The sequence below is a fragment of the Pelagibaculum spongiae genome (assembly GCF_003097315.1).
Lineage (GTDB): Bacteria > Pseudomonadota > Gammaproteobacteria > Enterobacterales > Pelagibaculaceae > Pelagibaculum > Pelagibaculum spongiae.
In genome coordinates, this window is sequence record NZ_QDDL01000005.1 from 1 (window position 1) to 56973 (window position 56973).

The 56973-nt window shown below is 43.2% G+C and carries 60 protein-coding genes and 1 pseudogene (1 of these 61 only partly in view); 35 read left to right on the top strand and 26 right to left on the bottom strand.

The annotated features are described in order from the left end of the window. Positions 1–675 precede the first annotated feature (675 nt). Positions 676–1503, top strand: a complete 828-nt coding sequence (locus DC094_RS12445; RefSeq protein ID WP_116687445.1) for a hypothetical protein — start codon at positions 676–678, stop codon at positions 1501–1503. Between the two features lie 65 nt (positions 1504–1568). Here the strand turns inward: DC094_RS12445 and DC094_RS12450 are convergent, their stop codons facing one another. The 10 genes from DC094_RS12450 to DC094_RS12495 form a co-directional block, all read right to left on the bottom strand. Continuing rightward, positions 1569–1994, bottom strand: coding sequence for a F0F1 ATP synthase subunit epsilon (locus DC094_RS12450; RefSeq protein ID WP_116687446.1), 426 nt, complete (start codon positions 1992–1994; stop codon positions 1569–1571). A gap of 18 nt (positions 1995–2012) precedes the next feature. Then, positions 2013–3410 carry a F0F1 ATP synthase subunit beta gene (atpD, locus tag DC094_RS12455; protein WP_116687752.1) on the bottom strand — a complete coding sequence of 466 codons (1398 nt, stop codon included), beginning with the start codon at positions 3408–3410 and terminating at the stop codon, positions 2013–2015. Between the two features lie 35 nt (positions 3411–3445). Further along, positions 3446–4306: a F0F1 ATP synthase subunit gamma gene (gene atpG / locus DC094_RS12460; RefSeq protein ID WP_116687447.1), complete on the bottom strand. Its 861-nt coding sequence runs from the start codon at positions 4304–4306 to the stop codon at positions 3446–3448. 65 nt (positions 4307–4371) lie between these two features. Further along, the gene (atpA, locus tag DC094_RS12465; protein ID WP_116687448.1) at positions 4372–5913 is read right to left on the bottom strand and encodes a F0F1 ATP synthase subunit alpha; all 1542 of its coding nucleotides are present in this window, start codon (positions 5911–5913) and stop codon (positions 4372–4374) included. Between the two features lie 16 nt (positions 5914–5929). Next, entirely contained in the window at positions 5930–6466 is a 537-nt protein-coding gene (locus DC094_RS12470) for a F0F1 ATP synthase subunit delta (RefSeq protein ID WP_116687449.1), read from the bottom strand. A gap of 11 nt (positions 6467–6477) precedes the next feature. Next, the gene (locus DC094_RS12475; protein WP_116687450.1) at positions 6478–6948 is read right to left on the bottom strand and encodes a F0F1 ATP synthase subunit B; all 471 of its coding nucleotides are present in this window, start codon (positions 6946–6948) and stop codon (positions 6478–6480) included. A gap of 39 nt (positions 6949–6987) precedes the next feature. Further along, positions 6988–7239 carry a F0F1 ATP synthase subunit C gene (gene atpE / locus DC094_RS12480; protein ID WP_116687451.1) on the bottom strand — a complete coding sequence of 84 codons (252 nt, stop codon included), beginning with the start codon at positions 7237–7239 and terminating at the stop codon, positions 6988–6990. A 48-nt stretch (positions 7240–7287) separates the two neighbouring features. Next, positions 7288–8115: a F0F1 ATP synthase subunit A gene (atpB, locus tag DC094_RS12485; protein ID WP_116687452.1), complete on the bottom strand. Its 828-nt coding sequence runs from the start codon at positions 8113–8115 to the stop codon at positions 7288–7290. 5 nt (positions 8116–8120) lie between these two features. Beyond that, the gene (locus DC094_RS12490) at positions 8121–8510 is read right to left on the bottom strand and encodes an ATP synthase subunit I (RefSeq protein WP_116687453.1); all 390 of its coding nucleotides are present in this window, start codon (positions 8508–8510) and stop codon (positions 8121–8123) included. Between the two features lie 339 nt (positions 8511–8849). Continuing rightward, positions 8850–9935, bottom strand: coding sequence for a patatin-like phospholipase family protein (locus tag DC094_RS12495; protein ID WP_116687454.1), 1086 nt, complete (start codon positions 9933–9935; stop codon positions 8850–8852). Between the two features lie 257 nt (positions 9936–10192). Here DC094_RS12495 and DC094_RS12500 point away from each other — a divergent pair, with 257 nt between their 5' ends. Together DC094_RS12500 and DC094_RS12505 are read left to right on the top strand one after the other, a co-directional pair. Then, positions 10193–11839 carry a SulP family inorganic anion transporter gene (locus tag DC094_RS12500; RefSeq protein ID WP_116687455.1) on the top strand — a complete coding sequence of 549 codons (1647 nt, stop codon included), beginning with the start codon at positions 10193–10195 and terminating at the stop codon, positions 11837–11839. A gap of 193 nt (positions 11840–12032) precedes the next feature. Beyond that, a complete protein-coding gene (locus DC094_RS12505; protein WP_116687456.1) occupies positions 12033–12743 on the top strand; it encodes a hypothetical protein in 711 nt (236 codons plus the stop codon). 51 nt (positions 12744–12794) lie between these two features. On the opposite strand, the gene DC094_RS22425 is transcribed toward DC094_RS12505, so the two are convergent. Continuing rightward, positions 12795–12998 (bottom strand): hypothetical protein, encoded by a 204-nt coding sequence (locus tag DC094_RS22425; RefSeq protein ID WP_116687457.1) that lies wholly within the window; start codon positions 12996–12998, stop codon positions 12795–12797. Positions 12999–13118: 120 nt separating this feature from the next. On the opposite strand from DC094_RS22425, the pseudogene DC094_RS12515 reads away from it, so the two are divergent. Next, positions 13119–13917, top strand: a pseudogene (locus tag DC094_RS12515) (IS5 family transposase). 188 nt (positions 13918–14105) lie between these two features. Here the strand turns inward: DC094_RS12515 and gpmM are convergent. After that, the gene (gpmM, locus tag DC094_RS12520; RefSeq protein WP_116687753.1) at positions 14106–15671 is read right to left on the bottom strand and encodes a 2,3-bisphosphoglycerate-independent phosphoglycerate mutase; all 1566 of its coding nucleotides are present in this window, start codon (positions 15669–15671) and stop codon (positions 14106–14108) included. Positions 15672–16177: 506 nt separating this feature from the next. Between gpmM and DC094_RS12525 the strand changes: the two genes are divergently transcribed. From DC094_RS12525 to DC094_RS12545, 5 genes are all read left to right on the top strand, one after another. Next, positions 16178–16618, top strand: a complete 441-nt coding sequence (locus DC094_RS12525) for a rhodanese-like domain-containing protein (RefSeq protein WP_116687458.1) — start codon at positions 16178–16180, stop codon at positions 16616–16618. Between the two features lie 42 nt (positions 16619–16660). Beyond that, positions 16661–16936, top strand: a complete 276-nt coding sequence (grxC, locus tag DC094_RS12530) for a glutaredoxin 3 (RefSeq protein WP_116687459.1) — start codon at positions 16661–16663, stop codon at positions 16934–16936. 10 nt (positions 16937–16946) lie between these two features. Next, positions 16947–17408, top strand: coding sequence for a protein-export chaperone SecB (gene secB, locus DC094_RS12535; protein ID WP_116687460.1), 462 nt, complete (start codon positions 16947–16949; stop codon positions 17406–17408). Further along, positions 17408–18415: an NAD(P)H-dependent glycerol-3-phosphate dehydrogenase gene (locus DC094_RS12540; RefSeq protein ID WP_116687461.1), complete on the top strand. Its 1008-nt coding sequence runs from the start codon at positions 17408–17410 to the stop codon at positions 18413–18415. Before secB ends, DC094_RS12540 begins: the two co-directional genes overlap by 1 nt. A gap of 195 nt (positions 18416–18610) precedes the next feature. Continuing rightward, entirely contained in the window at positions 18611–19927 is a 1317-nt protein-coding gene (locus DC094_RS12545) for a murein hydrolase activator EnvC family protein (protein WP_116687462.1), read from the top strand. 331 nt (positions 19928–20258) lie between these two features. On the opposite strand, the gene DC094_RS12550 is transcribed toward DC094_RS12545, so the two are convergent. Then, the gene (locus DC094_RS12550; RefSeq protein ID WP_116687463.1) at positions 20259–21011 is read right to left on the bottom strand and encodes a hypothetical protein; all 753 of its coding nucleotides are present in this window, start codon (positions 21009–21011) and stop codon (positions 20259–20261) included. Between the two features lie 86 nt (positions 21012–21097). Between DC094_RS12550 and DC094_RS12555 the strand changes: the two genes are divergently transcribed. The 14 genes from DC094_RS12555 to DC094_RS12620 all read left to right on the top strand — a co-directional run bounded on the left by DC094_RS12555 (position 21098) and on the right by DC094_RS12620 (position 30553). Then, entirely contained in the window at positions 21098–21427 is a 330-nt protein-coding gene (locus DC094_RS12555; RefSeq protein ID WP_116687464.1) for a sensor histidine kinase, read from the top strand. Between the two features lie 313 nt (positions 21428–21740). After that, positions 21741–22082: a DUF1456 family protein gene (locus DC094_RS12560; RefSeq protein ID WP_116687465.1), complete on the top strand. Its 342-nt coding sequence runs from the start codon at positions 21741–21743 to the stop codon at positions 22080–22082. 116 nt (positions 22083–22198) lie between these two features. After that, complete coding sequence (gene ubiE / locus DC094_RS12565; protein ID WP_116687466.1) at positions 22199–22948, top strand: bifunctional demethylmenaquinone methyltransferase/2-methoxy-6-polyprenyl-1,4-benzoquinol methylase UbiE; 750 nt, start codon at positions 22199–22201, stop codon at positions 22946–22948. Positions 22949–23012: 64 nt separating this feature from the next. Further along, on the top strand, positions 23013–23687 hold the full coding sequence (locus DC094_RS12570) for a ubiquinone biosynthesis accessory factor UbiJ (protein ID WP_116687467.1): 675 nt from the start codon (positions 23013–23015) through the stop codon (positions 23685–23687). After that, a complete protein-coding gene (gene ubiB, locus DC094_RS12575) occupies positions 23684–25357 on the top strand; it encodes a ubiquinone biosynthesis regulatory protein kinase UbiB (RefSeq protein WP_116687468.1) in 1674 nt (557 codons plus the stop codon). The genes DC094_RS12570 and ubiB overlap by 4 nt, the downstream gene beginning before the upstream one ends. A 68-nt stretch (positions 25358–25425) precedes the next feature. Then, the gene (gene hisI / locus DC094_RS12580; RefSeq protein ID WP_116687469.1) at positions 25426–25824 is read left to right on the top strand and encodes a phosphoribosyl-AMP cyclohydrolase; all 399 of its coding nucleotides are present in this window, start codon (positions 25426–25428) and stop codon (positions 25822–25824) included. Positions 25825–25884: 60 nt separating this feature from the next. Then, a complete protein-coding gene (locus DC094_RS12585; protein ID WP_116687470.1) occupies positions 25885–26208 on the top strand; it encodes a phosphoribosyl-ATP diphosphatase in 324 nt (107 codons plus the stop codon). Between the two features lie 5 nt (positions 26209–26213). After that, positions 26214–26549 (top strand): histidine triad nucleotide-binding protein, encoded by a 336-nt coding sequence (locus tag DC094_RS12590; protein WP_116687471.1) that lies wholly within the window; start codon positions 26214–26216, stop codon positions 26547–26549. Between the two features lie 17 nt (positions 26550–26566). Next, positions 26567–26803, top strand: a complete 237-nt coding sequence (gene tatA / locus DC094_RS12595) for a twin-arginine translocase TatA/TatE family subunit (RefSeq protein ID WP_116687472.1) — start codon at positions 26567–26569, stop codon at positions 26801–26803. A gap of 6 nt (positions 26804–26809) precedes the next feature. Beyond that, positions 26810–27244, top strand: coding sequence for a Sec-independent protein translocase protein TatB (tatB, locus tag DC094_RS12600; protein ID WP_116687473.1), 435 nt, complete (start codon positions 26810–26812; stop codon positions 27242–27244). Beyond that, on the top strand, positions 27237–28067 hold the full coding sequence (gene tatC / locus DC094_RS12605; RefSeq protein ID WP_116687474.1) for a twin-arginine translocase subunit TatC: 831 nt from the start codon (positions 27237–27239) through the stop codon (positions 28065–28067). The genes tatB and tatC overlap by 8 nt, the downstream gene beginning before the upstream one ends. 144 nt (positions 28068–28211) lie before the next feature. Next, positions 28212–28751, top strand: coding sequence for an RDD family protein (locus tag DC094_RS12610; protein ID WP_116687475.1), 540 nt, complete (start codon positions 28212–28214; stop codon positions 28749–28751). Positions 28752–28961: 210 nt separating this feature from the next. Continuing rightward, positions 28962–29855, top strand: coding sequence for a fructosamine kinase family protein (locus tag DC094_RS12615; RefSeq protein ID WP_158527316.1), 894 nt, complete (start codon positions 28962–28964; stop codon positions 29853–29855). Positions 29856–29890: 35 nt separating this feature from the next. Next, the gene (locus DC094_RS12620) at positions 29891–30553 is read left to right on the top strand and encodes a hypothetical protein (protein ID WP_116687477.1); all 663 of its coding nucleotides are present in this window, start codon (positions 29891–29893) and stop codon (positions 30551–30553) included. A gap of 85 nt (positions 30554–30638) precedes the next feature. On the opposite strand, the gene DC094_RS12625 is transcribed toward DC094_RS12620, so the two are convergent. Beyond that, positions 30639–31439 (bottom strand): crotonase/enoyl-CoA hydratase family protein, encoded by an 801-nt coding sequence (locus DC094_RS12625; protein WP_116687478.1) that lies wholly within the window; start codon positions 31437–31439, stop codon positions 30639–30641. A 145-nt stretch (positions 31440–31584) separates the two neighbouring features. On the opposite strand from DC094_RS12625, the gene DC094_RS12630 reads away from it, so the two are divergent. After that, positions 31585–32259: a hypothetical protein gene (locus DC094_RS12630; RefSeq protein WP_116687479.1), complete on the top strand. Its 675-nt coding sequence runs from the start codon at positions 31585–31587 to the stop codon at positions 32257–32259. Here the strand turns inward: DC094_RS12630 and DC094_RS12635 are convergent. From DC094_RS12635 to dbpA, 3 genes are all read right to left on the bottom strand, one after another. Then, positions 32246–33109 carry a class I SAM-dependent methyltransferase gene (locus DC094_RS12635; RefSeq protein ID WP_116687480.1) on the bottom strand — a complete coding sequence of 288 codons (864 nt, stop codon included), beginning with the start codon at positions 33107–33109 and terminating at the stop codon, positions 32246–32248. The two genes, DC094_RS12630 and DC094_RS12635, sit on opposite strands and share 14 nt — an antisense overlap. Positions 33110–33173: 64 nt before the next feature. After that, complete coding sequence (locus DC094_RS12640) at positions 33174–33386, bottom strand: DUF3565 domain-containing protein (protein WP_116687481.1); 213 nt, start codon at positions 33384–33386, stop codon at positions 33174–33176. Between the two features lie 87 nt (positions 33387–33473). Continuing rightward, a complete protein-coding gene (dbpA, locus tag DC094_RS12645; protein ID WP_116687754.1) occupies positions 33474–34856 on the bottom strand; it encodes an ATP-dependent RNA helicase DbpA in 1383 nt (460 codons plus the stop codon). Between the two features lie 501 nt (positions 34857–35357). Between dbpA and DC094_RS12650 the strand changes: the two genes are divergently transcribed. Next, positions 35358–35834 carry a LabA-like NYN domain-containing protein gene (locus DC094_RS12650; RefSeq protein WP_116687755.1) on the top strand — a complete coding sequence of 159 codons (477 nt, stop codon included), beginning with the start codon at positions 35358–35360 and terminating at the stop codon, positions 35832–35834. 160 nt (positions 35835–35994) lie between these two features. On the opposite strand, the gene DC094_RS12655 is transcribed toward DC094_RS12650, so the two are convergent. Continuing rightward, positions 35995–36462 carry a PaaI family thioesterase gene (locus tag DC094_RS12655; protein ID WP_116687482.1) on the bottom strand — a complete coding sequence of 156 codons (468 nt, stop codon included), beginning with the start codon at positions 36460–36462 and terminating at the stop codon, positions 35995–35997. 101 nt (positions 36463–36563) lie between these two features. Between DC094_RS12655 and DC094_RS12660 the strand changes: the two genes are divergently transcribed. The 3 genes from DC094_RS12660 to DC094_RS12670 all read left to right on the top strand — a co-directional run bounded on the left by DC094_RS12660 (position 36564) and on the right by DC094_RS12670 (position 39158). Further along, positions 36564–37496, top strand: a complete 933-nt coding sequence (locus tag DC094_RS12660; RefSeq protein ID WP_116687483.1) for a 1-aminocyclopropane-1-carboxylate deaminase/D-cysteine desulfhydrase — start codon at positions 36564–36566, stop codon at positions 37494–37496. A 39-nt stretch (positions 37497–37535) separates the two neighbouring features. After that, complete coding sequence (locus DC094_RS12665; protein ID WP_133245538.1) at positions 37536–38210, top strand: hypothetical protein; 675 nt, start codon at positions 37536–37538, stop codon at positions 38208–38210. Between the two features lie 273 nt (positions 38211–38483). Beyond that, positions 38484–39158: a hypothetical protein gene (locus DC094_RS12670; protein WP_116687485.1), complete on the top strand. Its 675-nt coding sequence runs from the start codon at positions 38484–38486 to the stop codon at positions 39156–39158. A 12-nt stretch (positions 39159–39170) separates the two neighbouring features. Here DC094_RS12670 and DC094_RS12675 read toward each other — a convergent pair whose 3' ends face one another. Next, the gene (locus tag DC094_RS12675; protein WP_116687486.1) at positions 39171–40130 is read right to left on the bottom strand and encodes an AraC family transcriptional regulator; all 960 of its coding nucleotides are present in this window, start codon (positions 40128–40130) and stop codon (positions 39171–39173) included. A gap of 236 nt (positions 40131–40366) precedes the next feature. Between DC094_RS12675 and DC094_RS12680 the strand changes: the two genes are divergently transcribed. Further along, complete coding sequence (locus DC094_RS12680) at positions 40367–41530, top strand: aminotransferase-like domain-containing protein (RefSeq protein WP_116687487.1); 1164 nt, start codon at positions 40367–40369, stop codon at positions 41528–41530. A gap of 69 nt (positions 41531–41599) precedes the next feature. Here DC094_RS12680 and DC094_RS12685 read toward each other — a convergent pair whose 3' ends face one another. Beyond that, positions 41600–43903: a fibronectin type III domain-containing protein gene (locus DC094_RS12685; RefSeq protein ID WP_116687488.1), complete on the bottom strand. Its 2304-nt coding sequence runs from the start codon at positions 43901–43903 to the stop codon at positions 41600–41602. Between the two features lie 1539 nt (positions 43904–45442). On the opposite strand from DC094_RS12685, the gene DC094_RS12695 reads away from it, so the two are divergent. The 4 genes from DC094_RS12695 to DC094_RS12710 all read left to right on the top strand — a co-directional run bounded on the left by DC094_RS12695 (position 45443) and on the right by DC094_RS12710 (position 49666). Beyond that, positions 45443–45913, top strand: a complete 471-nt coding sequence (locus tag DC094_RS12695) for a hypothetical protein (protein WP_133245539.1) — start codon at positions 45443–45445, stop codon at positions 45911–45913. A gap of 50 nt (positions 45914–45963) precedes the next feature. Further along, positions 45964–47751 (top strand): DNA repair helicase RadD, encoded by a 1788-nt coding sequence (gene radD, locus DC094_RS12700; protein WP_116687491.1) that lies wholly within the window; start codon positions 45964–45966, stop codon positions 47749–47751. 192 nt (positions 47752–47943) lie between these two features. Further along, on the top strand, positions 47944–49167 hold the full coding sequence (locus DC094_RS12705) for an AAA family ATPase (protein WP_116687492.1): 1224 nt from the start codon (positions 47944–47946) through the stop codon (positions 49165–49167). Continuing rightward, the gene (locus DC094_RS12710; protein ID WP_116687493.1) at positions 49154–49666 is read left to right on the top strand and encodes a hypothetical protein; all 513 of its coding nucleotides are present in this window, start codon (positions 49154–49156) and stop codon (positions 49664–49666) included. The genes DC094_RS12705 and DC094_RS12710 overlap by 14 nt, the downstream gene beginning before the upstream one ends. A gap of 77 nt (positions 49667–49743) precedes the next feature. Here DC094_RS12710 and DC094_RS12715 read toward each other — a convergent pair whose 3' ends face one another. The 4 genes from DC094_RS12715 to DC094_RS12730 form a co-directional block, all read right to left on the bottom strand. Next, positions 49744–50133, bottom strand: coding sequence for a hypothetical protein (locus tag DC094_RS12715; protein ID WP_116687494.1), 390 nt, complete (start codon positions 50131–50133; stop codon positions 49744–49746). A 122-nt stretch (positions 50134–50255) separates the two neighbouring features. Continuing rightward, the gene (locus DC094_RS12720) at positions 50256–50912 is read right to left on the bottom strand and encodes a phosphatase domain-containing putative toxin (protein WP_116687495.1); all 657 of its coding nucleotides are present in this window, start codon (positions 50910–50912) and stop codon (positions 50256–50258) included. Between the two features lie 53 nt (positions 50913–50965). After that, the gene (locus tag DC094_RS12725) at positions 50966–51682 is read right to left on the bottom strand and encodes an aspartate/glutamate racemase family protein (protein WP_116687496.1); all 717 of its coding nucleotides are present in this window, start codon (positions 51680–51682) and stop codon (positions 50966–50968) included. Positions 51683–51882: 200 nt separating this feature from the next. Further along, positions 51883–52587 (bottom strand): hypothetical protein, encoded by a 705-nt coding sequence (locus DC094_RS12730; protein ID WP_116687497.1) that lies wholly within the window; start codon positions 52585–52587, stop codon positions 51883–51885. A gap of 452 nt (positions 52588–53039) precedes the next feature. On the opposite strand from DC094_RS12730, the gene DC094_RS12735 reads away from it, so the two are divergent. After that, on the top strand, positions 53040–54362 hold the full coding sequence (locus DC094_RS12735; protein WP_206605653.1) for a S41 family peptidase: 1323 nt from the start codon (positions 53040–53042) through the stop codon (positions 54360–54362). A gap of 67 nt (positions 54363–54429) precedes the next feature. After that, a complete protein-coding gene (locus tag DC094_RS12740; protein WP_158527318.1) occupies positions 54430–55230 on the top strand; it encodes a divergent polysaccharide deacetylase family protein in 801 nt (266 codons plus the stop codon). Between the two features lie 143 nt (positions 55231–55373). Here the strand turns inward: DC094_RS12740 and DC094_RS12745 are convergent, their stop codons facing one another. Further along, the gene (locus tag DC094_RS12745; RefSeq protein ID WP_116687499.1) at positions 55374–56261 is read right to left on the bottom strand and encodes a TPR end-of-group domain-containing protein; all 888 of its coding nucleotides are present in this window, start codon (positions 56259–56261) and stop codon (positions 55374–55376) included. Between the two features lie 67 nt (positions 56262–56328). Then, positions 56329–56973 carry the 3' portion of a shikimate dehydrogenase gene (gene aroE, locus DC094_RS12750; RefSeq protein ID WP_116687757.1) on the bottom strand. 168 nt of this gene lie beyond the right edge of the window, so only the last 645 of its 813 coding nucleotides appear in the window; its start codon lies beyond the right edge, outside the window — the gene reads right to left on this strand; its stop codon occupies positions 56329–56331.

A 56973-nucleotide genomic window follows, 5' to 3' on the forward strand; every position in this document is an offset into this window, starting at 1 on the left:
CAAACTCTTCAATTTAAAAATTGAGGTGATCAATCTGGCCAATCTTGAACACAAGCATAAGCTTGATATTCTTTCATGGTCACTTGATCGGTGCGCTAGATAAATCCCGTAAGAATAAATTCTTAAGAGAAGCATCAAATCGACTTTTGATTGTCGATCGTCACCTGCAAGTGTCCACACAAATTGCATGAATGATAAGTTGTTAAAGAGCCAACTCAGCGGGCTGCGCTGAGCGAGTAGGCTGCGCATTCTACAATGCGAAACCAAATTGTCAAGCAGAATGTTGAAGCGAACTGTAAAAGTTTTTAAAACGGCGCTTTCGAGTAGAAAGCTTTAAAAACCTAGTGAAACAAACAGTCTGACTGGCTAAAAGCCGTTCAATTCGTTGTGTCTCGTTGTTCGTGTCTCGTTCTGTTTGCGTTGCTGCCGTGACAGCGAGGTCGCATTATAGGTATCTAAAGACAGAACACAAGCGCTTTGCTAAAGAATCTGCCAGAAAAAGTAAGTTATCGGTAATGTGCAAGCTAAGTGGTTGATTGTGATCTTTAGTCAACTACGTTTAAGCAAAATGAAGACATTACCAACAAAAGCCAAGGTTATTTCATGGCTGCTATTCTATATATTCTATAAATTTCAAATATCTTACTGATTTCAAAAAAACTTCAAGGAAGAAAAATGATTGAGTGTGTACTTTGCTTAGATGTTGATGGCACGCTGTTAGTCTCATCTGATGAGAGCATTCCGCATAAAACAACTGCTGCAGATTTCTATGCTCGTCAGGGATACCCGGAAAAAAAGCTAAATTTCTCTGGCTCGCCAATCCCTAAGTTAAAAGGAATCAAAACCGCTGTTAGAGACCGTACTCCAGAGCACATCAACAGCTCATTCACGCCCGTCAACCACAGCGCATATACCGAGATATTCAAAAGAATATTTTCTGGCGACCTTAAAGGCAGGGTTCAAATCGTTGTAATAACGAAAGGGCCCTACAGCATGTCTAACCTTGGGGTAACGCTTGATGTGCTATTTCAGACCAGTCAAAAGATGCGTGGAGGAGCACACCGTGGCTTATTTCAACATGACGCCTATTTTCTAACCAGAGTCCCATTTGATGATATGGCACATTCGATGTTCGCTAATCCTGGCTGGGATTCGATTACGGATGTTCAGAGCAAACTTGCAGTTATAAAAGGTGTTCAAGCGGCTAGCATTACCAAGGATATAATTATCGATTATTGGCTTGATCAAGGATTAATCTTTCCAGGTCGTCGCCCCTATTATATTTTATTGGACGACACAGATAAGCATGTCAAAAATATTAAGTTTCCAAACGTCGGACTTGATCCTACCTCCCTCAACTTTTATTCGGATCTTTGTCGCGCACTCCAAAGAGCCGAGCCTGTAGCGAGTGTAAGTGATCCTAGAAGCCTTTTTGCAGGCAACAAAAAGAAACCATTATTGCCACCTGGCACGCCACCTCTAGTACCTCCAAGACGGCATTAACAAAAAAAACCCGCATCCAGTTTCCTGAGTGCGGGTTTTTTAGCTCGCTGATAATCCTTGCGGATTTACGCCTTACGAATCTTGCGGAGGATCTCCACAGAACGCAGTTGCGCGGCAGCTTGAGCCAGTTCTTTCTGCACCTGGGCAAAGTCCAGTGTGTCCTTTTGCTCAGAAAGCTGCTTCTCGGCGGCTTTGCGTGCAGCTTCTGCTGCAGCGGCGTCGAGGTTTTCAGCTCTCTCACAAGCATCGGCCAGAATGGTGACAACATGCGGTTGAATTTCTAGCATTCCACCCGACACATATAACACTTCTTCTTCCTGACCTTCGCCTTTAATCAAACGGACAATACCGGGCTTAAGGCGGGACAGCAGAGGCGCGTGGCCGGGTGAGATACCCAGATCGCCACTGTCTGCGGTGGCTACCACCATCTCGCAGCTACCGGAAAAAATAGACTTCTCCGAGCTAACGACTTCGACCTGAATGGTCTTCATACTCTGTCCCCCTTAGCTTTACAGGCTCTTGGCTTTCTCAGTAGCTTCTTCGATCGAACCTACCATGTAGAAAGCTTGCTCTGGCAGACTATCGAAGTCGCCAGCCAAAATGCCTTTAAAGCCGGCGATGGTATCTTTCAGAGAAACATACTTACCTGGAGAACCGGTGAAGATTTCTGCTACGAAGAAAGGCTGAGATAGGAAACGTTCCACTTTACGTGCACGCGCCACCAACAGCTTATCTTCTTCAGACAGTTCATCCATACCCAGGATGGCGATGATATCTTTCAGCTCTTTATAACGCTGCAAGGTATTTTGAACACCACGCGCTGTAGTAAAGTGCTCTTCGCCGATTACCAATGGATCTAACTGACGTGAAGTTGAGTCCAGTGGATCTACCGCAGGGTAAATACCCTTAGAAGCGATATCACGACTCAATACAACCGTTGCATCCAAATGCGAGAATGTGGTTGCAGGAGATGGGTCAGTCAAGTCATCCGCAGGTACGTATACTGCTTGGATTGAAGTGATGGAACCTGATTTTGTGGAGGTAATACGCTCCTGCAAAACACCCATCTCTTCAGCCAGAGTTGGCTGATAACCTACCGCTGAAGGCATACGGCCTAACAGTGCAGATACTTCAGTACCGGCCAAGGTGTAACGGTAAATGTTGTCAACGAACAACAATACGTCACGACCTTCATCACGGAACTTCTCAGCCATTGTCAGACCTGTCAAAGCAACACGCAGGCGGTTACCTGGAGGCTCATTCATCTGACCATAAACCATGGCAACTTTTGACTTATCAAATTGCTCAACGTTTACAACGCCGGATTCCTGCATTTCGTGATAGAAGTCGTTACCTTCACGAGTACGCTCACCCACACCAGCAAATACCGATAAACCGGAATGCTTGATTGCGATGTTGTTGATCAATTCCATCATGTTTACGGTTTTACCAACACCGGCACCACCGAACAAACCCACTTTACCACCCTTAGCGAAAGGGCAAACCAAGTCGATAACTTTGATGCCGGTTTCCAGCAACTCGTTACCACCTGCTTGCTCAGCAAAGGTAGGTGCAGCACGGTGAATTGGCATACGCTCTTCTTCGCCGATTTCACCACACTCATCAATTGGGTTACCCAATACGTCCATGATACGACCTAGGCAATGCTTGCCTACTGGAACCATGATTGGCGCATTAGTGTTAACACAAGCTAACCCACGGCTTAAGCCGTCGGACACACCCATGGCAATACAACGTACAATGCCGTCGCCCAGCTGCTGCTGAACTTCCAGGGTGAGGCCTTTTTCTTCTACAAGCAGTGCGTCGTAGATTTTCGGCACGCTATCGCGCGGAAATTCTACGTCAATCACCGCTCCGATGATTTCAACGATCTTACCAGCACTCATTGTCTGTTCCTCGTAACTTTGCATCAGCGACTGCATCAAACGGCAGCGGCACCACTAACAATTTCGGAAAGTTCCTGGGTGATCGCAGTTTGGCGAGCCTTGTTATAAACAAGTTGTAATTCTTCAATCAAATTACCGGCGTTTTCAGAGGCGGACTTCATTGCCACCATCCGAGCTGCCTGCTCACTTGCGATGTTCTCTACAACGCCTTGGTAAATCTGAGATTCTACATAACGATGCAATAAGCTACCCATCAGCTCTTTTGCATCTGGTTCGTAGATGTAATCCCAGTAATGATCCAGCTCTTCTTCCTCAACTTTTGGCGCTGGCAACAGCTGCTCAAAAGTCGGTTGCTGGGTCATGGTGTTTACAAATTCGTTGTACACCAGGAAAATCTGATCAAGCTTGCCTGCATCAAAGGCATCAAGCATGACTTTGGTGGGGCCAATCAAATCTTGCGCTGCCGGCTGATCACCCAAATGGCTGGCGCTTGCCAAGACATTTAAGCCCAGTCGACTGAGTAAACCATTTGCCTTACTACCAATCAGGCAAAGATCTACTTCGATACCTTTTTCCGTCCAACCCTGGAAATCTTTCACCAGTGTGCGGAACAAGTTGTTGTTCAGGCCGCCGCAGAGTCCCCGGTCAGAGGAGACCACGATATAGCCCACGCGCTTTACTTCACGCGCCTGCAGCCATGGGTGATGGTATTCAGGGTGACCTTTTGCAAGGTGACCTATTACGCTACGAATCTTCTGAGCATAAGGTCGGGTCGCATTCATGCGAGCCTGAGTCTTACGCATCTTACTCGCCGCGACCATCTGCATAGCCCCGGTGATCTTTTGCGTATTTTTAATACTGTTGATCTGGGTCCGAATCTCTTTTCCGACGGCCATTTGTCTGCATCCGTATTGAGTCAGTTACCGACGTGCGCAGCCAGGTGGCTGCGCACGCTAGTGTTCTACCAGGTACCTGTATTGATAAACGCTTCGATGCCTTCGGACAGCGCTGCTTCGATTTCTTTATCGTAGGCAGCTGTCTCGTTGATTTTGTCCATTAACTCAGTTTTGCTTGAGTTCATGAATTCAATCAGGCCTCGCTCGAAGTCACATACTTTCGTTACTTCGATGCTTTTCAGATAACCTTTCTCGGCTGCAAACAGAACCACTGCCATTTCGGCAATCTTCATGGTTGCAAACTGACCTTGCTTCATCAGCTCGATCACTCGTTGGCCGTGTTCTAACTGTGCACGAGTCGCATCGTCAAGATCGGAAGCAAACTGTGCGAATGCTGCCAACTCACGATACTGCGCCAGTGCCAGACGAATACCACCGCCCAACTTCTTGATGATCTTGGTCTGTGCTGCACCACCTACTCGAGATACCGAAATACCCGCGTTCATCGCCGGACGGATACCGGAGTTAAACAGATCGGTTTCAAGGAAGATCTGACCGTCAGTAATCGAAATTACGTTAGTCGGAACGAAGGCAGATACGTCACCAGCCTGGGTTTCGATGATTGGCAGAGCGGTCAAAGAACCGGTTTTGCCTTTCACCCTACCGTCGGTAATCTTTTCAACATACTCAGCGTTGATTCGAGCTGCGCGCTCTAACAAACGAGAATGCAGATAGAAAACGTCACCTGGATATGCTTCACGTCCTGGAGGACGTTTCAATAGCAGGGAGATCTGACGATATGCCCAAGCTTGCTTGGTCAAATCATCATAAACTGCTAGAGCATCTTCACCGCTATCACGGAAGAATTCGCCCATGGTACAACCGGCAAACGGTGCAATAAATTGCAGCGCTGCTGGGTCAGAAGCGCCAGCGGCAACAATAATGGTGTGAGCCATTGCGCCGTGCTCTTCTAATTTGCGCACTACGTTAGCAATAGTCGACGCTTTTTGGCCGATTGCTACGTAAACACAAATAATACCAGTGCCCTTCTGGTTGATAATGGTATCAATCGCTACCGCCGTCTTACCGATCTGGCGGTCACCGATGATCAGCTCACGCTGGCCACGGCCGATTGGCACCATCGAGTCGATAGACTTAATACCGGTTTGCATCGGTTGGTCTACAGACTGTCGAGCGATTACACCAGGTGCAACCTTCTCGATTGGGCTAGTTTGGGTAGTGCCCAGAGGGCCCTTACCGTCGATTGGATTTCCCAGTGGATCTACCACTCGGCCAATCAGCTCACGACCAACCGGTACCTCAAGGATACGGCCAGTACAGCGAGCGGTGTCGCCTTCAGACAGATGACCGAAGCCGCCCAGTACCACTGCACCAACAGAGTCACGCTCTAGGTTCAGTGCCATAGCGAAAACGCCACCTGGCAGTTCAATCATTTCACCGTACATAACCGCTTCTAGGCCATGTATACGGATGATGCCGTCAGAAACGCTAACGATGGTGCCTTCGGTTCTCGCCTCAGCCGCACCGTCGAATGAACCGATTCTTTGCTTGATCAGTTCACTGATTTCAGATGGATTTAGTTGCATTGCTCTGTATCCTTCATCAAACCTTTACGGTGTCGGCCAAGCGTTGCAATTTGCCACGCACCGATCCGTCGATCACCTTGTCTCCAGCCCGGATCACCGCGCCACCGATCAAACTTACGTCCTCGTCAAAAGCAAGGCGTACGTCCTGACCTAAATTGCGCTTGAGTGCCTCAGCCAGCTTGTCTTTCAGCGCACTTGGGAATGCAACTGCAGAAGTCACTTGAACTTGGGCGATGTGCCCCAGCTCAGCTTTATGCTGTTCAAAAAGAACTGCAATTTCTGGCAGTGCCGCCAAACGATCATTTTCAGACAATAACTTTAAAAAGTTACGCCCCAAATCGTTGAGCTCATCCTTACAGACGCTGAGAAAACCCTCAGTGATCTGTTCACGGGTCGCTTTAGGGTTATGCAGGAACTGCTGCATGGTTGCATCAGATGCAACCTGCCCTGCAAGCCCCAGCATCTGCGACCAGCCATCCAGATCGCCCGCTTCCCTAGCGAACTCAAAAGCTGCTCGGGCGTAGGGTCTTGCGATGGTAATTGCTTCAGCCATAGCCGCCTCGTTTACAGTTCAGCAACCAGCTTATTTAAAAGCTCGCTGTGTGCTTTCTCATCGATAGAGGATTTAAGGATTTGCTCCGCACCAGAAACTGCCAAAGCTGCAACCTGACTACGCAATGCTTCACGCGCCTGGTTAACTTGCTGGTCAATTTCTGCTTTGGCTGCAGTGATCAGGCGTTCGCCTTCTTCACGTGCTGCATCCTTAGCTTCCTCAACGATCTGGTTTGCCCGCTTATTAGCGCTATCTAGAACTACCGCTGCTTGCTGTTTGGCTTCGGCAATCGCCTGGTCCACATCAGCTTTAGCTGCTTCTAGTTCTTGAGCACCTCGCTCAGCCGCCGCAAGACCATCAGCAATTTTTTGCTGACGCTCACGCAGAGCGGTGATCACCGGTGGCCACACATATTTCATGGTGAACCACACGAACAGGGCGAAGGTGATCATTTCACCCAAAAGGGTGGCATTGATATTCACAACCAAGTCCCTCGCTAGTCAGATGGAAAAGAGTTTATTTTACAGCTGACTGATAAAGGGGTTGGCAAAGGTAAAGAACAAAGCAATACCTACACCGATCATGGTTACCGCGTCCAGCAAGCCAGCTACGATAAACATTTTAACCTGCAGCATTGGAACCATTTCTGGTTGACGCGCAGCGCCTTCCAAGAATTTTCCGCCCAAGATACCAAAACCAATCGCAGTACCTAGTGCACCCAGGCCGATCAATAACGCAACGGCGATCGCAGTGAAGCCAATTACAGTTTCCATCGTTCATCCTCCAGAACTGTTTAGAGTTGTGTTGTTACAAGTAAAAAATTAATGATGCTCGTGCGCCATTGCCATATAGACGATGGTTAACATCATGAAGATAAAGGCCTGAAGCACGATTACCAGAATGTGGAAGATGGCCCATGGAACACCCAACATCCACTGTAAATACACTGGTAATAATGCGATCAAGATGAACAACAGTTCGCCTGCGTACAGGTTACCGAACAGTCGCAACGCCAGAGAGATTGGCTTGGCGATCAGGCCAACACCCTCTAACAAGAAGTTGAAAGGGATCATCCACTTGCCAAAAGGCTGAAGTGTCAGTTCACCAATAAAGCCACCGATACCCTTGACTTTGATGCTGTAGAAAATGATCAAAGCAAACACTGACATGGACATACCCAGCGTCAGGTTAGGGTCAGTAGTTGGAACAATTTTGATATGCAATCCAAGCCAGGCCGCTAAATCAACCGGGATTAAATCCATAAAGTTCATCATGAATACCCAGACAAAAATCGTCAGACCCAATGGGCCGATCAGATTGCTTTTGCCAGAGAAAGTATCTTTAACGCTACCGTCGACAAATTCGACCAGTATTTCTACAAAATTTTGCAAGCTACCAGGAACGCCGGTTACTGCACGTTTAGCCGCTATGCGGAAAAACACTAAAAAGATCAGGCCCAGAATAATTGAAACACCCAGCGTATCTACATGAAACGCCCAGAATCCCATATCTGAAGCTTGCTGGGCTGAATGCGCCAGTCCCCAGCTACCATCGGCATGTTGGCCGAAAGTCATATTCTGCAGGTGGCCCTGAATATACTCAGCTGCGTTAGCTGGTCCGGTACTCGCTGCAGTCTCAGTCGCACTCATGTCAGTTACACCTTATTTGTCTTAAATATCAGAGGCGCGCCCCAAAATACCAATTGTGCTGCTGCAAACCCAAAAAGAGTGGCCAGCATGGTGACGTTAAGCAATTTGATTACCAACACCATCAACACAACCGCAATGACTATTCTCATTGCTTCGCCCTTATAAAAATCCCCGGCAACTTGCCGAGCTGCCTTAACACCGGAGCGAGCGAACACTCGGTGGGCAAAATATAAGCAGGAAGTGGTGTTGACTAGGCCACCCATTAACGCCGATAACGCGCCATGAGCATCAGAAATGAGCCACGATAACGTGGCTGCCAGAAAACTGACAATAAGCTGCCAACCAATGAATCGAAACGCATTACGTCGATTCGTTTTGGCAATATGCTGCAACATTCCGATTAAACCATCAGAACCTTGCAGGTGAAATCGTTACTTTTCATCTACTTATCCTGATTACAACCCAAAACCCAGCTCTTAACTCCTTGAGAGTCGGCCGGAAGTATAATGATTCGCCCTCCACCGTTCAACACGAAAAAGAATAGTGGCAGTTTGTATTATCACTTGACGCGTCATTTTGTCGCTGATCAACATCATGACAAGCACAAGCGGGCGAGTGGCGAAAACCATACAGCTACCTCTTTGGGAGTAGCCCAGACATGGATCAAAATTCAGGTAGATTTATATTTACAATCTAAGTTTTTTAGCAATCACACCTGAAATTACCTTTTTATATCAATCAATTAATTTGATATATCTTAAAATATCACTTTCTTGTTGTAGCTCAAGAAAAGCGCTTCCTAATCGTTTACTAGCTTCCATCGCCTCTCGCCAATAAGCTTTTCTTTGATCATCTCGGCCCTGAAAGTGTCGAAAATCTTGTCGATCAGGAATTTTTGAATAGGGTAATTTCTCAACAAATTTTTTTGTTGGCGATAATAAAATGACATTATCCAACACCTTTCCATTTGCTCGACGATGCTTCAGCGGCTTATCAAACCAACAAGGTGTCAGGTGAGAGTAAAAGTGTGGGTATAACACCAATCTTTGATCGCAAGCGTCCAAAAATTTGAGTGCAGGATGGTAATCGAGCAGTCCGCCATCGCGATACACCCCTTTTGGCGCACCTTTGATATTCGCTACGCCTGGCAGCACGCACGGGATTGACCCTGATGCTAACAATGCTTGGCGGAAGTTATCGCCAGTCAACTTCACATGGTGATGGGCAAAGCCATAATCACTGCCAAATGCAGGCTGGTATCGCTGATCATGAAAAATCACCCGATCCATACTGCTGTGCAGTGCTTGATAGCCAACAACGTTCTTCAAATATCCTGCAATCATTCCCAGTAGCTGCTTTTTAACGCTATCGCTACCTAATAAGCCATGGCAACGAATGGTGCCTAGTGAGTAGTGCAGATTAGGCTGCTGTAAAATTTCATCCACCGCCTGCTCAGGCAAAAATCGATCAAGCATTTTAATCGCATTAGCAGCAATTTCTGCCGGTGTAACCCCTTTGGCATAGCTCTGATCGATATATGATTCTGCCAAGGCAGTCATTGCCGCCACCGGATCATTCTGGGCGGCCGCCGCCAGCTTCCAAGCACCAATAGATGTGCCATACAAAGCAATCGGTTTGTCTTCAGCTGTCAGCTCATTTTTTAACCATTGGCCAAAAATTGCGCAGTCCAAACCATAAATTGCCAACCATTTAACCGCACCAGAAGCACCGATAATCGCACCAATGTCTTTGGCTCGAAGTCCGTGCTGTTGAATGTGGCGATAGGCTTTTGGCCCAGCCTGGATTAAAAGATCACTCATCCGTTGTTTTACAACTCGCTATTAATAGAGGTTTATCGCGGATGGATTAAACGACACTTGACACAAACTCAGCAATAGCTGAGACGAAATTGAATATTTCAGAAATCAGATACAAAGACAGCACAGTGAAAATAGTTATCCGTTTGACCTTGGGCCCATTGAGGTTTGACAGGGCATGCTAGAATTTCTCCTCACCTTCCTGACCCGCATCTTCTTGATCTGGTCAAATTCTCAGCACGTTAGAGCAGTAAAGATACATGGGCAGCACAACTAAGTTATCGCGTTTTTCCAACGGCGATTTTTCAAAATTGATTGGCGACCTTTTTGGTGGTCTGACCGCAGCTATAGTAGCACTTCCTCTCGCGCTGGCTTTTGGCGTTAGCTCGGGACTCGGTGCGGTAGCCGGTTTATATGGTGCAATTGGCGTTGGTTTTTTTGCTGCGATTTTTGGTGGCACCAAAACTCAAATTTCTGGTCCGACCGGCCCGATGACCGTTGTAATGGTCACTATCCTGGCGGAGCTGAATCATTACGCTAGTGAGAGCTCACTAGTATTAGCTTTTACTGTGATCATGCTAGCCGGTGTTTTTCAGATTCTTTTTGGCAGCTTCAAACTTGGTCGTTATTTAACCCAAATGCCCTTTCCGGTGATTTCTGGTTTTATGTCTGGCATCGGCTTGATCATTATTGTGTTGCAACTGGGCATCTTAGTTGGTCATAGCGGCGCATCCAATGTGATTCAAGCGTTACAGTTGCTGCCTCAGCAACTGGGCCAAATAAACCTTACCGAAGCGGGCTTATCCGCTTTGTGTCTTGGCTTACTATTGTTATGGCCGAAAAAATTCAATCGCTGGTTACCCTCTCCTTTATTAGTACTGATTGTCAGCTTGCTGCTGAGTAATCAATTGCTGTCTGGCGAACTCGCTTTACTTGGCGAAGTACCCAGCGGACTGCCGTCTCTGCATTGGCCAGTGTTTGATGCCACTTTATTAGCAGTGATGATCAAATCAGCATTATTACTGGCGGTACTGGGCAGCTTGGATTCTCTGCTGACTTCCTTAGTCGCCGACAACATGACCCGCACTCAGCACAATTCCAATAAAGAGCTGATTGGCCAAGGCATAGGCAATATTGCGGCAGGTTTTTTAGGTGGATTACCCGGTGCCGGCGCAACCATGCGTACCGTGGTTAATATTCGTGCCGGCGGCAACAGTCGCATTTCCGGCATACTCCACTCACTCATATTACTGGCGATTGCACTCGGCGCTGGCGGCCTGACCGAGCAAATACCCCAAGCAGCGCTTGCCGCGATTCTGGTTAAGGTCGGTATCGACATTATTGATTGGAATTATTTAAAGCGATTACATCACTCGCCGCTGTCTTCAGTGGGTTTGATGCTGATAGTGATGCTGCTAACAGTATTGGTAGATTTAATTACCGCAGTTGCTGTTGGTGTATTTATTGCCAATATCGGTAGCCTCGATCGGTTAAGCCGCCACCAAAGTAAAAATCTGGTGATTACCAGCGGCAAACAACCGCCTAAAAATTTATCTGCCGACTTACAGCAACAATTAAATCAGCTGGGTGAACAGGTGGTATTGCTGCAACTAAATAGTCCGATCACTTTTGGTGTTGCTAAAGATGTCAGCCAACGATTAAACCAATACCAAAATTACCAGTTATTAATTATCGACTTACAAGCCACCCAATATATTGGATTAACCACGTCGATGATGCTGGAAGATATCTGCCAGGAAGCACTTCGCCAAGGAAAGCAGGTGAAGATTTGTGGTGCACAAAAACAACCAAAAGAAATATTACACAAACTAAGACTGCATAAATTAATTGGTGAGAGTAATTATCTAGATAATTTGCAGCTAGCGATTGAGCAGCATGTAAAATAATAATTTATGAATGCTGAAGCCTAATAGTATTAAAGATAAGGTTTGATCGGTTGTTTGGGCTATAAAATTGCCTAATGCTATGCAGCAGCCTACTGTAAATTGTACTGCACAAATTCTAGAGCACGCTTGGCTTATTACAATCATCTGGTTTCAGTAATTTGAGCGCGCTACAAGAGAGAATGGTTTACAAAACATGGATGATTTGACAAAAAAACATACAATAAGCACAAACAGAGTACTAATCAATTTTTCTGATGAAAATGTAAAGGAATTATTTGAACTCTGCAACTTAATAATTGACCACTTCAAACCTGAAGAATATTATTATTTAGGGCTTGGCGGATCCCCTTGTTTGGTTATCGCTGGACTACAAGTCTTGTGCAATGATGATACAAGCGGAGAATTAATCCCCTTCAGCATTAAAGATGATTTAATTGACAATAGACTATTATTAAATCAACACTTTGATAATTATAGAATCAAATTAATACAAAAAAAAATTCTTCTTATAGACTCCAGCATGTTTGGAAAAACTCTTGTACGTGCACATGATGAATTCACGTATTACTTAGGCCAAAAAAAAACATTAGAGATTTTATCTTTATGCAAAAGGCTTCACTACATTAAAAAAAATTTTTCAAAAAATGGTAAGTCGCCTTTTTTCATTTTCTTAAAGAATGATCCTTACCGTATAAATCTTTACAGTATAATAGCAGGGGAATATCAAAAAGGAATGCGAGCATATCCTAAACTTGAACATGGAGAAATCCCCGATACTCGCCCAAGTCGCCTCGCTTGGCTTAGCGCAAAACAACTTATTAAAGCTAAATTTACAGCGCTTAAAAATGAAGGATATTCTCCAGAGTTTGATTTGAAAATTGAAAGCAGTGATGATATGTCTTAATTAACAGACAGGGCTTTTTTATTATCACTGTAAAAATAAAATAAATAAAATTTACTTCACCAACATCAACGGCTTTCCGGTCATTTCTGCTGGCTGATTCAGACCCATTAACGACAACATGGTCGGCGCTACGTCTGACAACATGCCGCCTTCAAAAGCCTCAGCATCACAACCAATACTGAAAGCTATATTAACAACATACAGTTTTTTGTTTGGGTAACTTTTAGAATATGGACCAATCCGAATCGCCAACACCTCACAGCCAACGTGGTAAATTCGTCTGGGAGAACATCAGCGAAAGCCTTTCTTAGAACCTGTTTAGAATCTCTATGCTGTGAGATAATTACAATCAAAGTACTTATGTAGCAGCCTTTGATGTCCGAAAGACAGCCTTATCCCAGCGATGTAACCCGTGAAAAATTTGCCTTGATTTCTCCCATACTTGAAAGTGCTCGCAAGCAAACAAAACCCCGGCAAATTGATCTTTATGAAGTATTTTGTGCGCTCTTGTATCTTTTGAGAACAGGCTGCCCTTGGCGCTGTATTCCTCATGACTTTCCAAAATGGCAGTGCATTTATTCCTATTACAAAATTTGGAAAGAACCTGCACAAGATGGTGGCCCAAGCCCTCTTGAGCAGGCTTTAAAAAAATCAGGTTGGCGAGGAGCGAAAGAAGCAAGGCCGCCAGAAGAAGACTAGCTTTGGCATCATCGACGCACAAAGTGTAAAAAACACTGATACTGCTGAAGAAAAAGGGTATGACGCTGGCAAAAAAGTATCTGGGATCAAGCGGCATATTCTGGTCGATCATGGCGGTTTACCACATGCAGTTGCCGTGTCTACTGCAGACGTTTCAGACAGGGAAGGCGGTTTGTTTTTAATTGAATCTCACCAAGACAATTTATCCGATATAGATAATATTTTGGTTGATGGTGGGTATACTGGAAAACCATTTTCTGAAGGTGTTAATTTGCTTATTTCATCCAAGGTTCAAGTGGCAAAAAGATCAGAGTTACACACTTTTAAAGTTATTCCACAACGTTGGGTAGTGGAGCGATCATTTGCCTGGCTGGAAAAGAACCGAAGGCTATAGAAAAACTGTGAAAGATTGTTAAACAGTAGCTTAAGTTTCATCCACTTAGCTTTCTTAAGGCTACTGCTTCAGAGATCCTAAACAGGTTCTTATATTAATTTTATTTTTAGTGATCAAATCATCGTAAAAAGTTAATTGATACGAATCCACAACATTAAATTTACTAATCAATAGGAAAAAATAGTGGAAACTATTATCTCGTGTATAAAAAAGCCCCGCTGGAATTTACCAGTAGGGCTTTTTTATTATTACTGAAAAATAAATTAAATTTATTTAACCAACATCAACGGCTTTCCAGTCATTTCTGCTGGCTGATCTAAACCCATTAACGCCAACATGGTTGGCGCTACGTCTGATAGCATGCCGCCTTCAACAGCTTGGGCATCACGACCTACATAAATGAAGGGTACAGGCTCAGAAGTGTGTGCGGTGTGCGCTTGGCCGGTTTGCTCATCACGCATCTTTTCAGAGTTACCGTGGTCAGCAGTGATCAAACATTCAGCACCGGCTTCACGAACGGTTGCGACCACTTTACCGATACAGTCATCTAATGCTTCGATTGCTTGCACGGCAGCTTCAAATGAACCTGTGTGACCAACCATATCTGAATTCGCATAATTGCAGATGATCGCGTCATATTCGCCGCAAGTTAATGCATGTTGCAGCTTTTCTGTCAGCAGAGGTGCATTCATTTCTGGCTGTAGATCGTAGGTAGCAACCTTCGGAGAAGGAATCAAAATTCGAGTTTCACCTTCAAATTCATCTTCACGACCACCACTGAAAAAGAAAGTCACATGCGCATACTTTTCAGTTTCAGCAATTCGCAGCTGGGTTTTACCTTGGCTTTGCAGGTATTCACCCAATACGTTACTCAGCGAATTGGCCGGGAAAGCACAGCTGGTTTTAATGTCGGCTGCATATTGCGTCAGCATCACAAAGTCGCTTAATGCTGGCTGCTTGGCACGTGGGAAACCATCAAAGTCAGCGTTGACAAAACTGCGGGTAATTTGACGAGCACGGTCAGCACGGAAGTTCATAAAGATCAGCGCATCGCCATCATTTAACTCGGCGACGGATTGCCCTTGAGCTTGAATAGCCGTAGCCGCTATAAACTCATCATTTTCATCACGGGCGTAACCTGCTTCCAACGCTTCAACCGCAGATGTTGCAGCAAACTCACTTTTCGCTTGGGTGATCAGATCGTAAGCAACTTCTACTCGTTCCCAACGCTGATCACGGTCCATTGCAAAATAACGACCGATAACCGATGCAACTCGGCCCTCACCTTCCCGATCAGCAAAAAGCTCAGCAAATACCGCATCGGCTTTTTCCAGCGAAGGTTTGGCACTGCGCGGTGGCGTATCGCGGCCATCAAGGAATGCGTGCAGGAAAACTTTTTTGGCACCGCGTTCTGCTGCCAAACGCATCATGGCAAAGATATGATCTTCATGACTATGAACGCCGCCTTGCGACATCAAACCCATCAAATGAACTGCGCCATTATTGGCAATCGCTTTATCAACCGCTGTCGTTAATGCTTCATTTTCGAAGAAATCACCATCGGCAACCGACTTGGTGACTCGAGTCAGTTCCTGATAAACCACTCGACCAGCACCAAGGTTCAAATGGCCCACTTCTGAGTTACCCATTTGGCCGTCAGGTAAACCTACATCCATTCCGGATGCAGAAATCAGGGTGCTTGGGCACTCATCCCATAGCTTATCGAAATTAGGCGTTTTTGCCGTGTGAATCGCATTAAAATCAGTCGCCACGCGATGTCCCCAACCGTCGAGGATAATTAACGCCAATGGCTTTTTAGCAGATGATGCAGTCATATCAATTCCAAACATTCTAAAGAATTTAACAGCGGTACAAACCAGTCATCAATTTAGCTGAATCATCGACTTAACCAAGTTCAACTAAATTTTGAAGTGGCGCATTCTACCTCGTTTGTCAGATCAAGGTTAATTCACTGCATCAAATTTTTTCGCTTTCGAAGACTTTTTCCTGAAACAACTTCCAATTGCATGGCAATGCCATGACGGCTTTATGAAGATGACTGTGCTGATAAAATCTCCTCAGATCAATCAGCTTTCATATAACCAACCGATAAGTCAGCAATCGATTGCGGCACCATTGAAAAACTAATATTTGTCCCAAACTAACTTGCTTGACGGTATATCAATCGTTTCTTTGGCCGGCTCGTTTTGAAATGAGAACGACAATTAACTGTAATCAATGTCTTGCTTAAAACGCTGCTAACTCCGGCTGAGTCCTGCATTTTGAAGCGGTTTGGGTATATACTGCCGCGCTGTATCGTGACCCGCTAAATGGTAGCTGAATGGATCTGGATCTGAACCAAATTATTGAATTTGCATCAAGCAACGCCTTGATGGTTACTGCCTGGGTTACCCTAGGTATTTTGTTAATCGGCACCTATGCAATGGGCGCTTTGAATGGCGTGAAACGAGTCGACGTACATCAGCTGGTTTCACTGGTAAACAGTGAAGATGCGCAAGTTATCGATATTCGTGAAGCAGCCGAGTTCAAAAAAGGCTCGATTGTTGGTTCCAAAAATCAGCCTCGTAGCCAACTAACCAAAGATATGACGCTACTGAATCAATACAAGGGCAAGTCACTTGTTCTGGTATGTGACCTCGGGCAACATGCTTCATCAATCGGCGGCAAGCTGAAAAAAGCAGGCTTTGAAGATCTTCATATCCTCAAAGGCGGTATTAATGCTTGGCAGCAAGCTAAATTGCCATTGAAGCGAAGCAAATAATTCAGCACAGCTGATTAAAAGATTTGGTCTGGGGGAAATGTTATGGCTCAAGCAAAGGTCGAGGTCTATCTGACCCAAACCTGCCCTTACTGCATGATGGCGAAGCAGCTGTTATCCGATAAGGGCGTCGATTTTCAAACCATCGACGTAACCGGTAACCCCGAATTGCGGGCAACAATGACCCGACTAGCCAATGGCGGCACTACGGTACCGCAAGTTTTTATTAATGACCGCCCCTGTGGCGGATTTACTGACATTTATGCACTTGAACAATCTGGTCAACTAGATCAACTGCTCGAGTCAGAATCAGAAGTCTAAGGAACCTATCATGGCTGAAGAAGTACAAGCAGAATTCAACATCCAGCGCATCTACTTAAAAGACATGTCTTTTGAAGCGCCTCGTTCACCATCCAGCTTTGCTCCTGAAGATTGGAAGCCAGAAATCAATCTGGACCTGAACACCAAAAGCCGCAAGGTAAGTGACAAGGTACATGAAGTCATTCTGCACCTGACGGTTACGGTTAAAGTTGGTGAAGAAACTGCATTCTTGGTTGAAGTTCAGCAAGCTGGCGAATTTGGTATCGACAACGTGCCTGAAGAACAACTGAGTCACATGCTGGGTGCATTCTGCCCTAACATCATCTTCCCTTACGCTCGTGAAACCATCTCTGATGTTGTTACTCGTGGCGGCTTCCCTCAATTGTTGCTGGCTCCAGTAAACTTTGACGCGTTATACATGCAGCACATGCAGCGTCAGCAGGAACAAGCTGAAGCAGCGACCAAAAACTAATGACTAGACAGGCGATTCCGGTACTGGGTGCCGGTTCATTTGGAACCTCACTAGCATGCGTGCTGGCGAGAAACGGCTATCCAGTAAAGCTATGGGGCAGAAACGCCCAGCGGATGGAGCAAATTCAGCAAACTGGTCGTAACGACGATTTCTTGCCTGAAATTGAATTGCCCGACGGAATCGAAGCCCTGTCTGATCTAGCGAAGGCAGTCACAGGTGCCAGAGATATTCTGGTAGCTGTGCCTTCGCATAGTTTTAGAAGCTTGTTAAAACAGCTTCGCCCCCATTTACCACAAGATCCTAAGCAATCGATTCGCTTAATCTGGGCCACTAAAGGCCTTGACGGTGAAACCGGTAAATTGCTTGACCAAGTGGTGAAGGAAGAATTAGGCGATTGCGAATGTGCAGTACTTTCCGGCCCAACCTTCGCAGCAGAAATTGCCGTTGGCCTGCCAACCGCCATTGTTGTAGCAGCCAATAATGAAGATTATGCCAATAAGGTCATCGAGTATTTTCACAGCTCAAGCTTCCGTCTTTATCGCAATGACGATATGACCGGCGTTCAAATTGGCGGCTCGGTTAAAAACGTTTTAGCCATTGCCACCGGTATTTGTGACGGTCTGAATTACGGTGCCAATGCTCGAACTGCGTTAATTACTCGCGGCTTGGCAGAAATGACTCGGCTCGGCATGGCATTAGGTGCTCACCGGGATACCTTCGATGGCCTAGCCGGTATCGGCGATTTAATGCTGACTTGTACCGACAACCAATCACGCAACCGTCGTTTTGGTTTAGCACTGGGGCAAGGCGTGCCTGCTGATATTGCTGAAGCACAAATTGGTCAGGTAGTTGAAGGGGCAAAGAACGCCGCTGAAGTGAAGTTAATCGCTGATCAGTTAGGTGTCGAAATGCCCATCACTGAGCAGGTGTTTCAAGTATTACACCAAGGTGCCGATCCTAAAGACTGTGTTGCCAAATTGCTGGCTCGCTCACCAAAAGTCGAATAAACCGATCTAAGCTGGTTTAGACATAAGACATAAAAAACAACGCTGCTTGTCAATAACAAAGCGTATCTAGTTGCATTGCGCTTTGGCTTGATGGCAACCTAGTCAATCTTACTGAGCAACTTTCTAGATTGAATTATCAATTGGCGATGAATCAGGCCAAGGTAATCTCTTCTCGCCTAGATTCGGGAATTATCGGTGACTTTTCAATCAGAACCATCACAAGCAGATCGATCACTAGTAGAACTAAGCAACCTGAGCGGCCGAGCTACTTCACAAGTATCTCGTTATTCTGGTTTTTCTTGGTTGGGTAAGTTAGCTCATCTACCCGAGCAATTCAGACAATCCTTACTGACCATTATCTGCTGCCTATTTCTAGTAGTTTCTGCTGCCAGTTATTCTCAATCGACTTACGCTGCAACCAATCAATCCAGCCAAAACAGTTCAAGTGATGGTAAAAAACAACAATTAGAGCAACTGAAGCGGCAAATCAATCAGCTGAAAAAAAAGCTAAAAGAAACTCGCCAGCAATATCGCGGTGAACAACGATCGCTTCAACAAAACGAAATCCAAATTGCCAAATTAAGCCGTCAATTGGATAAGTTGAACCTCCAACTTAAAGACTCAGATAAGCAAATCAAACAATTGCGCAGCCAGCGCAACCAAATGCAGGGCAAGGTTAGCCAGCAAAAACAGCAGTTAGCGCAACAGTTAGAATCGGCTTGGCAAAACGGCAGCCAGGAACAACTCAAATTAATGCTGAATCAGCAAGACCCGCAAAAAGTTGGTCGAATGCTGGTGTGGTATGACTATTTCAATAAAGCCCGAGTAAAAGCGATTGCCGATTTACAGCAATCACAGAAAAAGCTCAAGCAAACAGAAACTTTATTGGCCGAAAAACAACTGAACTTACGTCAACTGCGCCAGCAACAGTCCAGTGATAAACAACAACTCGACCAGCAAGCCAAGCAAAGAAAAACACTACTGGCCAAGCTGAACAAGCAGCTGAAGAGTCAGAAATCTCACTTGTCACAAAAGCAGACTGACCAGAAAGCATTGCAAAAACTGATCGATACATTACAAATCAGTTGGCATGAATTAAACCAACAAATTAATAAAAAACCTTTTAGAAAACTAAAAGGAAAAATGAAATGGCCAGTTAGTGGTAATCGTCTGAATAACTACAATAGCTGGCGTGAAAAGGGTCAGCTACGCTGGAAAGGCATTCGTATTGCCGCCAATGCTGGGCGCAATGTCCGAGCAATATCCCATGGCAGAGTAGTTTTTGCTGATTGGTTGCGTGGCTTTGGCTTACTACTGATTCTTGATCACGGCGACGGCTACATGACCCTTTACGGCTACAATCAGTCGTTAAATAAAGAAGTCGGCGATTGGGTTAATGCTAGAGATGTTCTGGCTACCGTTGGCCAAAGTGGCGGGCAAAAACGCAACGCACTCTATTTTGAAATGCGTAAAAATGGCAAACCGTTTAACCCGGTAGGTTGGGTGAGATAGGTCGTTTTGTTCACAATAAAAATTTAGTAACTAGAAAAAAATACTGAAGTAATTTCACATAAAAATGTAATGATTTTGGTGCCAAACACTTCTCAAAAAAAGAAATAACAAGCATTCGTAATCTCTTGAAAATCGATGATATTTTTTACTAAGCAATTTTTTTATCCTCCATGTCACTAACAGTGAAGAATTGAATCCATAGAATAAACATCCCCGGAGCAAGCCCTCTCGCCTTAAGGCTCGCCTCTTGCGGAGCGGGGTATTTCAATTACAGGTTTAATTTACTACGCCGCAAGCGGCGGGGAATTAGACCCAAAGAGATTAAATAATATCACCCCCCATATCGAGTTGTTTTTTTGATGATTGGTGGAGAAACAGATGATGCTCCACCTTGTTGCTTCACCAACACTCTCGGTGATAATGACAATACACTCCGACAACTAATTGAACCCGTTTTGATTCTATATTTAATTTTTAAAATACTATCTATTAGAATAGCTGCTCGATCCAAACCTGAATTAAGAAATGAAAACACGCCTATCAAAGGATTAAAAACAAGAAGTCTATTTTTTGAAAGATCTTGAAAAATAGCAAAGCAAACACTGATCGTATTATCTTTACTATTTATTCTCATTACGAAACCTTTTTCGTGAGCAGGAAGTGCGACATTATCTAGAAGACTGGAAATAATGCTCTCACTCATACAATCTATCAGATCAGCACACTTAGGTGGGCTATCTGCGTCAAATTTATTGGCTTCGATATCTTTGATTAAATCCTTATTATTCGAGCCAAGGCTTTCTCTAATTAGATATTTTTTTTCTGTCATTAGAATTGCCATCCATTGGTTTATATAAAACAGCTGTTCTTTTTTATCTTGTTTGGTAAAATACTCTTTAAGTTCCATGCAATTATAATGTTCATTGTCTAAAATATTTGCCAACCAGATCATACAGAGCCCTATTTTTTTATAAAATAATCCACCTATTTCATAAGTCGCTGCATTGAACTCTTCTACTTTACTAATGCCATTCAAATTAAGAGTTTGGTAAGCATCACGCATATCCTTATCTATAGAATCCATTTCACTTTTCTCGCATTATCAAAAAAATGTTCGTTGAGAGTATGGCATCACCTATTGAAGAGAAGCCACTCACCACGTGATTTTCTGTGAACTCAGCTTCAAATTTCTCTGCTTGTTCTGAAAGCCTGCAGCAACTACATCACTGCCCGCTTGCAAGTGAAATTCATATTTCAACCAGTAACAATAATGGACAAGTCGTATTGATAATTCAGGATAATGGCCCGGGAATTCCAGTATCAGAATGGGGCAATATTCTAAAGCCGTTTACTCAATTAAATCGATCTCGTTCTGCAGCGGGGAATGACTTGGGACTGGCACTAGTCAAAGCAATTTGCGACCAGCATTCAGCAAAAATTACTTTGGGTGATGCCAAGCCTGGATTGATTGTCGGCATTAGTTTTCCAAACAATCGCTAACTCATCACGTCAAATACTGCATTGAGAGATAGTTCTTTAAACCATTCCTTTTACAGGTTTTCTTTCTGGTAGCAAGAAGCTGATTTCGCTCGCCCCAGATATAGCCCTTTCTCACTTGTCACAAACTGGTAGAATCCCCAACCTGAGTTTGTCTCTACTGCACAGAAATCCGCTGCAACCAGTGGTTTGGATCAAATAACCACCGGGCATTTCGTGATCTGCGTAGTATGTGATCAGTAGCAGGAATGTTCCTTTGCGCATAAACTCATTTTCGAATTTTCTTAAAAGATATTAACCAGGCACCACAACACTTATGAACTTCAACAAGATCCTGAAAAAGCTCAATGTCGCTTTCCGACTTAATCCACCTGCTATTGCCCAGCACATCGGCCGCGGCGGTATGCAAGTGTCATCTAGTTGGGTGCGTGCAGCATTGGGCGCCAAGGACAAGCCGGGCGCAAAGAAGATCAACATCGATCATTTGCGAGCGCTGCTGACCAGCTTGGCGCTGGATGGTGAAGACCATCAGCATATTCTGTCGATCCCCAGTGATGAGTGTGAACAATATCTGGATCAGTTAATCGAACAAAAACGAAATGAAAGAAATTCAGGTGGGGAGCTTTCGGCTGAAGCAACGCCAGCCACTGGTGAATAAAGTCTTCTTTCTATAAGAAGCCACCAGTAATCGAGGAATATTCCTCTTCAGGCTTGGCCTGAAAAACAAAGCTCCTTAGAATCAGCAACGCAAGAATAATCGGTAGCAAGAATAAGATGAGCGCAGATCCAACAACACATTTTGGTTATAAGACCGTCGCAACTGATGAAAAAGCTAGCAAAGTAGCTGAAGTCTTTCATTCGGTTGCTGCAAAATATGATGTGATGAACGACCTGATGTCGTTGGGTGTTCATCGTATTTGGAAAAAAATGACGATTGAATCTGCCGCAGTTCGCAGTGGCCAGCGTGTGCTGGACCTTGCGGGCGGTACCGGTGATTTAGCCGCTGCTTTTTCTCGTAAAGTGGGCGAAACCGGTCAGGTCGTTTTATCCGACATCAACGATTCAATGCTCAAAGTAGGTCGCAGCAAGCTGGCGGATATGGGCATTTTGGGCAATGTTGAATATGTTCAGGCTAACGCCGAATCACTGCCATTTCCCGATAACTACTTTGACTGCATCACAATTGCTTTTGGCCTGCGTAATGTCACTGACAAGCAAAAAGCACTGGAATCGATGGCTCGCGTACTTAAGCCGGGCGGACGCTTGCTGGTATTGGAATTCTCCAAGCCGGTGCATAAAAGCCTCTCCACACTTTACGATGTTTACTCATTCACTTTATTGCCGTTAATGGGCAAATTGATTGTGAATGACAGTGAGAGCTATAAGTATCTTGCCGAGTCAATCCGCATGCACCCTGACCAGGAAACACTCAAGGGCATGATGGAAACGGCCGGGCTGGATAACTGCAATTACACCAATATGACCGGTGGCATTGTTGCCCTGCATAAGGGTTTTAAATTCTAGAACAAACTAAAAATAAGCCAGGGCGGGAGCAAAAAGCTCCCGCAGCTTTCTTGCTGAGGCGAATATGACGTTTAAACCAGCACAACTGCCATTGCTGCAGTCACTACTGGATCAAACACTTGCTCGTGCTAATCAGCCAGATGCCTTGTTAGCACCTTTGGCTGGTCAATCGCTCGACCTTCTGATTAGCGCACCATCGGTTGCGCTGCGGCTTCACTTCGGCCATTCGACAATTAAACTAGCAATTCCTGACGAGCAACTGGTGGTTAATGCCACGTTAAGTGGCTCAGCACAGGCATTCGTGCGGGCATCACTCAGCGACGATCCAGCCAAGGCATTTTCGAATGGCGATCTAGAACTGACTGGTGATTCACGATTGGTTAGCCGCTTTAGCAAATTGCCTAAACAACTGAATATCGACTGGGAAGACTGGATTGCTCAGTTCACTGGCGATATTGCTGCTCGTTGGCTATTTTCTGGCAGCAGTAAATTGTTTGGCTGGCTCGGCCACAGCAAGCAAAGTTTAACCAGCAGCTTGGTAGAATATTTGCAAGAAGAAAGCCGTGATCTTCCTGCGGGCAATGAAATGCGTGATTTCTTTGCCCGAGTCGATGAAATCCGCGATGATGTGGAGCGCTCAGCGGCCAGAATGCAGTTGCTGCAACAGCAGGTCGCTCGCCTTAAAAATAATCAATCATCTATCGAACCCCATCAAACGCCCGGGAGTAATGGCGAGTGAAGCCCATTTACCAGCTGCTGAGACTATTTGCCATCAGCCGCACGTTAATTCGCCATCGTATTCATGAAATTCTTTTGGCTAATAGCAGCTTCAAACATTTTTTATGGCTGTTTTGGCTTTTACCTTGGCACTGGTTTCGTCATCCTAAGCAATCTCGTGGCAAACATATTCGTTTGGCACTGGAAGAATTAGGGCCGATCTTTATTAAATTTGGCCAGATATTATCGACTCGGCGTGATTTATTGCCGATCGATGTCGCCGAAGAATTGGCTCGTCTTCAAGACCAAGTGCCGCCATTTGATAAAGCACACTCTCGGCAGATTATCGAAAAAGCCATTGGCAAACCGATGGCCGAAGTGTTTAGTGACTTTATTGCCGAACCGCTCGGTTCTGCTTCGGTTGCTCAAGTACATGCGGCAACCTTGCACAACGGTGATGAAGTCGTCATAAAAGTGCTGCGTCCAGACATTCTGCCGGTGATCGAGCACGACTTGCAGCTGATGTATGCCTTTGCTTGGCTGGTCGAACGTTTCATTCCTGATGGCAAGCGTTTACGGCCACTGGAAGTGATTCGCGATTACGATAAAACGATTCACGATGAATTGGATTTACAGCGCGAAGCTGCCAATGCTTCACAAATGCGCCGCAATACCATCGATACCGGTTTGATTTATGTTCCCAAAGTTTATTGGGATTACTGCCATACCAATGTGATGGTAATGGAGCGAGTTTACGGCGTGGTGCCGGACAATATCGACAAGCTGCGTGACTTGGGCGTCGATATGAAAATCCTGTCTGAAAAAGCAGTTCAGGTGTTTTTTGGCCAGGTATTTCGCGACTGTTTCTTCCATGCCGATATGCACCCGGGCAATATTTTTGTTGATATTACCCACCCGGAAGATCCTACTTGGATCGCGATTGATTGCGGCATAGTCGGCACGCTGAATCAGCATGACCAGCGCTATTTAGCCGATAACTTTTTAGCCTTCTTCGATCGAGATTATCACCGGGTTGCCGAGCTACATGTTGAGTCTGGCTGGGTACCTCGCGATACTTCAGTGGAAGATTTTGAATCGGCCATTCGCACTGTTTGCGAACCGATTTTTGAACGGCCACTTAGCGAAATTTCTTTCGGTCACTTCTTGCTGCGACTGTTTCAAACTGCTCGCCGTTTCAATATGGAAGTGCAACCTCAATTGGTACTGCTGCAAAAAACCCTACTTAACGTGGAAGGCCTCGGCCGTCAGCTTTATCCAGAACTTGATTTATGGGCCACCGCCAAACCGTTTTTAAAGGATTGGATGAAAACCCAGGTTGGGCCAAAAGCCCTATGGAATGACGTTAAGAAAAACGCACCCTATTGGCTAGAAACCTTGCCAGAATTACCTCGTCTGATTCATGAAGGCTTGCAACAACAGCGAGATGGTCGAGAGCAGTCCCAGCAGCAAGCACAAATGCTGGCGCAAATTGCCCACAGCCAACGACAACAAGCTCGCAGCATTTGGTTTACTGCATTGGGCGCTTTGTTATTGGTGTTAGCGGGCATGCAAGTAGAAGATTTTAATCAGCTTTCATTGGCGACTGTATCCTCAAGCAGTTTGTTTTTATCTGGCTTAGGTAGCTTATCTCTGCTGCTGGCTTGGCCAAGAAAATTGGCAATAAAACAATAAATCACAAGCCTTTGTAAATATGATATTTTGCCCGCTCGATCGGCTTGCTAGAAAAGGTGTACAGGCAAATGCAAATTGAAAATGACCACTGGCTAGATCAGTTGAAGTGGAATGCTGATGGTTTGGTCGCAGCGATTGCCGTTGACCATAAAACCAACGAAATTCTGATGCAGGCTTGGGTTAATCGTCAGGCATTGCAACTTAGCGCAGAAGAAGGCCGAGCAGTTTATTGGTCACGTTCGCGTAATAAATTATGGCGTAAAGGTGAGTCTTCTGGTCACGTGCAAAAATTGCATGAAATCCGTCTCGACTGTGATGGTGATTCATTGCTCTATCGAGTTGAGCAGCTTGGAGATATTGCCTGTCACACTGGAAGACGTAGCTGTTTTTACAAACGGCTTGACCCCACCGGGTGGACAGATGCAGATCCGGTGCTAACTCCCCCCGAAGAGATATATCGAAACTAACCCTATTCGTGTTTTATGGGTGGTCTGAATCAGGCCCTCGGCTAAACTTCAGGAGCAATCATGAGCGACACATTAACCCGGCTGACCGAAATTTTGGCACAGCGCAGGCAGGCAGATCCCGAGTCATCTTACGTGGCTAGTCTGCACCACAAGGGTTTGAATAAAATCCTTGAAAAGGTTGGTGAAGAAGCTTTTGAAACCGTGATTGCGGCCAAAGATGGTGACACTGATCAAGTCATTTACGAGACAGCTGATCTGTGGTTTCATTCGATGGTCATGCTCAGTCACCTGGGGCTTGAGCCTCAACAGATTCTTAACGAACTAGATCGCCGCTTCGGTTTATCTGGACACGATGAGAAGGCTGCACGTAGCCAGGAGAAGTAATTTCGATGGAAGATTGTATTTTTTGCAAGATCATCAAGGGAGAAATCCCTTCAAGCAAAGTTTACGAAGACGACCAGATGCTGGCATTCAAAGACATTGCACCGAAAGCAGAAACTCATTTGCTGGTGATCCCCAAGAAACATCTAAAGAACTTTAACGAGTTGGCTGATGAGGAAGAAACCTTATTAACCGCTCATATGATGCAGAAAATTCCTTATATCGCTCGCTCCGCAGGACTGAGCGATTACCGCCTAGTAACCAATAATGGTGCCGGTGCCGGTCAAGTTGTTTTCCATCTTCATTTCCACATTCTTGGTGGCAGTTCGCTTCCGGGATTTTGAACCTAAAAGGGTAAGTTATGGGCATTAGTGTCTGGCAATTAGTCATCATTCTAATCATCGTGGTTCTGTTATTCGGTACCAAACGTTTACGTTCATTGGGCGGTGATTTAGGCGGCGCAATGAAAAGCTTCCGTACTGCTGTAAAAGATGAAGACGCCGAAAAAGCGCCTGCACCTTTGGAAGATACACGCGGTGAAGTTATCGATGGTGAGAAAGTCACTACCGAGAAAACCGAATCTCAAAATAAGAGCTAATCAACTATGTTTGATATCGGCTTTTGGGAGCTGGCACTACTGGGGATTATTTGTCTGCTTGTGGTGGGTCCTGAGCGGTTGCCTGCGTTTGCCCGGGCAGTTGGCAATGTGATCGGCAAGGTCAAACGTACGACTGGCGCGCTAAAAAGTGAGCTAGATCGTGAGCTGCGCAATGCCGAAGTCATGGCTAAAAGTAATGGTGTTGATGACATTCGCCAAATGATGGCTGATACCCAAAAAGATCTCGAAGAAGCAACTCGTCCGGTAAAACATTTTACCGACCAGGTTTCTGAACAATTTAGAGATCTGGATTCTGTACCAGAACAGCAGCATTCCGATCTGCAGAAAGCCGGTGCTGAACTGCGCAAGCAGTCTCAATCTGTAGAAACTCCGGATCACCTACCGGCCGCAGACAAAACAGACTCACGCCGTAATGACTGATAAACCAAAAGTCGACCACACCACTATGCCTTTGTTTAGCCATTTGGTTGAACTAAGAAGTCGCCTGCTTAAAGCGGTTATTGCGATTGTGCTGGTGTTTTCTTGCATGTTCTATTTCTCGCAAGACCTCTATTCCATGTTGGCGGAGCCTTTAACCCGTCACTTGCCTGAAGGCTCTAGTATGATTGCAACTCAGGTTGCATCGCCGTTTCTAGCGCCTTTCAAATTAACCCTAGTATTGTCGATCTTTATCGCCATTCCTTATCTGCTTTATCAGATGTGGTCTTTTGTGGCGCCGGGGTTATATGAGCATGAAAAGAAACTGGCATTTCCATTAGTAGTGCTATCCAGTTTTCTGTTTTATCTCGGCATCGCTTTTGCTTATTTCGTGGTTTTTCCACTGATATTTGGCTTTTTTACCGGCGTGGTGCCTGAAGGTGTAGAGGTGATGACCGATATCACCAGCTACCTAGATTTCGTACTCAAGCTGTTTTTTGCTTTTGGTATGGCGTTTGAAATTCCGATCGCAGCTATTTTGCTGATCTGGACTGGCGCTATGACCCCTAAACAGCTGGCTGAAAAACGTCCTTATGTGATTGTTGGCTCATTTGTTATCGGCATGCTGTTAACACCACCTGATATTATTTCCCAATCATTACTAGCGATTCCTATGTGGCTGTTATTTGAAATGGGATTAATCTTCGCTCGTGTGGTTAAACCAAAGTCTCGTTCAGCGGTCGATGCCGAAAAAGCAGCAGAACAAGAAGCTTTAACTGCTGATGGCAAGCCTCAAATCGGCCAGGATATTTCCCCCGATAAATAACAACTTATTACCTTGGGCCAGTCCGATGACTTTCTATCGGACTGGCTCACAGCTTGCGCTCTTGACGCTAGCTTTCCCTTTCTGAATAAGCTTTTCTTAACAGGCGCTGCTGCAAATGTGTCTGACTCAATTAGGAAATGCTTTATGAACAAGCCGCCATCAACCAATTCTGTAGATAAAATGTCTAGCCAGAAAATTCCCGGTCACTCTTTTCAGTCAGATAATCCTTACCAAGCACCAACCGCGCCATTAGATACCGTTGAAAGCAGCGGCATTCGTTATGCGGGTTTCTGGCGACGTTTTGTTGCAGCAGCCATTGATGGCTTATTAATGCTGCTGCTGCTAGCACCGCTTTCAATTACTATTGTTGGCCGACAAGAAGCTGAAATTGCTGCAATCAGTTTTAGTTTCAGCAGTATTTTGGTGGAATATTTACTGCCAATGGTCATCACCCTTTTGTTTTGGTTTTTCTATTCAGCTACTCCTGGAAAAATGCTGCTGGGCTTAAAAATCATCGATGCTCAACATGGCGGCAAAGCCAAACCATTTCAGCTGCTAATGCGCTATATCGGATATTTTCCATCGATGGTGGTGTTATTTATGGGCTTTATCTGGATTGCTATCGATGAGAAAAAACAAGGCTGGCACGACAAGGTTGCAGAAACGCTAGTGGTTAGAAAATAAGCTTTTACCAGCGATTCCCTTCTCTCTTATCCGCTTTGACAAAGGCAGTTCGCGCACACAATTAGAGCGTGTGGTATCACAACTTTAGCGGCTGTTAACGCAAACTGTGAGCTGCATCTAGTAGATCACTGGACGTAAACTGATAGTTTATTTATCAATTACTTATAATTAGTTATGCAGTAGATGTAGCAAATGGTCCAGTGTAGCCTGTTGAAAAAGTTGGCCAAAATACTTAGCCAAGCACGCCAAGAGCCAATTGAGCTCAGCTCCGGCATCATCAACCAAGGTGCAGGCTCTCAAACTCGGCAATTAATCGGTCATACCGGCAAGGGTCAGCTACGATTTTTGTTAAAAACCACCTGCATCGAAAAACAACCGATGTTGGTTGCTGAAGCGAATAATCTTCGCCAATTAAAACAAACCTCAACTATTCGAGTACCGGAAGTTATCTGGTGTGGCGAAGCCTCCAATGAAGCTGTTTTATTAGTGGAATGGCTTGATTTTCAATCGGCAGGTAACTGGCAGCAACTGGCAAAAAAAATCACTGAACTGCATCGATACCCGGTCGCAAATGATACATCTCAACAGCCAGCCTATGGTTGGGCTGATGATAATTATCTGGGTGAAAACCTACAGAAAAATGGTTTTAAAACTCGCTGGTGTGATTTTTTTGCTGAACAAAGAATCGGCGTTCAATTAGAGCAAGCTGCTAGAAATAATTTTGTATTAGGTTCGGTCAATTTACTCATCGATCAAGTTCGAAAAAAATTATCTGATCATCAACCAGATATTTCATTGGTTCATGGTGATTTCTGGAGTGGTAATGTCGGTTTTTGTCATAAATCTCCGGTGATTTATGACCCAGCTTGCTACTACGGTGACCGTGAAACAGACTTTGCAATGGCTAGTTTATTTGGTGGTTTTTCACCACAATTTTTCTCCTGCTGTCAGCAAGACTGGCCATTACCTGCCGGCTGGGAAAACCGCCGAGTAATCTACAACCTTTATCACCTGTTAAATCACCTCAATCTATTTGGTAGTCACTGGGAAGCAGATGTTCACAAAGCCTTGCAGCAATTACTGGCAACTACAGAAAGCGCCTGATACTTTATAAAAAAGATTTCGATCAGGCCAAAATAATGATCAAAAATAAACCGCTGTTGCTGCCTAGGATAACTGCTCTGCTATTCAGCAGTATCTGCCTTGCATTTGCTCCAGTTCAGGCTGAGCTAGTTACTCAGGCAGAACTCCGCCTGGCACATGAAACCGTTCCATTAAAAGATAACCTCGATCTGCAAATCGATCGTATTGGCTTTGAAATATATGGCGAACGGATTAAAGGTATTCAACTGGGTTTATCAGGCGGATGGCTGGATAGTTCGATTGATAACTTGCCCACCGTGGCAACTACCGAATTATCTGGCAAATATCTTGGTCTGAGATTAAACAATGTGCCAGCCAAAGCAGGTTGGGCAGCTCAATGGTCTGCTGATTATCTGTTTTATCAACTAGATAAAAAAATTGATCAACGAGAGATTGAATTGGATTGGAGCCAGATAAACCTGAATTTGGGTTATGGGTTTGCCGGTGAAGATTTTCGAATTGCTGCAGGTATTGAGGCGTTGGTGATTGATGGTGATCTGCAAGATAACAACGGGTTAAACCAAGGTATTCAACAAGATAAACCGATTGGCGGCTGGTTAGAGTTTGGTTTAAGAGCCGATCAACATGGCGATCTTTTGATCAAAATTTCAGCACCTCATCAGCAAATGATTCAACTTAGCTTCCGTAATAGCTTTTAAATCAACAAAAGCTAAACACCTAAATGAATAAGGTCTTCAGCGATAAATCGCCGAAGACCTTGCCGCAGGCTGATTTGCGGGTAATTCAGCTTACCTTGCGCTTACCGAAAGCGATAGGTTTCTTCATAAACTTCTTTGACACCGCGGCAAGAAAATTCCGCCGCCCAATCAGTTTTTTCTGTAACTGGGTTTCCAGTTTCAGCGCCGTATGATCATCGCTACTCCAGCTGGTGTGATATAGCTGCTTGGTACATGCCAGTGCATCGGGTGATGATTTGAGCAACTGCTCTGCTAACTGTTGGGCTCTGGCGAATGGGTCTGCAGTAACTTCAGTTAATAAATTCAGTTGCTTAGCTTTATCAGCCGGGATTAATTCAAAATTCATGGTAATCAATTTTGCCTGATCAATCGGCATTAATTCCCGCAAATAGATTGAAGCACCCATATCAGGAATCATTCCCCAGCGGCCTTCCAGCACAGAGAGCTGAGCATCTTCACTGGCAATACGGAAGTCACAACCCAAGGCAATCTGCAAACCACCGCCAAGGCATTTACCTTGAATCACACAAATCACCGGCACCGGTAGCTCCCGCCAACACCAACTTGCCTCTTGCACTAAATTGGTGAGTTGTTTGGCTGATTTCTTTAGATATTTACGAATGATAAACGGGTTCTTGGCAACACTGTCGATATCTAACCCAGCACAGAAGTGCTTACCTTCAGCATCCAAAATCACCACTTGAACGGTGCGATCTTTTTTGATCTGTTTTGCAGCGTTGATCAATGCCTGGAATGTTTGGTCATCTAGCCCATTGTACTTTTCAGGGCGACACAAGGTCACTCGAGCAACTCGGTTTTCAATTTGCAGCCTGACTCTGTCGGTCATGATTGTTGTTCCTGCAGCTAAGCGATTGCAAGATTATAACCAGATTATTTTATGTAGAAATGGCTCATTATCTACATTTTCACTGTCAATATTGCAGATTGATTGCTTAACTCATTCACATGATTGATCTTTATAAAACCAGTTGATGAAAATTATCTACTTTGATATCGATGAAACATTGATTACTGCTGATAACAGACTTAAATATTTATCTCAATTCCAAATGTTAAAAACTACTCCATGCCGCAGTTTATTTAATAAGCGACAATTTCATTTTTTACATTACCAACTTCATAGAGCTTTCTTTGAAGAATTTAATGATAAAAATCCACCAAATGCGATGTTGTGCCTAGCCACCAATGCAACATATCCTAAAGATGATATGCTTCATTTCTTTGCCCAGTGTTTCCCAGCAGCGGCGCATTTTTTCTATACAAAGATGATGTATCTATATTTATATAGTTTTTCTTCTGATGAAGATTCTGCTTTTACTATTATGAATCATTGCTTTCACGATACAACTTTTCCTCGTGAACAGCTGTTGCTTCCATTTGATAGCATTACTAAAACAGCTCGTATTTTGCAGCATTCACAAATCGCTCGAGCAGAATGTAAAGAAGAAGAAGTAGAGCTCTATTTAATTGACGATAATGTAAATACATTAAAAGCTGCTTATGATAAAAAAATAGTGTGCCTTAAATCTTCAATTGAGAATTATGAAGAAAATTTGATTGAGATAGGAAATCGTATCGGGTTAGATGTTAAAGAAAGAATATTAAAAAATAGTCTTGAGTCAACCGATAGCGCTAACCCTTCATAACCGCGCCACAAAATACCGTAGAATTTGCTGGCCAGCCAGCCCATTTTGATGATTGAGTAAAATCTCCTAATAAGTAAGCCATTGATGACATACTCCAAGGCATAATGAGTGGTTTCATTTCTGCAACATATCGAGTAGAAACAATATTTTTTTGTTTGTTAATTTTTTCAAAACTATATTCATTTTCCAGATCTGAACCAAAGCAAGCGTCAATCAACCGCAATACATCGGTAGCGGTTGATGCATCTAGGCCATTTTTACCAATGAGTGCAATATCGAAGGTAAACATAAATTTACCGCCCGGCTTTAATGATGCATAGATTGCAGCAATAATCTGCGGCAGCTGGCCAATAAAACGATGGCAACCAATACAACTAGCTAGATCATAGGTTTCTGCTGATAACTGAGGTAAAAACAAGTCTGTCGGTTGGCAGGTTATCCAGTCTTTCGCCAACGTAACTAATGAGAATGCTTGCGGTAATGGCAGTTGGTCTACTAGATATTGATCCACTAGGCAGGTCAACTTAGATGCGGTCATTCCCTGGAAATACCACGGGAAAAAGCTCAGGTCTGAGCCAAAATCTAATGCTTGGGGGAATCCATTTTCAAAGTCCCAGTCTTGTATATGCTGCTGCGCCTGTTGCAACACAAAGGGCAGCTCCCACTGTTTATTCCATTGCTGCAAATGGTCATATTTATAGCGAAATGGCAGTTTTTCTAATGCTTGAATCTGTTCTTCAAGAAACATTTCAGCATGAATGGTCAGCTCACCAAAATCGTCATGGAATACTAAGTTCTTATAGTTTTGCCATAGGGGAATGCCAGAAGGAAGTTGCGGAAACATTGCCATATCAAATATCAGTAATGATCAGTTAACAGATTATATGCCAGTAAACAGGTCATGATTAAAGATCTTATTTCGATTGAAAATCTTCACTGACTCCTCGATCACATTTCACACAATTTAAACAATAACCTAGCATCGATTGACGACCCATTTGGCTAGTCACCCACAACCGGTTTTGCCATGGTGGATCATGCCTGACATGTTGATAGTGACCACAGATCAACTCAGCAACCCAATGGTTCTCATCATCTTTATGGTATCCCGTAATAGATTGCTGCATTGTCTTTTACTCAGCCTACTTACTGCTTTCAATCCAAAATAATGGCATAAAAAAAGCGCCTATCGGCGCTTTTTAAAAAACATCACACTAGCCAACATGGCGAATTTTAAAATGTCGCCCTTTGATTTTACCACTGCGTAATTTGGCTAACGCACCACTGACAGACCGCTCGGCAACGGCAACATAAGCATAAAACGGGAAGATCTGAATCTTACCAACATACTTGCCTTCAATGCCGCTATCACCGGTTAATGCACCCAGAATATCACCCGGACGCACTTTGTCTTTCTTGCCACCTTCAATACGAATTGTCGCCATGCCGGGGCGGTAGGGTTCCATACCAGATTTCACCGCAGGCAATGCTTCAGCTTTAATTGGTTGGCCTAAGTAATCTTCCAACGAAATTAATTTACGAATTTCATTTTCACAATAAATAGAGCATGCAATACCTTGGCTGCCCGCTCGGCCCGTTCGACCAATCCGGTGAACATGTATTTCAGGGTCATAGGCCATCTGGTAATTAATTACCGCGTCCAGCGAGTCGATATCTAAGCCTCGTGCTGCAACATCGGTAGCAACCAATACCGAAATACTCTTGTTGGCAAAACGTGCCAGCGTTTGATCACGATCTCGCTGCTCTAGATCGCCATGTAACGATAGAACGCTAAAACCATCGTCATGCAGCGCATCAGCAACCATTTGAGTTTCTACTTTGGTATTGCAAAAAATCACTGCCGATTCTGGCTGACGGCTTAACAACACGCTGCGCACTGCATCAATGCGATCTTCGTGGTGATCAACCCGGTAAAAATGTTGGGTGATGGTTTTATCATCGTGAGTAGAAGCCACTTCAACACGAACTGGCTCGCTCATAATGTCCTTAGCAATCTTTTCGATTTGCTTAGGAAAGGTCGCACTAAACAGCAAAGTTTGGCGCTGCTTTGGCATATAACCAAAAATTACATCTAGCGACTCCTGAAAACCCATATCGAGCATTCGATCCGCTTCATCTAGAACCAAGGTATCTAACTCGCTCAGATCAAGCCGCTCTTTACGCAAATGCTCTTCAATACGGCCCGGCGTACCAACAATAATGTGAGCACCGTGTTCCAAAGAACCGATCTGCGGTCCAAAAGGTGTGCCGCCACATAGGGTCAGAATTTTAATGTTATGAATGCTTCTGGCTAAGCGACGCAATTCCTTAGCAACCTGGTCTGCCAACTCTCGGGTTGGACACAACACCAGCGTTTGCACTCGAAAACGCTTCACATTGAGCTTGTTTAATAGCCCCAAACCAAAGGCGGCCGTTTTACCTGAACCGGTTTTACCCTGACCAATCACATCCTTGCCATCAAGAATCGCTGGCAGGCTTTGTGCTTGAATTGGCGTCATCTGGTGATAACCCAAAGAATCAAGATTTTGCAGTAAATCTGCATGCAAATTCAGGGTTGAAAAGTCTGTCTCGCTCAAGAGGGCCGTCCTGTTGGTAAGGTGAAAACGCGCTAAAAATTGCTGAGCCTTGTCGAAATCGGCAAGCATCTAACATAATCAAGCGGCGCATCTTAACAGATTGGCCAAGATTTTCCGTGCAAATATCAAACTGTTGTCTATACCCAAGCCACTTCAAAGATGCAAGATTCAGCTGGAATCAGAAACGTTTTAGGCAAGGCATTGATCGAAGTTAATGGCTATTCCCTTTTCAAAATCAATAACGAAGCATAAAACGTTTCTAAACCAGCCCTTTGGGGATCTCTGAGTCAAACATGCTCATCGTTGCCTCTCTTTTTAAGGGAACAACCATGAATAAAAAGATGCGCCTCAATCATGATTCGCTCAAAGATCCTGAACGCACACTTTGAAGTGGCTTGGGTATAACTACCAGGTAGATCAGTTGTTCTCTTGATCGCCCCAGCCAAGATCTGGTGTACCATGGCTTTTCATTATTGTTCGCCCAGCCCCGCGGAATATTTTATGAGTAAGATTGCTGTTTTTGTTGATGTGCAAAATATTTACTACACCACCCGTCAGGCTTGGGGGCTTCCCTTCAACTATCGCAAGTTCTGGCAGCATCTTAGCCATCAGGGCGATATCGTAATGGCCAATGCCTATGCCATTGCCCGCGCTGACGACGGCCAACATAAGTTCCAGAGCGCACTGCGCCATATCGGTTTTGATGTGAAATTAAAGCCCTATATTCAGCGTAGCGACGGTAGTGCCAAAGGCGATTGGGATGTCGGAATTACCATCGATATTATGCAAGCAGCACCGAATGTTGACCGGGTAATTTTGCTATCGGGTGATGGGGATTTTGATATGCTAATTAACAAAATTCGAAAAGATTATAAAGTGATTACTGAGGTCTATGGCGTGGAAGCATTGACGGCCAATTCTTTAATTCGATCCGCTAATGTTTTCCACCCAATTGAGCCAGAGCTATTGCTGCAATAGTTGCGTATTTGCACTTTTTATCGTCTTCTGATTGATTATTTATTGCTGCACTCAAGCAATGGTGCAGCAGTAAATTGTTTGTAAAAATAGTATCTTTAAACATAAAAGAAATAATCACAGAAATTCACATTGCTACCAATACTCAAGATATCACTGTTATTTACTCTGCTGAATACCCCGGCACTTGATTGAGCAATTGTTTACTGCGAACAAAAAGTCCATTACCTCGGCCAATCTCTCGATCTTGGCCGTCATAAACTACTGCTTCGACAATCCATTGGCTTCGGTTCATATTGACCACCTTACCTACTGAACGCATTTTGCCATTAGAAATTGGCCGAGTGATGTAAGTGGTAAATGACGTTGTCAGCACAAACAGTTCCGGTTCGAGTGAATTGGCAGCAAAAAAGGCTGCATCATCAAGCATCTTGAAATACACCGAACCATGCACCGCACCTGCAGAGTGAAACAGCTTAGGATCGACTTCAATTTCAATCACCGCTTGCGCTTCAGATACGGTAATCTTCGGTAAATAGATTTGATTGACTGGTGCCGACAGATACATGCTTTCCAATGATTGATAGTGCTCGGTTTGCTTAGATAAGCGCTTCTGGGGAACTTCAGACATAATGTGATATCTCAATTTTTGTTGTTATTTTGCCTGCGCAGATCATAAACAGTTTTATTTCCAATCAGAAGCCTCCGAAGAATGCCCTACTGGATAAATCGATGAAAAACCTTTTAAACCACCCTCTGTTTCAACAGCTACAAAATACACCACTACCCGTTCAACGAGTGCAAACGGATTGGCTAGAGCAGGCTTCGATTCAACTAGATATGCTCCGGCTAGATTTACTACACCCACAAGTAAGCGGCAATAAATGGTTCAAGCAAAAGCACCATCTGATTCAAGCAGCTGAACAAGGTTGTAACTGCCTGCTAAGTTTCGGTGGCGCTTGGTCGAATCATATTCATGCTTTGGCAGCTGTTGGCAACTTACTAAAAATTCCAACCATCGGTGTGATTCGTGGCGAGCGGAGCAAAACCCCTTCACCAACGCTAATTGATGCAGAACGCTGGGGCATGCAACTGCATTTTATTAACCGCAAAGATTATCGCCAAAAACATCAACCTGATTTTGTGCAAAAGCTACTGACTGAGCTTGGGCTATCTACTGATAGTTGCTATGTTATTCCTGAAGGTGGCTCTGGGGCATTAGGCATTAAAGGTTGTGAAATGATTCTGCAATCCGGCGCTATCAACCCAAAAGATTACCAACAAATCTGGCTGGCCTCTGGCACCGGTGCAACCAGTGCTGGTGTAATTCGTTCAACTCAAGGGCACAGTCAGATTCATTCAGTTGCGGTATTAAAAGATGCCAACTGGATGACAGATGAAATTGGTCAGTACCTGAAACTCCAACAAAATAATTGGCAGGTTGAAACCGATTTCCATTGTAAAGGCTATGGCAAAACTACGCCTGAATTACTAGCGTTTATCGATGATTTTTACCAGCAAACCGGCATATTGTTAGATCAGGTATATACTGGGAAAATGATGTTTGGGTTGTATCAACAGGTATGCGCTGGCAATGTCAAAATTCACAGAAAAATACTAACAATTCATAGTGGTGGGTTACAAGGAAGCAGAGCGCTTAGATAGCTGTTTAAATATTCAAGGATGATTATGGTTTTTGTTTGCATGGATTTAGATGAGACACTTTTCTCTTCTGAGAATAATATTCGTCAATTTCGCATTTTAAATTTGATATCTTCTGATCAGTATTATCATCTCGACCACGTTGCTTTGTCAATAAACGGTGAAAATATTATATCAAGACAGAGGAAAGAAATAGCAGCAATCAAAGTAAAATTTTTTTACCCTAAAAAACATTTAAATTTTCTCAGCAAAGCATCTCAAGCAACAGGTAGTGGGTTTTGTTTGTTTTTCATTACCAATGGGCTCTATTCAAAAAAAAGCTTTAATGAAATGATTAAACTCGCATGTTCTATTCATAAAATAGCACCTCCTTCAGAATTATTTAATGTTTATAACCGTATCGATCTCTTTGGCCGATCTAGCCATGAACTAGATCCACATAGAATAGCTCAAGCAAAGCTTCAGTCAATGATAAAAGAATTCTCAATTCAGTATGGTATTTATAAAAACAGTCACGAGGAACATTCTTTTTTCTTCGTTGACGACCGCGATGCTACTAGAAAACTCATAGCAGACAGCCTCGATGCAATAACTATTGATCCAAAAGATCGTAATTATTGTGAGAGCATCGAGATGTTAACTGGTCTTGCTGAGGATGCAATATCAAAGAAAGTATTTTTGCATGCTAAATCAATTCAAAGTGATAATTTAATTTAATCTTCATTAATACAACCCTATAGTCTGATAAAACGTCAGTTGAAATTTCTCATTCTGTCTGAGCTATTGAATTGTTGGATTTCATCGAAAGATTCACCAGAAAACTATCATTCTAATTAATCAAGTTTATACTGAAAATTTGCTCTATGCTTTATACTAACGCCTCGTAACATAAGATGTTTTTCGGACTGTCGGCCTTTAGCAATTCACAAACGAGGATTGCAAGGAGTACGCTAAATAGCTTAACTGGAACCAAATATGATATTTATCTGCATGGATCTGGATGAAACTGTTTTTTCATCTCATAAAGCAATTGAAGTACTTACAGCAAATAGCCTCATATCTTCAACACAAAGACTCTTTCTAGACACAACACAGTATCAAACCCACGTAAACATCTTAGTAGATAAAAATAAATTAACTTATGAAGGCGATAAAGTTTGCTTTTTTTATTGCAAAAAACATATGGAGCTTTTTAGCAAAGCATCTCAAGCAACTGGCAGTGGATTCTGTTTGTTTTTCATTACTAATGGATTATATTCTGAAAAAAGTGTAAATGAAATAATTAAATCCGCTTGCTTAATTAATAACATAACACCGCCAACAGAAAATTTTAGAGTTTATAACAGAATTGATCTTTTTGGCCGATATGAGCATGAACCTGATCATAAAAAAGTTTCAGATAAAAAAAACCTACTAATGGTTCGACATCGAGTAAAATTACGTCACAAGTACTCAAATCAATCTGAAAAAAATACCTTTTATTTCATTGATGATAATTTATCTAACCGTGAAATTATTCATATTCGCCAAAAAGCAGAAGTGATAGATCCCACCGATAGATATTACAGCAAAGAAATTGATAAATTAATTAGTCTTGCCGATCAAGAAATAGCAAAAACAGCAGCTGCGCTTGCCAGAGCATTTGAAGATCCCGATGTAGTGTAAGTGTAAGCCTTATCAATACAACCCCACCGGCTGATAAAACGTCAATTCAAATTGCTCATCCTGAGCTAAAAAATGATTCCTATGATAATGAACCACTGCCGGGGTAGTTTTGGCTCGAAAACCAGATTGTGGCAGCCATTGCTGTTGCACCTTACTAATCCACGGTAATAGCTCGCCATATTTGCCGGAAAAATAAAATGCCGCATGCAGCCCACCGGGAATTACCATCTGATTTACCACACCACGGCGTAATAGTGGCTGGTCAATCGCTAAACAAGCCACATAACGACATTGCGCCAATGGCACCAGTAACGGGTTGGAATGATGCAGCCCCCACTGCTGGCGAAAACTACGTTGCTCGGTCGCCGCCCAGGCTTGTAAGGTTTGCCAAGCTAGTCGAATACTTCTGCCATACCCCTGATGGCGCACATAAGCCACCCGCTGCGGCGGTAGCTCAATTAACTCTGGTACCGGCAACTGTAACTGCTGAATTTTCTGCCAACCCGCAGCAATTTCTGGGTCTTCCAGATAAGGTTTTTTTGTCGAAGTTGAAACGGTTTTTCGCCACTGGCCGGGCGATACCGAAAAATTGTTTTTAAATAGCCTGCTGAAAGATGACAAAGATTGATAACCGCAGGTTTCTGCTATTTCCGAAATCGGGCGATACGGATCAAACATCAGCTGATTGGCTGCGTGCTCCATGCGGGTCCGCCGAACATATTGATTGAGATTTTCTCCAGTCACTTGCAGAAAAACCCGGTGAAAATGCTGTTCAGAATAGGCAGCGATTTTAGCCAGTTTTTTAGCACCTAGGTCTGCCGCAATATCTTGGTGCAACTGAAACAAAACATCGTTAATTCTGGTGGTCTGGGTTTGGCTAGCTGGCTTGGCTGGCAAGCACTCGACTTTAATGGATTCTGCAGCTGTTGGCAGATCATGTTTCAAGGGCTTAGCAATTAATGAATCAGGCATAGATCAATTAAATCAAAAAAAGCATATTTGGATCGATAATAGCGCATAAATGGACAAACATAACTATTTGCTATTCGATAAGATGTTTGGATAGCCATTATTTATTTAATCATTAACGCCTGTGCTGTTTATAACGCTTAGGTGTTTATACCCAAAGTAATTGGAGATGCTGGCAGGCAAGCGAAAGCAGCCAACGATAAAGCAGCTTCAAGTGCGGCAGGAACAGGAGCCAGTCGATGCAACCAGCCGATCATCTGCAAAACATGTCGCCTTCCTATATCCGGGAAATCCTGAAAGCGGCCACTGCAGAAAATGTCATCTCATTGGCTGGAGGGTTACCTGCTGCAGAACACTTTCCAATGGCACTGCTGCAACAGCCCCTGCAACAGATCTCACAATCTCCGGAATTGTTTCAATATGGTGCAACGGCTGGCTACCAACCTTTACTGGATTTTTGCGCGGAGCATTACCAGCTAGAAACAGGCAATAGTGGGTTGATTACCACCGGCTCTCAACAAGGTCTAGATCTCATTGCCCGGGCATTTCTTAATCCTGGCGATGGCGTAGCAATGGAAGCACCCTGTTACTTAGGCGCATTACAGGTTTTTGAATTAGCTAAAGCGGAGCTGTTTACCGTAGAACAGTCGGATTCAGGGCCAGACTTAGTCGCATTAGAGCAACTGTTTGCTAAGGGTAATATCAAGATTTTTTATGCGGTACCTGATTTCCACAATCCAACCGGTCGGGTTTGGCCGCTTGCGGCGCGCCAAGCAGTGGCTAAACTATGCCAGCGTTACAAGGTAGGTTTAATTGAAGATGCGCCCTACCGGGAACTTCGTTATCACGGCGATGCCTTACCGATGGTTTCTAGCTTTTGCCCCGAACAAGCTTGGATATTGCGCTCTTTTTCAAAAATTGCACTGCCCGGTATTCGGCTAGCGTTTATTAGCGGGCCACAAAACTGGATTGATCCATTAATCAAAATAAAGCAGGCATCTGATTTACACAGCCCGATTCCGTTACAAGCGCTATTGCTTGGATTATTGAAATCATCAGAATTTAATAACCATTTATTAAAATTAAGAGAACAATACGCTGAACGTTATCAGGCACTATCTGGCGCATTAGATAAATATCTAGGTGATAAAATCAGCTTTCAGCAGGTAGAAGGCGGCATGTTCTTATGGTTAGAATTAAATCAAAAAAATGACCAACCAATCAATACTATGAAATTAGCCGAACGCGCATTAGAAAATAATGTTGCAGTAGTGCCAGGAGAAGTATTTTATCCTGTAGGACAATTATCCCGCCCAGCATTAAGGCTCAACTTTAGCCATGCCAGCCCACAACAATTAGAGATTGCTATCCAACGATTAGTTAAAGCTTTTGATCGTCAATAACTATAATCACTTGTTGTGAGCTGATCTTTGACTTTTATTCAGTGCTTCAATATTAATTGAAGCACTGTTTTAATCTAGCTCTATCATTATTACTTCTTCATCAGAAATTGCGTAGACTCGTTGTTTATCAATCGGATCTAATGCAATTGAAATAATAGCATTATTAGTTAATTGATATTCGTTATAAATATACATGCCAGGGCTATATGAATTAGGCGAACAAGCTGCACCATATAAACAAGAAGCATTGGTTAATTTAAGGTCGAAAAGCTTGCCCGATTTAGTTGAAACCAACAGTCTGGTAGGGTCATCTAATTTTTGTTTAGTGTCGGTTGATTGCTCACCTGGTAACAAAAATATAGGATTATCTCCAATCTGATTTACATCGTGAACTATACGATATTGATTTTCTGCTTGGTCTTGATTTCTAATTATATAATCGTCATCACTGGGATCACATGTAGGCTGTGAATTTTGTACTTCGCTATTTGCAGTCGGATCTGTGATAGATGAATTTAAAATATCTTCAAAAAATATATCGAACAATCCTTGTCTTAAATCTCTATCGCCTACAGGTCTAGGATTATAAAAACTATATAAACAAATCGCCGTATCACCATTTAATTGCGTCGTCGTATTGCTGTTAAAAACACCAAATACTCGATCTAAGTCATTTTTAGGTTCAGTGATTGCTGTGATGTAATTATATCTAAAATCAACGTTTCCGTAACCATTTTCACCAGGCAATACTTCTAACCCGCAGTATAATTTAGCGGTATAATAGCTTTGGAAAAAATGAGCGTCTGCATTGTCTGAAGGGCCAGTATCATTAATGCAATGCCTCGATACTCGAGATTCTATTACCTCATCATTACCTATCAGATTTCTTTGAGTATAAAAATTATATACATAGTCATCGTGGAAGAAACTTTGCTTTGCACTAGATGGATGTCTAATCCAGCCTCTTCCTGAACTAGAAACCGCCCGAGGTTGCAATAAATAATTAGATAACGTCTGGCCATCTTGATCAGAATTAATGGTTGATTTAAATAAAAATGGTGAAATATCACGAGAGGTGCCTCGACTTTCAGTCAAGTTTGAATAAATACCATATTGAGTACCCGAAGTTAAAATTTCATCATACAAACCTGGATTAGTTGCAGATGGCGTTAATTTAAGTGCTAGAGATCCTAAAGGTAATGATTCATTTTGAGACAACGTAACGTGCTGTTCATTGTTAAAGCCAATTTGGCTAAAATCATAATTAGAAAACTGCTCTATCGGAATAATATGGCATTGAATGGCACCTAATTCATTGGCCTGTGGTGTGCTTTCAGGAATGCCTCTTCGCAAACCAGAACCACAGTAATAAAGGCTACTTTGTTCTACATCATATGTGAATTGAACTGGATAGTTCTCGCAAGAATTATCTCCCGTCAAGATACTCTGGCATTTAGATTGATAATCAGAATCAGCTGGGATCGAACGATTGACTGGATTTGATAAATTATTATTAAGCGCAATCAGACTATTATCAGCTGTAATGACCACGTGGTGGTTAGGATCTGATGTAACGACCACTCCTCTTATTGTATCTACATTATTGTTTTTATATACTTTATTTGCTGCAAATCGTTTAACTAAAACTTGATTACTAAACCGATCTGTTTCTGATTCTTCTTGAACTCGAATAAAAAAACTATCTGGAGCATTTTCTGGAACCATTATTGTTGCAGGTGGTACTACAAGCGGTTGTTGCACAATTAAATTAGACTTAGACAAACCACTACTATCTTCAAATAAAGATCGATGCAACATTACGGTATTGCTGCGATTGTCCATATTTATTGTTTGCGATGGAACTACCCCACCCGTAGAAACTTCTGGAGCCAACCAACTTAAACTCTGTTCACCCAAAGCGTTAACAACTGCTATTTCTATAATGTAAGGCCGATCACTATTCAGTCCTTCAAAGGTATAATTTCTTCTGGTCGCAGGCAATGTCACTTCTCGAGTTACAACAGTAACTGCTGGGTTGCCAGCGGGTTCTATTCCAGTGAAACCTCTACCCAAGTCACTGCGCCATGCATGTAAATAATAACCATTAGCACCCTCTACTTCTGGCCAATCAACTTGAATTGCAGTGCTAGAGATTTCAGTAATACGAACTACCGCAGGTGCCCAATTAACCGAAATCATTTGGTTAGCGAGTCCTTCGCTATTATTTGACCAACTATTTTTTATTTGAGCTGAATTTAATGTAACCGATGAAGGTTCGAGCGATGTTGGAACATTGCTTATATTATTGCCATTACTACTGCTGTCACAAGAAATGACAAACCATCCCATTAAAAAAATTGCGATAAAACGCATATAACTTCACCTATGCTGAGTTGTAATCATTCAATGATAACGCCATTATAGTATTACTAGTATATTTTTTAACCTATCAATCAATATCGCTCAACATGTCTTTTGTACTAATCATCGGATTATGATCAATCTAACGAATAGAAACAGCGCACTAGCATCATATATAATCTAGCTAAAGTCCTAACCTACGTTGCTACTCACGGGGCAAAAATCCAGTTATTTGAACTGCGAAGAATGCAGCCATCAATCAAGGCTACAAAAACCGATAAACTCACAAAAGGAAGGGAAGTGCTCAAGCTGTAAGTCTCGGTATCAAGTCCAAGAGCTGCCTCAGTTTCAAAAGCAATCCAGTCGATTCGCTCTATCATCACCTGCCTAGTGAAAGGGCAAAGTACCTACTGTTATTCTATTTTTGAATTTGACTTAAGTTAATCAGTTGTTTGTCGAGAAATTCACATGCAAACATGGCTCTCCATGTTTGCCTGCTCTTTCAACTGTCATATTCAACGACTAGTCTCTCACCAAACTCAACACCGTAACTTGTTATGCAACGCTGTGAAGTCTGCTTTCAAAGTATTCATTTACCCAAAACCTATGTTTTTCTGGCACCTCGCTGCCCGGTTTGTCGCTGTAAATATCATTTGTCCACAGATGGAAGCTGGCAACTGGCAACCCGCACCTGCAACACCAATCTGCTATCACGTATCAAGCTGTTATTTCGAGATGTTTTTCGATCTGCCGGTCATCCAGCATCCACTAGGATAAAGCAGGACTGATAGCCCTATACTTCATCGCACCCGCTTCAATCGAATGCCGTAAACCTAGCTATTTATTGCAAATGATTTCAACGCTACAATAGCAAAAACACAAATTTGCTATCTATGAACTGCCCCCATTGCGATCAGCCCATATCACCCAGTAGTAAAGAGAAATTTCTCTCCAGAGTTCACTGCCCATTGTGTGGTGGTTCCAGTATTTTTCGACCCTCGAATATAAAGATAAATCCGCGATACTACTGGCTACTTGGCCTATGCATTACCTTGACCATACTTGGAAATTATCTTGTTGGTTTTCTGCAACCACAGCTATCAGATGCCTGGTACAACACGGCTAGATTTTTAACAACGACCATACCGCTATTTTTGATGGTATTCGCTTTTTCAAATACAGAGAACTCGGGCCCATGGCTGGAAAAATTATCCAAACAACAAATCAACCAGATTAATGTCGACCTGAAAGTAATTGCAGGGATTTTCATTCTGCTTATTTTTCTGGCTGGTGCTGTGTGGTGGCTGGATCAATATCAACAAGGAATCTAGCTAATTGTCAGTCTGGCGTAATGTTACAACACCGAAAGTGGTAGTTCGCTCAGGCTCAGTACAACCTTGCAGCACAACAATGAATATCAATTGCTTGGCATCGTAGGTTGTCATTGAGGTCACGAAATGCAACATGACCATCATGCAATAACTGCCTTATTCAGTTGCTGACATGGCGTTTTTTACAAGATCAAAAATCAACGATAAAGGACTTTATAAGATGGAAAATAATCATAAGTATATTGTCCAGCTTTGCGGTATCTGCGAGCATGAGATTCAGATCAAAAGTCCTATTCATCCATATAAAACGGTGATCTGTAAAAATTGCAATGCGCACTATTTGCCAGAAGAGATGCCAACCAAAAAAAACAGTAGTGTTAAAAGAAAGGTTTATTTATATGCCGAGTTGATTATTCTGGCTACTGCAATGTATTTAACATTAGAAGTATTTCCAGACACTAAAGAAAATCACTGGCGATTATTTTCATTCTTCACGCTATATATCATAATATTTTCTGTTTTCCAAAGGTTTGTATTTGGCAAAGATCCACTCCCTGAATATAAATTCAAATTGGTTGCCACTCCAAAAGAAATACCAGAATCCTGGCAGAAAAAAGAACGTTGGGCGGTTCTGGGGAGTCTGTTGTTTACTGCATCACTACTGGGAGTACTTTTTCTGTTTATAACCTGATTTTTTTATAACCTGATTTTTTTATAGTCTGATTTGTTTATAATCGCGCTATGACATTTCAGCTACGTCCTTATCAGCGCGAATCTGTGCAGTCGGTTATCCGCCACTTTCGCCAAACCTCTGATCCTGCCTTGATTGTATTGCCCACCGGTGCCGGTAAAAGTCTGGTGATCAGTGAGCTGGCAAGAATCGCCCGTGGCCGGGTGCTGGTGCTAGCCCATGTAAAAGAGCTGGTGGAGCAGAACCATGCCAAATACCAGAGCTATCAACTGGAAGCTTCGATTTTCTCAGCCGGTCTTGGCAAAAAACAAGCAGAGCATCAGGTGGTGTTCGGCTCGGTACAGTCTGTAGTGCGTAACCTTGAGCGGTTTAATGATGATCGCTTCACCCTGCTGATTATCGATGAGTGCCATCGAGTGTCGATGGAGAAAAACTCCAGTTATCACAAAGTGATTAACCACCTACAAGCACAAAACCCAAACCTGAAAGTACTCGGTCTAACTGCAACGCCTTACCGACTAGGCATGGGCTGGCTGTATAAGCTGTACGACAAGGGAAATGGCAAAGGCATTATTCGTAGCGATCAACCGCGTTTTTTTCAAAAATGTATTTATGAGTTACCGCTGCAATACATGATCAGCAATGGCTATTTAACTGAGCCAGTGATGCTGGATGCTGCGGTCGCTTATTATGATTTCAGTAGCTTGAAAACCGATAGTTTTGGTCGCTTTAGTGAAACTGACTTAAATCGGATTTTAAAAAGCTCCGAGCGAGCCACCGCCAGAATTATTCAGCAGGTAATCAAAGAAGCTGAAAATCGCAAAGGTGTGATGATTTTTGCTGCTACGGTTGCCCACGCGCAGGAGATTCTGAGTTATTTACACGACCAGCTATCGAGACAACAATCGGCTTTGATTATTGGCGATACCGATGGCCAACAGCGTGACCAAATCATTGGACAATTCAAACAGCAACACATTAAATTTCTAGTGAATGTCTCGGTACTTACGACTGGTTTTGATGCACCACATGTCGATTTAATTGCTATTTTACGCCCGACTGAATCCATCAGTTTATACCAGCAAATTGCAGGCCGTGGGCTACGACTGGCTGAAGATAAAAAAGACTGCTTGATTATTGATTATGCCGGTAATAATTTCAGTTTGTTTAGCCCGGAAATTGGCCAACCGAAACCCGATAGCAAAGCCGTTCCGGTAACCGTGCCCTGCCCAGCCTGTGGCCATGACAACAGCTTTTGGGGGCTTGTGGATAATGATGGCGACCTGATCGAGCACTATGGCAGGCGTTGTCAGGGCTATCGACAAGATGAAGACCAAAAGCCACAACAATGTGATTTCCGTTATCGCTTTAAAGAATGCCCTAACTGCAATGCCGAGAACGATATCGCGGCTCGAATCTGCCATCAATGCCAACAAATTCTGGTCGATCCAGATACAAAACTGCGTGATGCATTAAACCTAAAAAACGCGCTGGTGATTCGCTGTGCCACTATGCAATTAGCCGCCACTAAAGATAGTAAAGGCGACCGGTTAAAAGTTAGTTATTTCGATGAAGATGGCCTAGAAATTAACGAATACTTTCGGTTTGACAGTAAAGCGCAGCAAGGCGCTTTTTATCACCATTTTGGCAAGCATCATCAGATAAACCGCGGTGAAATGTTTAAAGCCAATAGCGTGGATGATGTGATAAACCAGCAAAAAAAATTCCGGAAACCAGATTTTGTCATCGCCAATAAAGAAAAACACTATTACAAGATCCGAGAAAAGATCTTTGATTACAGCGGTAACTACCGAAAGGCCGAAGATTGGAGTGAGTAAGCCTTTATACCCTCACTTCTCAAAATGATGACTCAACTCACATAGCATGAAGTTGAAACCAGTATGATAACTCGATCTTGAGCCAAATTTGGTTTGATACCTTTTATGTGTTGTCAAGTTTCGCTATATAATCTAATATCGGATCAATATTGTCATGTCACCCGATTTTGTTATTCGGGTTGAGAGCTTAAAATGATCAGGAAATTCGCTGTCCGTAACTTCTGCAGCTTCCGGGAAGGCATGGAAGTTAACTTCGAGCTAGATGGAAAAGTACCAGCAGATGTTCGCCAAGAGTGGGGCTATACAACGGTCTTGGGCATCAAAGGTGCTAATGGCTCTGGAAAAACAAATATACTTAAGGCATTGAACTGCCTTAATAATTTCTGCCTTAACTCAGCCGATGTTGCAGCCGACAAAAGCATTCAAATAGATACCTTTTATCGAAGCAAAGAGCCTACTGATTTCTCTATTGAGTTTGAAATAAACCAGCTGAGATACTTCTATGAGCTATCTCTTCAAAATGGCCTAGTAGTCACTGAAAACCTGCATAGAAAAAAAATGGGTGGAAAAAAGACACTGGTACTTACCAGAGAAGAGAAAAAGATAACAACGGCAATTAAAGATTTGTCTGAGTTAAAGCAAATAAAATTGCGTAGTGATGCTTCGATCATATGCCAAGCAAAGAAGTTCGAATTCCAAAATAATATGATTGACATTGAAAATTGCTATAAGTTCTTTAAATTGATGTTTATGAATGTCAATAATGCTGGATACTTTGATTTCGCCAGAGATATTAGCCGAACTTCAAAACTCTATCATGAAGGAAGTAAATTATTTATATTTATAAAACGAATCATTAAGCTTGCAGATAGCAGTATCCGAGATATTGAAATTAGAACCCGAACAGATGATAGAGATGAATTAATCTACTATCCGGTATTTATTCATAAGATAGATGGAAAAGATTTAGCATTAAGATTCAACGAAGAATCTAGTGGTACTCAAACCTTATACAAAAAAATGGCAATCTATTGGGCCACTTTAGAAGGAGGTGCTCTGCTAGCCATTGACGAATTTGACATCCATTTGCATGCCATGGTGTTGCCATCTATTGTCGACTTGTTCCTGAGCCCAGAAACTAATCCCAAGGGAGCACAATTCCTTTTCACCGCCCACAATACCGAAATTATTGATTATCTAGGTAAATACCGTACTTTATTGGTGAACAAGGAAGATAGTGAGAGCTACGGCTACCGACTGGATGAACTGCCCGCCAACCTAGTGCGCAATAATCGCCCCATTTCACCTATTTACCTAGCGGGTAAAATAGGTGGCATTCCCACCAACATCCCTGAAAGCTACAAAGTAACCGAAAAAGTAGCAGAGAAAGAGGGTCAGTACCGTGGGGAAGAATGATAATAAATTCGGTAATAAAAGAAAAACCAATTTTATTGGCAGTCGACCATCGGATGATATTGAAAGTTCTGATTTATCCAAACGCTGTAAATTCAATTTTTCCTATTTTGATGATTCTCAGCCTTGCGGCCAGTCATTTTCTGATTGGGAAAGTTCGACTGGTATGACTTCTCTGGCATCTCTTCTGACAAAAGTGAAAGAATATACCCGACAACCACTGATCTACTGGCAAAACCAGAGAGTAGGTGGCGGCGGATTAAAAGTATTTGAGATATACAAAGGCTTTCCAAAAAAATCTGCTTTTTCAGCACCACCGTCGATCCCACATGATGTTCACTGGGCGAGATTCCGGCTCGGCAATAAAATTCGTTTGGCAGGGTTTGTAATGCCTGGCACGATGGATGGCCAGGAAATTAATGGTTTTCGTCTAGATAAAAATACTTTTTACGTAGTATTCCTCGATAAAGATCATATGTTTTATCAAACGGAAAAAGATTGATCTTTTAACTCTAAGGCAATCAATCGCTCGAACGCTGTTAACCAGCAAGAGCCAAAATTTATTACTGGCTGTTATTGTTACCAACACCTTGCAAGGTTTTTTTCTATCTGCTGATAGAAACCGTCTGGGTTTATATTGTACCGATTAAACGCCACCTGCTGAGTGCTTTTTCTTAATGCACAAACACATGCCGATTGATTTTCTACAAAGCTACCCGCCGCTAACATACCAAATTGGCCGATCATGCACTGCTGCATCATTTGATATTCCAAGTGAAGTGGATAACGCTGGGTGGTTTGGCTTGCAGTAATATATTGACTTGCACCGAAGCCTATCACTACTAACAATAAAGTCGCCATAAGAGGCGACACAGTCAGCTTTTCTGTCGGCGATTGCTCAGATGAAGGCGAAGGCGCTTTTGGCGATAGATTGGAAGACGAAGTGCTATTAGATGATGAGTCTGGCATATTGCTTCTCCTACTAACAACCTATTATTAGTCATTCAAAATGAATACACTGCAACCTCGGCAATTCACTTTGAATTTTTTTATTATCATAGACTGTTAGCAGAAAAAAATCAGTTAAAACATTACTCTTTGAGTGCTATTTTCTTAGCATCATTATCAGTAATAATCTCTGAATTTTCAGCCCGCTCAATAGCAGGTTCAATATTTAATTGCTGGCGCATTTCTGCTACATCTAACGACTCAATCAATCGCGGAATATTAGAATAAAAAGTACTATGGAAGTTATGATCGCCATTGACCAACTCATCTATCGCTTGTTGTTTGCTCCAGTTTTGAAACACTACTCGGTAAGCCGCAATCACAGCACCAGTTCTATCTGCACCATGCCAGCAATGAACCAGCATTGGACCTTTGCGCTGCTTAATTAACTGCAAGGCATCAATCATATCCATTTCAGTTAATTCACCGGCATCCATTGGAATTTGGTGTAGCTTTACCGAGCGACCTTTAGCTTCATCCTTATCGGTATGGTATTGGCGAAGATTAAGCACTTCTTTAACGCCCATTTTTTCAAGCTTTTTAAAGTCTTTTTTATCGGGTTGTTCTGAACGGTATAACCCGCTATCTACCTGATAAAAGTTACCAAGCTCTGCTTCCTGAACTTGCTTTGACCATTGCTCAGGGCGAGGGTTATCTGCCGAAAACACCGGGTTACTTAGTAGTAAACAGCAGGTGACTAAAGCGGAAGCAGACCATGAAAAACGGATTTTAAATTGCATGTTTGTGTGCTCTCTTGCTTTTGCCTGCAATATATCCAAGCCAGCAGATTAATTTATTCACATTGGATGAGGTTGTCAGATGCCAGCGCCATATCAATTGCCGCTTTGGCGTGAATCTCTGTTGTGTCATAGAGCTTGGCCGAAGTGTGCTGTGGTTGCACCAGTAGTGCGATCTCTGTGCAACCGAGGATTACCGCCTCAGCACCTTGGACCAGTAACTTATCAATAATCTGTAGGTACTTGTCGCGAGATGCATCACAAATTGCACCTAAACAAAGCTCCTGATAAATAATCTGATGTACGGTTTCCCGGTCTGCTTGTTCCGGCACAACCACATCTATTGAAAAGTTATCAGTCAAACGACCTTTATAAAAATCCTGCTCCATGGTGAAGTTAGTACCTAATAAACCGACTTTTTTAACACCATCTTTTTGTAGTTGTTCAGCCGTTGCATCAGCAATATGTAGTAGTGGAATTGAAACCGCGCTTGCAATTTCTGGCGCTACTTTGTGCATAGTGTTGGTACAAATTAAAATAAAATCAGCACCGCCCGCTTCTACTGATTTAGCTGCTGAGGCTAATATCTCTGCTGTTTTATTCCACTGACCTTTGTGCTGAAGTTTTTCAATTTCATCAAAGTCGACACTATACAAACAAATTTTTGCTGAATGTAGCCCGCCCAATCGTTGCTTGATTCCCTGATTCAGCGCCTGATAATAACTGGTTGTTGATTCCCAACTCATTCCGCCAATCAAACCAATCGTCTTCAAAATCACTCTCCTTTAAAACCTATTAATATTAAATTTTACCAATAAAATTTATACCAAAAATAAAAGCATTATCAAATAGCTATAGCTTTGGACAAAGAGAAATTTTGAATCAAACATGGCAAACAATAAAGATCAAAAAAACATAACACCATAACACTCAAAGATTTTAACCAATGGTTTTAAAAATAAAACTAGCGGTATTAAAACCGCCAGCTGAAATCAATTGATGGGCCATTACTCGCTAAGGTCCAATTTTGTACCGATACATTTTTTACTTGGTAATTGCCTGACTGATAACGTAATTGAGCACTGAATAAATCATCTGGTGCCGACCAAATTTTTATTTCTGAAACTAATGTGCCGGTAGCAAAGGTAATCCAACCGTCGCTTTCCCGGTTATCATCCAAAGCAATCGCTGCACCAGCCAGCGCGTTAACTGCTACAGAAACCAAATGATTGCTCCAGCTTTTTTCGTGAATTTCTCGCTCTGCAGCAAGCGCAAACCAGTTTTCTGCCTGGGCGAGTTTAGCATCGAGCTGTTGGCTAGTTTGCTGTGGCATTGCCGATAATTGATGAGAATATTTATGGGTTTGTATCGGGTTTAGCAGCATGTCTCCGGCACCCAGCAAACTGGTTATTGCGCCGACGGTTTGATCATATTCATCATCTTTTTCATCTTTCTCGGCACTGCTGGCACCTAACGCTTGTAGAACCGCACTACCCCAGAGAAAACCCAACCAGCCATTTTGCCAGTAACGACTATGTTGGCTGGATTGGTCGAATTGTTGCTGGATAAATTGAATTTTTTGCTCGGTAAGTTGCTGGTCTGCCTGAGCCGGTGCTGTGATTAGCAAGCTCAATCCTGCTGCGGCAAGTGCAGATAAGGTTTGATTCCTCAAGTACATCGGTAATCCCTTACGCTTATTTTTTCTTAATATGACAAATTTCAATGTCTAATTAAAGCCTTATCGGCAGATTCAACTGCTATTGCCAACCACTTTACTGGGGATAATAGCCACACCTGCCAGTTGAGTGAGCAGTCAAAGAACTCATTATCAACATTGGAGTTATTCAACCAGGCAACATGAGTCATTTTCTTGAATGTAAATTGTTGCAAGGATAGAGATTAACCTCATATCAAGTTCATCAGCACGATTTCTATCGTGACCAACAACACGTTTTACTAGTTAAAATGAGCCGCTATCGACCATTCAGCTCGCTGAACTTGGCACTTTGCATAGACAGCAGCAACAATTTAGAAAAAATGAGTCAAACTGAATATCTACCTTTGGCTTTAATTGCACAGCTGGCCGAACTTGAGATAGTTTTCAGCTAGACGTTTTTTTTGGAGATACCCATGCAAGGATTTCGGCAGCTGATATCCGCCGCTCTAATAAGTTTACTGGTCGGTGCACCAGCACTTGCTCAACACGACACATCTGAAGTAACGCCACAGCAACCAGATACCGCGACGACTAGCCATCAGCTTCCAACCATTCCTCTCAACCAGATTCGTGCTTTTAGCGAAGCCTTTGAGCAGATTCGTAAAGAATATGTTGATGAAATTGATGAAGAAACTCTATTAGAAAGAGCAATTGCTGGCATGTTGAATAGCCTCGATCCTCATTCGACCTATCTTAAACAAACTGATTTTGAAGAGCTGCGCGAAAGCACTCAAGGTGAGTTTGGCGGCCTAGGAATTGAGATCACCGCTGACTCAGGCTTTGTAAAAGTCATCTCACCGATGGATGACACTCCAGCAGATAAAGCGGGTGTGATGGCGGGAGATTTGATCATTCAGCTGAACGATACTTCGCTGCAAGGACTATCGCTTAACGAAGCGGTTGAGATTATGCGTGGTAAAGCTGGCGAGCCAATTTTACTAACAATAATGCGTGAAGGCGAAGCTCAGCCACTAAAAATTACCGTGGTTCGCGACATCATTAAAATTCGCTCGGTTAAATACGAACTCTATCCAGATGATATTGGTTATGTTCGCATTTCCCAGTTCCAAGAAAACACCGGCGATGATCTAAATAATGCAATTGACCGGCTGGCCAAAAAAAATGACGCGGCTTTGAAAGGTTTGATTCTTGACCTTAGAAATAACCCAGGCGGCGTATTATCGGCAGCGATTGATGTATCAGATACTTTTTTAGAAAAAGGTTTAATTGTTTATACCCAAGGCCGACAAGAAGATGACACTCGCAGACAATCTGCAAAACCTGGTGATCGATTAAACGGCGCACCGGTCATTGTATTAATTAATGGCGGTTCAGCTTCTGCTTCAGAAATTGTCGCCGGCGCACTGCAAGACCATCATCGTGCAATTATTCTTGGCTCAACTAGTTTTGGTAAAGGCTCGGTTCAATCGGTATTACCATTAAGCAACGGTGAAGCAATCAAACTCACCACGGCTCGCTATTTCACACCAAATGGCCGGTCTATTCAGGCCCAAGGCATTGAACCAGATATTGAAGCCGCACCGATTAAAGTCAGCAAGATTGCCACCAGCAGCCGCTGGCGCGAAAAAGATCTAAAAGGTCACCTAGAAAATCAAAACGGTGATGACGAAAAAGATCAAGCTAAAAAACCGAGCAAACTTGCCGATGCGATCAATAAAGATTTCCCGCTTCATCAAGCGCTAAACCTGTTACGTGGTATGATGATTATTCGTTAATTATCTTTGTTGCCGAAGCTGCTTTATGAAAAGCAGCTTCGGCAATTTTATACCGCAATCACTTTATATGACTCCTATTCTAATTCTATTACTGCGCCTTTTTTCACTACTGGCTGTTTATATTTTATCGCTGAGCCAGCTTTCTGCTCAACCACTTAGCAGCACTTATCCTGAGCATTCTAAAACACCATTGCTTGCGATTGTGGTTGATGATCTTGGCAATAAATCTGCTGACCTAGAGTTTGCCAAACAGCACTGGCCGCTGACCTTATCGGTGCTTCCTTTCACTCCATATGGCAAACAGCTGGCAACTTTGGCGCACAACAATAACAAGCAAGTGATGCTGCACATGCCAATGCAATCAATCTCGCCACTACCGTTACATCCGGGGACTTTAACACTGGATATGACACATCATGAGTTTGATCAGGTCATGATTAAAAGTCTGGCATCGATACCCTTTATCGAAGGGATTAATAATCATCAGGGAAGCTTATTAACTCGCCACTCTGGCCATATGAAATGGCTTATGACTCTATTGAAAAAACAACAGTTATTCTTTCTCGACAGCCGAACCCACGCAGCAACAGTTGCCGAAGAATTAGCCAGAGATTCAGGGTTATTAACCGGTAGAAGGCATGTTTTTCTAGATAATTCACTAGACAGTGAATCGCTCAATCGACAATTTAATCACGCAATAAAATTAGCCAAAAAAAAGCAGTTTGCAGTGGCTATTTGTCATCCGCACAAAGAGACTTTGCAGTTTTTGAAACAGAATTTATTTCAGCTACAAGAGCAAGGAATCAAATTGGTGCGATTATCTGATTTATTGCTAGAGAAGAATCATGTAGTTGCTAAAGCGTTCTAAACCTTCTTTTTCCTCTTAAGGCTCTTAATATCTTCAATGCTGAAGTTACACAGCAAGGGCCATCCGACAATAAAATGTCAAATGGCCTTGCAGAAAACGGAAGTTTAGTTTGATTGTATTCTACAACCTTAAATTCTATTTTTTTATTCCGCAATCGGGTTTTCTAAAAGCTCAATGAAAGGCTGATGATTTAACAACGGCTCCAAAGCTTTGTCGGTTCTTGCTTCACCACGATAACTTTCATTTAAACTCAATGCACTTCTGAAGTAATTAGTCGCATCTTCCAATGCGTCCAGTGCAGTATAAGCACAAGCAAGCTGATAAAAAGCGTGGCTATTTTCCGGGTCAATCACCAATGCCTGCTGGCACAAATTAATCGCCCACTTAGGCTCGTCTTGCTCCAATGCAGCATCGGCCTTATAAGTCAGTGCTTCACCGTCGGATGGGTTTAACGCTAAGATTTGGTCATAAATTGGAATCTTGTTGACAAATAAAGGCTCTTGACTGGCACGTAACCAAAGCGAATGAAGCTCTTGAGTTTTTTCAATTTCTTCACGGTTTTCATCAATATCACGTGCTGTTAAACGCAGATCTTTTTCGATTTCTTTGAGGCGTTTTTCGTATTGAGAAACTAACTCAGTCACCTTCTCACTCGCCATATTATGCGCTTTTTCTTTGATATCTCGCATCGAATTCCAACCGACAATTACTAGCAGGGAGGAAACAATTGCGATTAAATAGAAAAAGTAAGTCATGGCATCAGTAACATAAGAAAGCGCTCGATCACCCGCCTTCAGCTCACGTTGTGCTAATCGAGTTTCAAACTCAATTTTGCTAGCCGCCAGCTCGGTACGCAGAGCTTTCAATTCATCCAGCACATAACGTTCAATGAATGGCTTATATAAAGGTTTTTCAAACTCAACCTGCTGACTGGAAATCTGGCTTGCTGACTGATCTGCCGTAGCAGCATTCGCTGGTACCAACCAGAGAAAAGATGAAAAAAGTAAAACAACACTTGCAACAAGTCGCATAGCCGAGCCTTTCCAAATAAATCGATTAATCGAATATTTCACAGTAAAAAAAATTCACTTAAATAAATTAACGCATTTCTAAAAACAGCTTGCCTGTAACCGGGCGACAATTACGCCAGATGTAAAAAGCCTGTGCCGCTTGCTCAATTAGCATTCCCAAACCATCTGCAGCAATCACAGCACCATGGGACTTAGCCCAAATCTGAAATGCGGTATCACTGGTTGAGTACATCATGTCGTAACAGGCTGCACCATTTGCCAGCAAATCATCAGGCAACGGAGGAAGCTCACCTTGCAAGCTTGCAGCGGTACCGTTAATTACCAGATCAAACTGCTGGCCTGCCAATTGTGGATAACCACAAGCCGTAATATTGCCATCTTCAGCAAAAATTTTTGCCAGCTGATTGGCTTTTTCAACAGTCCGATTAGCCACCAACAAACTGGCTGGGCTTTGTGCCAGAATAGGCCCAATAACACCGCGAACTGCGCCGCCAGCGCCCAACAACAGAATTTTTTTACCGGCTAGATTCAATCTAAGGTTAGCGATTAAATCTTGCACCAAACCAACACCATCGGTGTTATCACCCTGAAGCTGACCATTTTCTAATCGAGTTAGCGTATTCACAGCACCGGCTTTACGCGCAGCGTCCGATAATTGATCAGCCAACTGCCAAGCTTGTTCTTTAAAAGGAACCGTAATATTGCAACCACG

What these genes read in the sequence shown, in the direction of transcription:
- secB (WP_116687460.1), top strand. Translation starts at nt 16,947, where the DNA reads ATGGCTGAAGAAGTACAAGCAGAATTCAACATCCAGCGCATCTACTTA.
- atpG (WP_116687447.1), bottom strand. Translation starts at nt 4,306, where the DNA reads ATGGCCGTCGGAAAAGAGATTCGGACCCAGATCAACAGTATTAAAAAT.
- atpE (WP_116687451.1), bottom strand. Translation starts at nt 7,239, where the DNA reads ATGGAAACTGTAATTGGCTTCACTGCGATCGCCGTTGCGTTATTGATC.
- DC094_RS12685 (WP_116687488.1), bottom strand. Translation starts at nt 43,903, where the DNA reads ATGCGTTTTATCGCAATTTTTTTAATGGGATGGTTTGTCATTTCTTGT.
- DC094_RS12505 (WP_116687456.1), top strand. Translation starts at nt 12,033, where the DNA reads ATGGATGATTTGACAAAAAAACATACAATAAGCACAAACAGAGTACTA.
- atpA (WP_116687448.1), bottom strand. Translation starts at nt 5,913, where the DNA reads ATGCAACTAAATCCATCTGAAATCAGTGAACTGATCAAGCAAAGAATC.
- DC094_RS12610 (WP_116687475.1), top strand. Translation starts at nt 28,212, where the DNA reads ATGAACAAGCCGCCATCAACCAATTCTGTAGATAAAATGTCTAGCCAG.
- DC094_RS12500 (WP_116687455.1), top strand. Translation starts at nt 10,193, where the DNA reads ATGGGCAGCACAACTAAGTTATCGCGTTTTTCCAACGGCGATTTTTCA.
- DC094_RS12650 (WP_116687755.1), top strand. Translation starts at nt 35,358, where the DNA reads ATGAGTAAGATTGCTGTTTTTGTTGATGTGCAAAATATTTACTACACC.
- DC094_RS12680 (WP_116687487.1), top strand. Translation starts at nt 40,367, where the DNA reads ATGCAACCAGCCGATCATCTGCAAAACATGTCGCCTTCCTATATCCGG.
- tatB (WP_116687473.1), top strand. Translation starts at nt 26,810, where the DNA reads ATGTTTGATATCGGCTTTTGGGAGCTGGCACTACTGGGGATTATTTGT.
- DC094_RS12560 (WP_116687465.1), top strand. Translation starts at nt 21,741, where the DNA reads ATGAACTTCAACAAGATCCTGAAAAAGCTCAATGTCGCTTTCCGACTT.
- DC094_RS12550 (WP_116687463.1), bottom strand. Translation starts at nt 21,011, where the DNA reads ATGGATTCTATAGATAAGGATATGCGTGATGCTTACCAAACTCTTAAT.
- DC094_RS12695 (WP_133245539.1), top strand. Translation starts at nt 45,443, where the DNA reads ATGGAAAATAATCATAAGTATATTGTCCAGCTTTGCGGTATCTGCGAG.
- DC094_RS12735 (WP_206605653.1), top strand. Translation starts at nt 53,040, where the DNA reads ATGCAAGGATTTCGGCAGCTGATATCCGCCGCTCTAATAAGTTTACTG.
- DC094_RS12665 (WP_133245538.1), top strand. Translation starts at nt 37,536, where the DNA reads ATGGATTTAGATGAGACACTTTTCTCTTCTGAGAATAATATTCGTCAA.
- DC094_RS12670 (WP_116687485.1), top strand. Translation starts at nt 38,484, where the DNA reads ATGGATCTGGATGAAACTGTTTTTTCATCTCATAAAGCAATTGAAGTA.
- DC094_RS12445 (WP_116687445.1), top strand. Translation starts at nt 676, where the DNA reads ATGATTGAGTGTGTACTTTGCTTAGATGTTGATGGCACGCTGTTAGTC.
- DC094_RS12655 (WP_116687482.1), bottom strand. Translation starts at nt 36,462, where the DNA reads ATGTCTGAAGTTCCCCAGAAGCGCTTATCTAAGCAAACCGAGCACTAT.
- DC094_RS12495 (WP_116687454.1), bottom strand. Translation starts at nt 9,935, where the DNA reads ATGAGTGATCTTTTAATCCAGGCTGGGCCAAAAGCCTATCGCCACATT.
- DC094_RS12620 (WP_116687477.1), top strand. Translation starts at nt 29,891, where the DNA reads ATGATCAAAAATAAACCGCTGTTGCTGCCTAGGATAACTGCTCTGCTA.
- DC094_RS12720 (WP_116687495.1), bottom strand. Translation starts at nt 50,912, where the DNA reads ATGCAATTTAAAATCCGTTTTTCATGGTCTGCTTCCGCTTTAGTCACC.
- DC094_RS12590 (WP_116687471.1), top strand. Translation starts at nt 26,214, where the DNA reads ATGGAAGATTGTATTTTTTGCAAGATCATCAAGGGAGAAATCCCTTCA.
- radD (WP_116687491.1), top strand. Translation starts at nt 45,964, where the DNA reads ATGACATTTCAGCTACGTCCTTATCAGCGCGAATCTGTGCAGTCGGTT.
- DC094_RS12730 (WP_116687497.1), bottom strand. Translation starts at nt 52,587, where the DNA reads ATGTACTTGAGGAATCAAACCTTATCTGCACTTGCCGCAGCAGGATTG.
- DC094_RS12525 (WP_116687458.1), top strand. Translation starts at nt 16,178, where the DNA reads ATGGATCTGGATCTGAACCAAATTATTGAATTTGCATCAAGCAACGCC.
- DC094_RS12705 (WP_116687492.1), top strand. Translation starts at nt 47,944, where the DNA reads ATGATCAGGAAATTCGCTGTCCGTAACTTCTGCAGCTTCCGGGAAGGC.
- hisI (WP_116687469.1), top strand. Translation starts at nt 25,426, where the DNA reads ATGCAAATTGAAAATGACCACTGGCTAGATCAGTTGAAGTGGAATGCT.
- DC094_RS12625 (WP_116687478.1), bottom strand. Translation starts at nt 31,439, where the DNA reads ATGACCGACAGAGTCAGGCTGCAAATTGAAAACCGAGTTGCTCGAGTG.
- DC094_RS12585 (WP_116687470.1), top strand. Translation starts at nt 25,885, where the DNA reads ATGAGCGACACATTAACCCGGCTGACCGAAATTTTGGCACAGCGCAGG.
- DC094_RS12675 (WP_116687486.1), bottom strand. Translation starts at nt 40,130, where the DNA reads ATGCCTGATTCATTAATTGCTAAGCCCTTGAAACATGATCTGCCAACA.
- tatA (WP_116687472.1), top strand. Translation starts at nt 26,567, where the DNA reads ATGGGCATTAGTGTCTGGCAATTAGTCATCATTCTAATCATCGTGGTT.
- DC094_RS12660 (WP_116687483.1), top strand. Translation starts at nt 36,564, where the DNA reads ATGAAAAACCTTTTAAACCACCCTCTGTTTCAACAGCTACAAAATACA.
- tatC (WP_116687474.1), top strand. Translation starts at nt 27,237, where the DNA reads ATGACTGATAAACCAAAAGTCGACCACACCACTATGCCTTTGTTTAGC.
- DC094_RS12640 (WP_116687481.1), bottom strand. Translation starts at nt 33,386, where the DNA reads ATGCAGCAATCTATTACGGGATACCATAAAGATGATGAGAACCATTGG.
- grxC (WP_116687459.1), top strand. Translation starts at nt 16,661, where the DNA reads ATGGCTCAAGCAAAGGTCGAGGTCTATCTGACCCAAACCTGCCCTTAC.
- ubiE (WP_116687466.1), top strand. Translation starts at nt 22,199, where the DNA reads ATGAGCGCAGATCCAACAACACATTTTGGTTATAAGACCGTCGCAACT.
- DC094_RS12450 (WP_116687446.1), bottom strand. Translation starts at nt 1,994, where the DNA reads ATGAAGACCATTCAGGTCGAAGTCGTTAGCTCGGAGAAGTCTATTTTT.
- atpD (WP_116687752.1), bottom strand. Translation starts at nt 3,410, where the DNA reads ATGAGTGCTGGTAAGATCGTTGAAATCATCGGAGCGGTGATTGACGTA.
- DC094_RS12570 (WP_116687467.1), top strand. Translation starts at nt 23,013, where the DNA reads ATGACGTTTAAACCAGCACAACTGCCATTGCTGCAGTCACTACTGGAT.
- DC094_RS12540 (WP_116687461.1), top strand. Translation starts at nt 17,408, where the DNA reads ATGACTAGACAGGCGATTCCGGTACTGGGTGCCGGTTCATTTGGAACC.
- DC094_RS12715 (WP_116687494.1), bottom strand. Translation starts at nt 50,133, where the DNA reads ATGCCAGACTCATCATCTAATAGCACTTCGTCTTCCAATCTATCGCCA.
- atpB (WP_116687452.1), bottom strand. Translation starts at nt 8,115, where the DNA reads ATGAGTGCGACTGAGACTGCAGCGAGTACCGGACCAGCTAACGCAGCT.
- DC094_RS12635 (WP_116687480.1), bottom strand. Translation starts at nt 33,109, where the DNA reads ATGGCAATGTTTCCGCAACTTCCTTCTGGCATTCCCCTATGGCAAAAC.
- DC094_RS12470 (WP_116687449.1), bottom strand. Translation starts at nt 6,466, where the DNA reads ATGGCTGAAGCAATTACCATCGCAAGACCCTACGCCCGAGCAGCTTTT.
- DC094_RS12740 (WP_158527318.1), top strand. Translation starts at nt 54,430, where the DNA reads ATGACTCCTATTCTAATTCTATTACTGCGCCTTTTTTCACTACTGGCT.
- DC094_RS12745 (WP_116687499.1), bottom strand. Translation starts at nt 56,261, where the DNA reads ATGCGACTTGTTGCAAGTGTTGTTTTACTTTTTTCATCTTTTCTCTGG.
- gpmM (WP_116687753.1), bottom strand. Translation starts at nt 15,671, where the DNA reads ATGACTGCATCATCTGCTAAAAAGCCATTGGCGTTAATTATCCTCGAC.
- DC094_RS12630 (WP_116687479.1), top strand. Translation starts at nt 31,585, where the DNA reads ATGAAAATTATCTACTTTGATATCGATGAAACATTGATTACTGCTGAT.
- DC094_RS12490 (WP_116687453.1), bottom strand. Translation starts at nt 8,510, where the DNA reads ATGTTGCAGCATATTGCCAAAACGAATCGACGTAATGCGTTTCGATTC.